Origin of the sequence: Lysinibacillus sp. IITD104, from assembly GCF_036698265.2 — a bacterium.
Taxonomy (GTDB): Bacteria; Bacillota; Bacilli; order Bacillales_A; family Planococcaceae; genus Lysinibacillus; species Lysinibacillus boronitolerans.
Map to the genome: position 1 here is coordinate 1,586,548 of NZ_JBAHYH020000001.1, position 57,671 is coordinate 1,644,218.

Annotated in this window: 57 protein-coding genes and 1 riboswitch (1 of these 58 running past the window's edge); of the genes, 40 read left to right on the forward strand and 17 right to left on the reverse strand. The window is 37.8% G+C overall.

What is annotated here, in order from left to right:
* Positions 1–26: 26 nt before the first annotated feature.
* Positions 27–1,376, reverse strand: a complete 1,350-nt coding sequence (gene mtaB, locus V1L66_RS07995) for a tRNA (N(6)-L-threonylcarbamoyladenosine(37)-C(2))-methylthiotransferase MtaB (protein WP_312127349.1) — start codon at positions 1,374–1,376, stop codon at positions 27–29.
* Between the two features lie 289 nt (positions 1,377–1,665).
* Between mtaB and deoC the strand changes: the two genes are divergently transcribed.
* The 4 genes from deoC to V1L66_RS08015 all read left to right on the forward strand — a co-directional run bounded on the left by deoC (position 1,666) and on the right by V1L66_RS08015 (position 3,550).
* A complete protein-coding gene (deoC, locus tag V1L66_RS08000) occupies positions 1,666–2,337 on the forward strand; it encodes a deoxyribose-phosphate aldolase (RefSeq protein ID WP_312127347.1) in 672 nt (223 codons plus the stop codon).
* A 135-nt stretch (positions 2,338–2,472) separates the two neighbouring features.
* On the forward strand, positions 2,473–2,700 hold the full coding sequence (locus tag V1L66_RS08005) for a spore coat associated protein CotJA (RefSeq protein WP_016994108.1): 228 nt from the start codon (positions 2,473–2,475) through the stop codon (positions 2,698–2,700).
* On the forward strand, positions 2,693–2,956 hold the full coding sequence (locus tag V1L66_RS08010) for a spore coat protein CotJB (protein WP_016994107.1): 264 nt from the start codon (positions 2,693–2,695) through the stop codon (positions 2,954–2,956). The genes V1L66_RS08005 and V1L66_RS08010 overlap by 8 nt, the downstream gene beginning before the upstream one ends.
* A 24-nt stretch (positions 2,957–2,980) precedes the next feature.
* Entirely contained in the window at positions 2,981–3,550 is a 570-nt protein-coding gene (locus tag V1L66_RS08015; protein WP_004227065.1) for a manganese catalase family protein, read from the forward strand.
* Between the two features lie 86 nt (positions 3,551–3,636).
* Here V1L66_RS08015 and V1L66_RS08020 read toward each other — a convergent pair whose 3' ends face one another.
* The gene (locus V1L66_RS08020) at positions 3,637–4,293 is read right to left on the reverse strand and encodes a TrkA family potassium uptake protein (protein WP_016994106.1); all 657 of its coding nucleotides are present in this window, start codon (positions 4,291–4,293) and stop codon (positions 3,637–3,639) included.
* 25 nt (positions 4,294–4,318) lie between these two features.
* Positions 4,319–5,656 (reverse strand): TrkH family potassium uptake protein, encoded by a 1,338-nt coding sequence (locus V1L66_RS08025; protein WP_312126525.1) that lies wholly within the window; start codon positions 5,654–5,656, stop codon positions 4,319–4,321.
* Between the two features lie 114 nt (positions 5,657–5,770).
* Positions 5,771–5,912, reverse strand: a riboswitch (cyclic di-AMP (ydaO/yuaA leader).
* 252 nt (positions 5,913–6,164) lie between these two features.
* On the opposite strand from V1L66_RS08025, the gene rpsU reads away from it, so the two are divergent.
* The 13 genes from rpsU to recO all read left to right on the forward strand — a co-directional run bounded on the left by rpsU (position 6,165) and on the right by recO (position 17,713).
* Positions 6,165–6,338 (forward strand): 30S ribosomal protein S21, encoded by a 174-nt coding sequence (gene rpsU, locus V1L66_RS08030; RefSeq protein WP_004227078.1) that lies wholly within the window; start codon positions 6,165–6,167, stop codon positions 6,336–6,338.
* 312 nt (positions 6,339–6,650) lie between these two features.
* Positions 6,651–7,979, forward strand: coding sequence for a nodulation protein NfeD (locus tag V1L66_RS08035; RefSeq protein ID WP_016994104.1), 1,329 nt, complete (start codon positions 6,651–6,653; stop codon positions 7,977–7,979).
* A gap of 3 nt (positions 7,980–7,982) precedes the next feature.
* Positions 7,983–8,987, forward strand: coding sequence for a flotillin-like protein FloA (gene floA, locus V1L66_RS08040; RefSeq protein WP_112118215.1), 1,005 nt, complete (start codon positions 7,983–7,985; stop codon positions 8,985–8,987).
* Between the two features lie 25 nt (positions 8,988–9,012).
* Positions 9,013–9,489, forward strand: a complete 477-nt coding sequence (locus V1L66_RS08045) for a hypothetical protein (protein ID WP_016994102.1) — start codon at positions 9,013–9,015, stop codon at positions 9,487–9,489.
* A gap of 54 nt (positions 9,490–9,543) precedes the next feature.
* Positions 9,544–9,792 (forward strand): hypothetical protein, encoded by a 249-nt coding sequence (locus tag V1L66_RS08050; protein ID WP_016994100.1) that lies wholly within the window; start codon positions 9,544–9,546, stop codon positions 9,790–9,792.
* A gap of 1 nt (position 9,793) precedes the next feature.
* Entirely contained in the window at positions 9,794–10,906 is a 1,113-nt protein-coding gene (locus V1L66_RS08055) for a sporulation protein YqfD (protein ID WP_016994098.1), read from the forward strand.
* A gap of 2 nt (positions 10,907–10,908) precedes the next feature.
* Entirely contained in the window at positions 10,909–11,865 is a 957-nt protein-coding gene (locus tag V1L66_RS08060; RefSeq protein ID WP_004227104.1) for a PhoH family protein, read from the forward strand.
* 465 nt (positions 11,866–12,330) lie between these two features.
* On the forward strand, positions 12,331–14,451 hold the full coding sequence (locus V1L66_RS08065; RefSeq protein ID WP_036076233.1) for an HD family phosphohydrolase: 2,121 nt from the start codon (positions 12,331–12,333) through the stop codon (positions 14,449–14,451).
* 8 nt (positions 14,452–14,459) lie between these two features.
* Complete coding sequence (gene ybeY, locus V1L66_RS08070) at positions 14,460–14,933, forward strand: rRNA maturation RNase YbeY (RefSeq protein WP_016993545.1); 474 nt, start codon at positions 14,460–14,462, stop codon at positions 14,931–14,933.
* Positions 14,934–15,284, forward strand: a complete 351-nt coding sequence (locus V1L66_RS08075) for a diacylglycerol kinase family protein (RefSeq protein WP_016993544.1) — start codon at positions 14,934–14,936, stop codon at positions 15,282–15,284.
* Between the two features lie 59 nt (positions 15,285–15,343).
* Positions 15,344–15,757 carry a cytidine deaminase gene (locus V1L66_RS08080; RefSeq protein WP_016993543.1) on the forward strand — a complete coding sequence of 138 codons (414 nt, stop codon included), beginning with the start codon at positions 15,344–15,346 and terminating at the stop codon, positions 15,755–15,757.
* Positions 15,744–16,661, forward strand: a complete 918-nt coding sequence (gene era, locus V1L66_RS08085) for a GTPase Era (RefSeq protein ID WP_333006500.1) — start codon at positions 15,744–15,746, stop codon at positions 16,659–16,661. The genes V1L66_RS08080 and era overlap by 14 nt, the downstream gene beginning before the upstream one ends.
* A 266-nt stretch (positions 16,662–16,927) precedes the next feature.
* On the forward strand, positions 16,928–17,713 hold the full coding sequence (gene recO / locus V1L66_RS08090; RefSeq protein ID WP_312126515.1) for a DNA repair protein RecO: 786 nt from the start codon (positions 16,928–16,930) through the stop codon (positions 17,711–17,713).
* 24 nt (positions 17,714–17,737) lie between these two features.
* Here the strand turns inward: recO and V1L66_RS08095 are convergent, their stop codons facing one another.
* A complete protein-coding gene (locus tag V1L66_RS08095) occupies positions 17,738–19,138 on the reverse strand; it encodes an S-layer homology domain-containing protein (RefSeq protein ID WP_333006499.1) in 1,401 nt (466 codons plus the stop codon).
* An 834-nt stretch (positions 19,139–19,972) separates the two neighbouring features.
* On the opposite strand from V1L66_RS08095, the gene V1L66_RS08100 reads away from it, so the two are divergent.
* Positions 19,973–21,691, forward strand: a complete 1,719-nt coding sequence (locus V1L66_RS08100; protein ID WP_036076238.1) for an HD-GYP domain-containing protein — start codon at positions 19,973–19,975, stop codon at positions 21,689–21,691.
* Positions 21,692–21,736: 45 nt separating this feature from the next.
* Here the strand turns inward: V1L66_RS08100 and V1L66_RS08105 are convergent, their stop codons facing one another.
* Positions 21,737–23,122 (reverse strand): glycine--tRNA ligase, encoded by a 1,386-nt coding sequence (locus V1L66_RS08105; protein ID WP_004227145.1) that lies wholly within the window; start codon positions 23,120–23,122, stop codon positions 21,737–21,739.
* A 427-nt stretch (positions 23,123–23,549) separates the two neighbouring features.
* Here V1L66_RS08105 and V1L66_RS08110 point away from each other — a divergent pair, with 427 nt between their 5' ends.
* From V1L66_RS08110 to V1L66_RS08160, 11 genes are all read left to right on the forward strand, one after another.
* Positions 23,550–24,182, forward strand: coding sequence for a helix-turn-helix transcriptional regulator (locus tag V1L66_RS08110; RefSeq protein WP_004227151.1), 633 nt, complete (start codon positions 23,550–23,552; stop codon positions 24,180–24,182).
* Positions 24,183–24,197: 15 nt separating this feature from the next.
* A complete protein-coding gene (locus V1L66_RS08115) occupies positions 24,198–25,010 on the forward strand; it encodes a pyruvate, water dikinase regulatory protein (RefSeq protein ID WP_004227157.1) in 813 nt (270 codons plus the stop codon).
* A 206-nt stretch (positions 25,011–25,216) separates the two neighbouring features.
* Positions 25,217–27,049, forward strand: a complete 1,833-nt coding sequence (gene dnaG / locus V1L66_RS08120) for a DNA primase (RefSeq protein WP_081011013.1) — start codon at positions 25,217–25,219, stop codon at positions 27,047–27,049.
* A gap of 32 nt (positions 27,050–27,081) precedes the next feature.
* Complete coding sequence (rpoD, locus tag V1L66_RS08125) at positions 27,082–28,209, forward strand: RNA polymerase sigma factor RpoD (RefSeq protein ID WP_004227165.1); 1,128 nt, start codon at positions 27,082–27,084, stop codon at positions 28,207–28,209.
* Positions 28,210–28,455: 246 nt separating this feature from the next.
* On the forward strand, positions 28,456–29,022 hold the full coding sequence (locus tag V1L66_RS08130) for a hypothetical protein (RefSeq protein ID WP_281216142.1): 567 nt from the start codon (positions 28,456–28,458) through the stop codon (positions 29,020–29,022).
* Between the two features lie 462 nt (positions 29,023–29,484).
* Positions 29,485–29,847: a cytochrome c550 gene (gene cccA / locus V1L66_RS08135; RefSeq protein WP_016993532.1), complete on the forward strand. Its 363-nt coding sequence runs from the start codon at positions 29,485–29,487 to the stop codon at positions 29,845–29,847.
* 164 nt (positions 29,848–30,011) lie between these two features.
* Positions 30,012–30,704 carry a tRNA (adenine(22)-N(1))-methyltransferase TrmK gene (locus tag V1L66_RS08140; protein ID WP_048392198.1) on the forward strand — a complete coding sequence of 231 codons (693 nt, stop codon included), beginning with the start codon at positions 30,012–30,014 and terminating at the stop codon, positions 30,702–30,704.
* Between the two features lies 1 nt (position 30,705).
* On the forward strand, positions 30,706–31,827 hold the full coding sequence (locus V1L66_RS08145; protein WP_258859748.1) for a Nif3-like dinuclear metal center hexameric protein: 1,122 nt from the start codon (positions 30,706–30,708) through the stop codon (positions 31,825–31,827).
* A gap of 14 nt (positions 31,828–31,841) precedes the next feature.
* A complete protein-coding gene (locus tag V1L66_RS08150; RefSeq protein ID WP_016993529.1) occupies positions 31,842–32,066 on the forward strand; it encodes a hypothetical protein in 225 nt (74 codons plus the stop codon).
* Positions 32,067–32,179: 113 nt separating this feature from the next.
* Positions 32,180–32,428, forward strand: coding sequence for a DUF2164 domain-containing protein (locus V1L66_RS08155; RefSeq protein WP_016993528.1), 249 nt, complete (start codon positions 32,180–32,182; stop codon positions 32,426–32,428).
* A gap of 214 nt (positions 32,429–32,642) precedes the next feature.
* Entirely contained in the window at positions 32,643–33,182 is a 540-nt protein-coding gene (locus tag V1L66_RS08160) for an NADPH-dependent FMN reductase (RefSeq protein ID WP_016993527.1), read from the forward strand.
* A 65-nt stretch (positions 33,183–33,247) separates the two neighbouring features.
* Here V1L66_RS08160 and V1L66_RS08165 read toward each other — a convergent pair whose 3' ends face one another.
* The gene (locus V1L66_RS08165; protein ID WP_016993526.1) at positions 33,248–33,427 is read right to left on the reverse strand and encodes a hypothetical protein; all 180 of its coding nucleotides are present in this window, start codon (positions 33,425–33,427) and stop codon (positions 33,248–33,250) included.
* Positions 33,428–33,725: 298 nt separating this feature from the next.
* On the opposite strand from V1L66_RS08165, the gene V1L66_RS08170 reads away from it, so the two are divergent.
* The gene (locus V1L66_RS08170) at positions 33,726–34,352 is read left to right on the forward strand and encodes a hypothetical protein (RefSeq protein WP_016993525.1); all 627 of its coding nucleotides are present in this window, start codon (positions 33,726–33,728) and stop codon (positions 34,350–34,352) included.
* A 71-nt stretch (positions 34,353–34,423) separates the two neighbouring features.
* On the opposite strand, the gene V1L66_RS08175 is transcribed toward V1L66_RS08170, so the two are convergent.
* The 3 genes from V1L66_RS08175 to V1L66_RS08185 form a co-directional block, all read right to left on the reverse strand.
* On the reverse strand, positions 34,424–34,960 hold the full coding sequence (locus tag V1L66_RS08175) for a hypothetical protein (RefSeq protein ID WP_333006498.1): 537 nt from the start codon (positions 34,958–34,960) through the stop codon (positions 34,424–34,426).
* Positions 34,961–35,114: 154 nt separating this feature from the next.
* The gene (locus V1L66_RS08180; RefSeq protein WP_016993523.1) at positions 35,115–36,374 is read right to left on the reverse strand and encodes a dicarboxylate/amino acid:cation symporter; all 1,260 of its coding nucleotides are present in this window, start codon (positions 36,372–36,374) and stop codon (positions 35,115–35,117) included.
* A gap of 263 nt (positions 36,375–36,637) precedes the next feature.
* Positions 36,638–37,687, reverse strand: coding sequence for a TRAP transporter substrate-binding protein (locus tag V1L66_RS08185; protein ID WP_016993522.1), 1,050 nt, complete (start codon positions 37,685–37,687; stop codon positions 36,638–36,640).
* A gap of 150 nt (positions 37,688–37,837) precedes the next feature.
* Between V1L66_RS08185 and V1L66_RS08190 the strand changes: the two genes are divergently transcribed.
* Entirely contained in the window at positions 37,838–39,379 is a 1,542-nt protein-coding gene (locus V1L66_RS08190; RefSeq protein ID WP_167444839.1) for a sensor histidine kinase, read from the forward strand.
* A 17-nt stretch (positions 39,380–39,396) separates the two neighbouring features.
* The gene (locus tag V1L66_RS08195; RefSeq protein ID WP_016993520.1) at positions 39,397–40,098 is read left to right on the forward strand and encodes a response regulator; all 702 of its coding nucleotides are present in this window, start codon (positions 39,397–39,399) and stop codon (positions 40,096–40,098) included.
* A 47-nt stretch (positions 40,099–40,145) separates the two neighbouring features.
* On the opposite strand, the gene V1L66_RS08200 is transcribed toward V1L66_RS08195, so the two are convergent.
* From V1L66_RS08200 to V1L66_RS08215, 4 genes are all read right to left on the reverse strand, one after another.
* Positions 40,146–41,114, reverse strand: a complete 969-nt coding sequence (locus V1L66_RS08200) for a 4-hydroxy-3-methylbut-2-enyl diphosphate reductase (RefSeq protein ID WP_333006497.1) — start codon at positions 41,112–41,114, stop codon at positions 40,146–40,148.
* 76 nt (positions 41,115–41,190) lie between these two features.
* On the reverse strand, positions 41,191–41,706 hold the full coding sequence (gene vrrA, locus V1L66_RS08205) for a VrrA/YqfQ family protein (RefSeq protein ID WP_036076218.1): 516 nt from the start codon (positions 41,704–41,706) through the stop codon (positions 41,191–41,193).
* A gap of 161 nt (positions 41,707–41,867) precedes the next feature.
* Positions 41,868–42,575, reverse strand: a complete 708-nt coding sequence (locus tag V1L66_RS08210; RefSeq protein ID WP_004227221.1) for a response regulator transcription factor — start codon at positions 42,573–42,575, stop codon at positions 41,868–41,870.
* Positions 42,568–45,273 (reverse strand): sensor histidine kinase KdpD, encoded by a 2,706-nt coding sequence (locus V1L66_RS08215; protein ID WP_333006496.1) that lies wholly within the window; start codon positions 45,271–45,273, stop codon positions 42,568–42,570. The genes V1L66_RS08210 and V1L66_RS08215 overlap by 8 nt, the downstream gene beginning before the upstream one ends.
* A gap of 373 nt (positions 45,274–45,646) precedes the next feature.
* Between V1L66_RS08215 and kdpA the strand changes: the two genes are divergently transcribed.
* From kdpA to kdpC, 3 genes are read left to right on the forward strand one after another with little or no spacing between them, the layout of a single operon-like run.
* The gene (gene kdpA, locus V1L66_RS08220) at positions 45,647–47,341 is read left to right on the forward strand and encodes a potassium-transporting ATPase subunit KdpA (RefSeq protein ID WP_333006495.1); all 1,695 of its coding nucleotides are present in this window, start codon (positions 45,647–45,649) and stop codon (positions 47,339–47,341) included.
* Between the two features lie 15 nt (positions 47,342–47,356).
* Complete coding sequence (gene kdpB, locus V1L66_RS08225) at positions 47,357–49,420, forward strand: potassium-transporting ATPase subunit KdpB (RefSeq protein ID WP_409072220.1); 2,064 nt, start codon at positions 47,357–47,359, stop codon at positions 49,418–49,420.
* An 11-nt stretch (positions 49,421–49,431) separates the two neighbouring features.
* Positions 49,432–50,076 (forward strand): potassium-transporting ATPase subunit KdpC, encoded by a 645-nt coding sequence (gene kdpC, locus V1L66_RS08230; RefSeq protein ID WP_333005796.1) that lies wholly within the window; start codon positions 49,432–49,434, stop codon positions 50,074–50,076.
* Between the two features lie 50 nt (positions 50,077–50,126).
* Here kdpC and V1L66_RS08235 read toward each other — a convergent pair whose 3' ends face one another.
* Positions 50,127–51,182, reverse strand: a complete 1,056-nt coding sequence (locus V1L66_RS08235; protein WP_333005797.1) for a 2,3-butanediol dehydrogenase — start codon at positions 51,180–51,182, stop codon at positions 50,127–50,129.
* Between the two features lie 293 nt (positions 51,183–51,475).
* On the opposite strand from V1L66_RS08235, the gene V1L66_RS08240 reads away from it, so the two are divergent.
* On the forward strand, positions 51,476–52,777 hold the full coding sequence (locus tag V1L66_RS08240) for a DEAD/DEAH box helicase (protein WP_016993509.1): 1,302 nt from the start codon (positions 51,476–51,478) through the stop codon (positions 52,775–52,777).
* 12 nt (positions 52,778–52,789) lie between these two features.
* Positions 52,790–53,683 (forward strand): deoxyribonuclease IV, encoded by an 894-nt coding sequence (locus V1L66_RS08245; protein WP_016993508.1) that lies wholly within the window; start codon positions 52,790–52,792, stop codon positions 53,681–53,683.
* A gap of 44 nt (positions 53,684–53,727) precedes the next feature.
* Here V1L66_RS08245 and V1L66_RS08250 read toward each other — a convergent pair whose 3' ends face one another.
* Positions 53,728–53,964 (reverse strand): Nif11 family protein, encoded by a 237-nt coding sequence (locus V1L66_RS08250; RefSeq protein WP_004227236.1) that lies wholly within the window; start codon positions 53,962–53,964, stop codon positions 53,728–53,730.
* A 167-nt stretch (positions 53,965–54,131) separates the two neighbouring features.
* Here V1L66_RS08250 and V1L66_RS08255 point away from each other — a divergent pair, with 167 nt between their 5' ends.
* The 3 genes from V1L66_RS08255 to V1L66_RS08265 are packed head-to-tail and all read left to right on the forward strand — an operon-like array spanning position 54,132 to position 56,180.
* A complete protein-coding gene (locus V1L66_RS08255) occupies positions 54,132–54,878 on the forward strand; it encodes a metal ABC transporter ATP-binding protein (RefSeq protein WP_036076215.1) in 747 nt (248 codons plus the stop codon).
* 13 nt (positions 54,879–54,891) lie between these two features.
* Entirely contained in the window at positions 54,892–55,755 is an 864-nt protein-coding gene (locus tag V1L66_RS08260) for a metal ABC transporter permease (protein WP_333005801.1), read from the forward strand.
* Positions 55,752–56,180 carry a Fur family transcriptional regulator gene (locus tag V1L66_RS08265; protein ID WP_004227247.1) on the forward strand — a complete coding sequence of 143 codons (429 nt, stop codon included), beginning with the start codon at positions 55,752–55,754 and terminating at the stop codon, positions 56,178–56,180. Before V1L66_RS08260 ends, V1L66_RS08265 begins: the two co-directional genes overlap by 4 nt.
* Positions 56,181–56,242: 62 nt before the next feature.
* Here V1L66_RS08265 and V1L66_RS08270 read toward each other — a convergent pair whose 3' ends face one another.
* Positions 56,243–56,626, reverse strand: a complete 384-nt coding sequence (locus V1L66_RS08270) for a hypothetical protein (RefSeq protein WP_016993505.1) — start codon at positions 56,624–56,626, stop codon at positions 56,243–56,245.
* Between the two features lie 279 nt (positions 56,627–56,905).
* On the reverse strand, positions 56,906–57,671 hold the 3' portion of the coding sequence (gene serC, locus V1L66_RS08275; RefSeq protein WP_333005803.1) for a 3-phosphoserine/phosphohydroxythreonine transaminase. Its footprint extends 323 nt past the window's final position; only the last 766 of its 1,089 coding nucleotides appear in the window; its start codon lies off the right edge, out of view — the gene reads right to left on this strand; its stop codon occupies positions 56,906–56,908.

Below are 57,671 nucleotides of genomic sequence, written 5' to 3' on the forward strand. Positions count from 1 at the left end.
AAAATGGGCAGCCCTTTTTTCACTATTTATTTCACTGTTTCTAAAACGCGTACAAATTGTCCTTTTGAGTGAGGGTAGCCTGCTTGTGTAATTTTTACTTTTACAAGTTGTCCGATTAGACTTTCTGGACCCTCAAAAACTACTTTTAAGTAGTTGTCTGTATAGCCTGTTAGAAGGCCTTCTTCTTCACTGCCATCATGCACAAATTCTTCAGGAATAACTTCTAGCACTTGATCTTCAAAACGAGAAGCATACTCTTTTGCTAGTTGATCATTTAAAGAGATAAGTCGGTGGACACGTTCATTTTTAATGTCTTCATCAATTTGATCTTCCATACGTGCAGCTGGAGTTCCTGTCCGAGGAGAGAATGGGAAAACGTGTAGCTCAGAGAATTTATGATCACGGATAAAGTTGTACGTTTCCATAAACTCTTCTTCTGTCTCGCCGGGGAACCCAACGATTACATCAGAAGTAACAGCTAAATCAGGTAAAGCCTCATGTAATTTTGTTAAACGTTCACCGAAGAATTCCATTGTATATTTACGACGCATACGTTTTAATACCGTATCAGAACCAGATTGAATCGGAATATGTAAATGATTCACGACAATCTTTGATTCACGTAGTACTTCAATTACTTCATCCGTTAATTGACTAGCCTCAATGGATGAAATACGAAGACGCTTTAAGCCTTTCACATTGGCCTCTAAATCACGTAGTAATTGAGCAAGATTATAATCTTTTAAATCTTGTCCATAGCCACCTGTATGGATACCAGTTAAGACAATTTCAAGATAACCAGCGTCGACTAATTGCTGTGCTTGATGTAATACTTCTTGTGGGTCACGAGAACGCATTAAGCCGCGTGCCCATGGAATAATACAAAATGTACAGAAATTGTTACAGCCTTCTTGGATTTTTAACGAAGCACGTGTACGGTCTGTAAATGCTGGTACATCTAATTCTTCGTATACTCGGTTTTTCATAATATTACGTACAGCATTAATCGGTTGACGTTCCGCACGATATTGTTCAATATAACCAAGTAATTTCGTACGATCTTGTGTTCCGACAACGATATCGACACCAGGAATAGCCATAATTTCTGCAGGGGAGGTTTGTGCATAGCATCCTGTTACACAAATAACTGCATCCGGATTTTGACGAATTGCTCGACGAATGACCTGACGAGATTTTTTATCTCCAGTGTTCGTAACTGTACATGTATTAATGACGTAAACGTCTGCTTGTTGATCAAATTCTGTACGATCATAGCCCTCTTCTTTAAACAGCTGCCAAATTGCTTCTGTTTCGTAATGATTTACTTTACAACCTAGAGTATGAAAACTCACGATTTTTGATCGCTCGTTACTCATGATATATATCATCCTTTCAATTCACATTACCTTGTGTTTCCAAACATTTAATAAGTTTTTCGTTGTACATATTTTAGATACGTGATTTATGATAACATAAACCTTATAAAATCAGTACATATAAGATTTTTTTGTGAAATAATAAGTGATTTGTCTTCTGATGACTTCTATGTTCTTAAAAGTTTACATTTCAGCTTTTATTATATAGAAAGAAATTAGACGCCAACGTGAAAAAATGGTATGATTCGAAGAGGTACGTACATCTTGTTTAATGAAGGAGCGGTCAACAATGGAAAAGAATTTTGCACGTATGATTGATCATACATTATTAAAGGCTGAGGCAACGAAAGAACAAATTGACAAATTATGTGCAGAAGCTAAACAATTTAACTTTGCTTCTGTTTGTGTAAATCCTACTTGGGTAAAGCGTAGTAGTGAATTATTAGAGGGTACAGACGTTTTAGTTTGTACGGTAATTGGGTTCCCGCTTGGTGCCAATACGCCAGCAGTCAAAGCATTTGAAGCAAAAGATGCTATTGCTAACGGTGCAAAAGAAGTAGATATGGTTATTAATATCGGTGCGTTAAAAGATAAAGACTATGAACTTGTACAAGCAGATATCGCCGCAGTAGTAGAAGCAGCTAAAGATAGCGCACTTGTAAAAGTTATTATTGAATCATGCTTACTAACAGACGAAGAAAAAGTGAAAGCATGTGAGTTAGCTGTAGCAGCGGGTGCAGACTATGTGAAAACATCTACAGGTTTTTCTACTGGTGGAGCCACAGCAGAGGATATCGCACTTATGCGTAAAACTGTAGGTCCAGAACTTGGTGTAAAAGCATCAGGTGGTGTTCGTAGCTTAGAGGACATGAAAAAAATGGTAGAAGCTGGTGCGACTCGTATTGGGGCTAGCTCTGGTGTAGCTATTATGAATGGTTTAATTGCCGACTCCAACTATTAATTTTATCCTTTTATAGAGCCATAAGCTCATGTGTACATTGACATGAGCTTATGGCTTCTTTGTGTTTAATCAGCATAATAATTTTCTGTGCACATATACTCCACTGATGAATGTAAATACAGAAAGGAGGATGTCATGTTTACACAGTATAAGTCTTGGAGGCCCTATATTAGCCCCTTTGATCCTTGTAAGCCTATAGAAGTTAAGTATTATGCAACACCCCCACAATTATATATGGGTTTTCAACCACCTGGACTACCACAATTTCCAACCGCAAGAGAAGCGCTGAAGGCAGGCACGCTATGGCCACAGTTGTTTAGCCCATACCCATTTCCCCTAAAAGGAGGGAGGAAGCATGACTAAAAAGATGCCGCCCGAATTTTATAAGCAATTAGAAGAAATTCAAGCAATTGATTTCGTCATTGTTGAATTAAACCTCTATTTAGACACTCATCCACACGATTATGACGCCATTCAGCAATTTAATGAAAATACAGAGAAAAGTATGAAACTTAAAATTGATTTTGAGCAAAAATATGGACCACTCATGAATTTTGGGAGAAGCTATTCGAATTATCCTTTTAACTGGATTGATACACCATGGCCATGGCAAGTCTAAACAAAAGACTAGGAGGAATAATCTTTGTGGTATTATGAAAAGAAACTCCAGTATCCGGTAAAAGTTAGTACATGTAACCCAATGCTTGCTAAGTTTTTAATTGAGCAATATGGAGGGGCGGATGGGGAACTGGCAGCAGCTCTACGCTACATGAATCAACGCTATACGATTCCTGACAAAGTAGTAGGGTTATTGACCGATATAGCAACTGAGGAATTTTCACATTTAGAAATGATTGCCACGATGATTTATAAGCTAACAAAAGATGCAACACCAGAAATGCTGAAAGAAGCTGGCTTGGGTGATCATTATGTAAATCACGATCGTGCTCTCTTTTATCAAAACGCCTCAGGGGTACCATTCACAGCAACCTATATTCAAGCTAAGGGTGACCCTATCGCGGATCTGTATGAGGATATAGCGGCTGAAGAAAAGGCACGTGCCACATATCAATGGATTATTGACTTATCAGATGACACGGATTTAAATGATAGCTTGAAGTTTTTACGTGAGCGAGAAATTGTTCATTCCCAGCGATTTAGAGAGGCTGTTGAAATTTTAAAAGATGATAGAGATCAAAAGAAAGTTTTCTAAGACGAAAAAGGCTGTATCAAGTAGATAAACTGTACCCTTTGTAAAGGACATTTTAAAAAAGAGAACTTGAAACAGCTTTTTTGTGATTACTGAATATTTGAGAATAATGTAAGATCTTTTCGATGCCCAATCATTACTAATAAATCTTCCTTTTCAATAATCTGCTCAGGAGAAGGGGAAATAATAATTTCCCCTTCTCGCACAATTGCAATTACACTGACGTTATATTTTGCGCGCAAGTCTAAATCGCGAAGGTTTTGTCCAGCCATTTTAGAAGGAATCATAATTTCTTCAATACTGTATTCCTTTGATAATTCGATATAATTCAACATGTTTGGGGATAGGAGTTGATTAGCCACACGTTCACCCATATCTCTTTCAGGATAAATAATCCAATCAGCTCCAACTTTATCTAACACTTGCCCATGTCTTTTACCTAGTGCCTTTGCAATCACTTTTTTGATCCCTAGCTCTTTTAATAAAGAGACGGTTAAAATACTAGATTGCATATCATTACCGATCGCCACGATAACACAATCGAAGTTACCAATACCAATCGATTTTAAGGCTTTTTCTTCTGTTGTATCTGCTACCACAGCGTGAGTCACATAGGGTTCGGCATCCTCTACTCTTTCTTCATTTATATCAATTCCTAATATTTCCTGTCCAGCTTCATGCAATCTGCGAGCGACGCTTGTTCCGAATCTACCTAAGCCAATCACAGCGTATTGTTTAATGGTCATAGCGTTCTGTCTTCCTCTCATTTGGTTATCCAATCATAATATTTCCTTTTGGGTGGCGGAAACTCTCTTTTTTTCTTCGTTTTGCAATGGCAAAAGCAATGGTTAGTGGTCCTACTCTTCCTGCGAACATTGTAATAATCAGAAGAAGACGACCAGCAGGTGTTAGCTCTGGAGTTAGGCCCATCGAAAGACCAACAGTACCAAACGCAGAGGTAGCCTCAAATAAGTACATCATAAAGCTATGATGCTGTTCCGTGATACTGAGAAGAATCGTCACGACTATAACAATTAATCCTCCACACATTGTAACCGTCAAAGCCTTTAAGATAGTTTCAGTAACAATTCTACGTTTAAAGAGAACGACATCTTCTTTTCCTCGAATTTGTGACCACATAGTAGCTACTAAAACAGCAAAGGTTGTGATTTTAATACCTCCAGCAGTCGACCCAGAGCCTGCCCCAATAAACATGAAAAGAATCATTAAAAATAATGTAGAATGCGTTAAGTCCCCAATAGCCAGTGTATTGGAGCCAGCAGTTCGTGGTGTAACCGCTTGGTAAAGGGAACCTAACACTTTACCCCATTCGGATAATGGTCCCAGTGTCTTTTGGTTGCCATACTCAAACAAAAATATCAAAATGGTTCCACTAACAGTTAGCAAAAGTGTCGTTACTAAGACAATTTTTGAATGGACAGAAAGCCTTTTAGTCACACGATATTCATACAATTCATTCATAACAATAAAGCCTAATCCACCGATAGTAATAAGAGCACAGATGGTGAAAACAACAAAGGGGTCATCAACATAGGCAGTCATTCCGTTAAAACCACCCATTAAATCAAAGCCCGCGTTGTTGAAGTTGGATATGGCATGAAAAAATCCAAAATAAAGGGCTTTTCCAATAGGCATATCAAATGAAAAACGAACCGATAGAATAAGACCACCGATTATTTCAATACATGCTGTAAAGAGTAATATTCTTTTCACTAATCGAACTAGACCAGCAATGGAGATATTATTAAAGGCCTCTTTAAGCAGCAGTCTTTCTTTTAATGAAATTTTCTTACCGAGCAGTAAAAATAATAAGGTGGCAAATGTCATGAATCCTAAACCACCAATTTGGATCAAGAATAAAAGGACCACCTCGCCAAAAATAGAGAAGGTATCACCTGTATCAACTACGATTAAACCCGTGACACAAGTAGCTGAAGTAGCAGTGAATAAGGCATCTAAAAAGGTCAAACCCTTCCCATCCTCAGTAGAAAATGGCATTGTTAAAAGAAACGTCCCTATGGCAATGATTAGGGCAAAGCCCAATACAAGAACTTTGGGAGGGTTTAATGCTCTTTTAAAATTGTTCATTTAATTTACCTCAATTCTGTAAGTAAACAACTGGTTGTTAAATGGCATAATAAAAAGACCTACGATAAAAGCATGAAAAAGGCAGAAAGCATGCTAATAATGGTGGTCAATAACGACCTCCTTCGCTTTAGCCGACGAAGTTAGCTGACGGGTAGGATGGCGAAAGAGCTTTCTCATCCCTTCTGCTACTGCAGAATTAACCCCAAAAGATTGGTTCCTCCGTTCTCAAATAGTTGAGATTTGGCCGATTTGAAATTGAATGTGATTATTCTACGCCCTTATTCTATTTTTTGTAAACCCTTTAATTGTTAGGAAAATGTAATTATTTTTATTGTGGGTGAATTGGGTATGAATAATTCACACAAAAATAAAACCAAAAATTCACTTGATAATTTCGCATACTTTCTATTGACCATTATTAGACAATACGATATAATTTTTTAGTACACAACAGAAGGTTATTTGCCTAATTGTGTATTGACGTGTGTTCGGAGGGAGGGAAAGAGAGATGTCAAAAACTGTCGTTCGCAAAAACGAATCGCTTGAAGATGCTCTTCGCCGCTTCAAACGTACTGTATCAAAAAGTGGTACAATTCAAGAAGTTAGAAAGCGCGAGTTCTACGAAAAACCTAGCGTAAAACGTAAAAAGAAATCAGAAGCTGCACGTAAACGTAAGTGGTAATTTAATTTCCCATTAAAAATCCCTACGTTCATAACACGCAATTGTATGATTCACTGAGCAGACAAAGTTATACCTGAAACTAATCACATTTTTGATTAATTTCAGGTATTTTACATTGCTCAACTTTACGTACATATGAAAAAGCCGAATGAATCAAAATGATTTCATTCGGCTTTTTTTCACATACTAAGTGTTGATAATTGGGATTAGATCTAGTGATAAATAAGTGAATAAATTTTTAAGATTTGTGAAACTTTTCGCATGATTGACCGTATATACAGAGGAGAGGCATGTTAGAAGGGAGGGAAAAAGATGCGAAAACGGAGAATCCTCAGCTATTTACTAGTGATATGGATGACTTTTTTGTTAGCGTTTCCATTAACTTCGGCTTTTGCCAGTAATAAGGTCTATCATGTTCCGATTCATAATGAAGTAGAGCGAGGACTTCATGCATTTTTAGAACGAGCTTTTAAAGAGGCTGAAGAAAACAATGCAGAGGCGATTATCTTAGAAATACATACGCCTGGCGGTTTTGTGAATGCAGCAAGCGATATCGCTATGCTTATGGATGCAACGCAAATAAAAACGATTGCTTATATTAATAAGGATGCGCACTCAGCAGGAGCTTTTTTAGCCTTACATGCGGATAAGATCTACATGGTTCCGAATGGAACAATTGGTGCAGCGGCAGTTATCGATTCAGCAGGTAATGCAGCCGACCTTAAGGCCAATAGCGCTTGGCTTGCTCAAATGAAAGCAGCAGCAGAAACGTCAGGGCGCGACCCTAAGTATGCATTAGCAATGGCAGATACCAACTATGAACTACCAGAATACCGTGCTGGTGGAAAGAATCTGTTAACCCTATCCGCCTCAGAGGCATTAAAGGTTAAATATTCTGAAGGGACGGTTAAGGATTTTCAGGAGCTTCTAGAAGTAACCAACTTGAATGGTAGTGATGTTGTTTCAATTGAACCGACCTTTTCTGAAAAATTAGCTCGTTTTATTACAAATCCCATCATTGTACCTATACTGTTGTCAATCGCTAGCTTAGGACTTGTGATGGAGCTTTATTCGCCAGGATTTGGTGTTCCAGGTATAATGGGCTTATCAGCACTTGGGTTATTTTTCTTTGGACATATGGTGGCCGGCTTTGCGGGATATGAAACGTTATTGTTATTTATTATTGGCTTAGCCCTTTTAATTGCAGAGTTTTTTGTCCCTGGTGGAATTGTTGGTATTTTAGGTGGTGTCTTAATAGTACTAAGTCTGATACTGGCAGGTGCAAATATGATGCAAATGATAGTAGCAATTCTCATTGCGCTTGTGATAGCGATGATAGGAATGGTGATTCTGATGAAATTTTTCGGAAAAAAACTGCATGTCTTAAACAGGCTTGTGTTAATGGATGCAACGACGACAGAAGAAGGGTATGTATCCAATGTGAATCGCACAGAACTGTTAGGAAAAATTGGGAAAACGCTTACGCCACTTCGTCCATCTGGAACTATGGTACTTGGTAGTGAACGCATTGATATTGTATCAGAAGGTGGCTATATCGATGCCAATCAACATGTAGAAATTATTAAAGTTGAAGGCTCACGCATTGTTGTGAGACAAACAGATAAAGAGATGGAGGAATAGAAAATGGGTTTTGATTTAGCTTTGATTGGTCCTATTGCCGGACTAGTTATTTTATTCATTGTGCTTGCGGTATTCTTTACCTTTGTACCCGTAGCACTGTGGATTTCTGCATTAGCAGCAGGTGTACGTGTTAGTATTTTCACATTAATTGGGATGCGCTTACGTCGTGTTATTCCGTCTCGAATTGTTAATCCGTTGATTAAAGCACATAAAGCAGGTTTACCTGTAACGATTAACCAGTTAGAGAGTCACTATTTAGCAGGTGGTAATGTTGACCGTGTAGTGAATGCCTTAATTGCGGCTCACCGTGCCAATATTGAGCTGTCATTTGAACGTTGTGCAGCAATTGATTTAGCTGGGCGTGATGTATTAGAAGCTGTTCAAATGTCTGTTAATCCAAAAGTTATTGAAACACCTTTCATTTCAGGTGTAGCAATGAACGGGATCGAGGTTAAAGCAAAGGCTCGTATCACAGTGCGTGCCAACATCGAGCGTTTAGTCGGTGGTGCTGGTGAAGAAACAGTTATTGCTCGTGTTGGTGAGGGGATTGTTTCAACTATCGGTTCAGCGACACATCATACAGAAGTTTTAGAAAATCCAGATATGATTTCGCAAACGGTTTTATCTAAAGGTTTGGATTCAGGAACAGCCTTTGAAATCTTATCCATTGATATTGCCGATGTAGATATCGGTAAAAATATCGGTGCAGAATTACAAATTGAACAAGCACAAGCGGATAAAAACATTGCGCAAGCAAAAGCTGAGGAACGTCGTGCAATGGCTGTAGCAAACGAGCAAGAAATGATTGCACGTGTTCAAGAGATGAAGGCAAAAGTAGTAGAAGCAGAGGCAGAAGTACCGCAAGCGATGGCTGAAGCCTTACGTTCTGGTAATCTTGGTATTATGGATTATATGAACTATCGCAATATCCAAGCAGATACAGCAATGCGTGACTCTATTTCAAAAGTAAGCAATGATAAGCCTGAAAAAAATGAACCCAATGCTTAATAACGGAAAGGAGCGGAACTAACATATGGAACAGTTAATAATCTTCGCCATAATTGCCATAGTCAGCTCTATTTTCGGAAAATCAAAAAATAAAAAGCCTCAGAAGCAGATGCCTCCTTTTAATAAAGACACCGCGGTGGAGCCTCCAGTTACGGAGAAAGCGCCACATCGTAGTGGGAAAGCACAAAGTTTTGAAGATTTTGCAAGAGAATTTATCGGAGATTGGATTCCAGAAAATGAGAAGGTTGAGGAGCCTAAAAAATTTGTTGAAGAACAAGTGAAAAAGGAAATACCAAGCTATGTTGCCCCAGCTGTCATTCCAACTGATATTCCTAGCCGTTCTTCTAATCGAGAAGGTCGGGGACGATTAGCTGCTGGAAAAAAGGAAGTGCAATCTGTTGGCGCTCATTCGACTTTACAACTACCTCAATCTAAAAATGATCTTGTGCAAGCAATCGTGATGGCCGAAATATTAGGGCCACCAAAATCAAAAAGAAAATAACTAGCATGTCCTCCTTTTTCGATGCATATATTGCCGAAGAAGGAGGCATTTTTTATGAAAAAATTATTTCAATTAACGCCACTACTTGAGTTGTTAGAATACGAATCATTAAAAATTATTGGACCTTACCGTTTTATTCATGCAGATGCGACGACCTGTTCGTTTGTCTATGCAGATTATCATATTACTGTCAATGCGGATTCAGTGACAATCAATGCGCTTAAAGAAGAAATGCTACATCTATCTGTTAACAATCTACAGGAACTTCATATGAAAATGACAAAGAATATGGGTGTGAGCTAAAATGTGGAATAATCGGCCAATTATTATACGTATAAAGCGCCATGAAAATGTTCATCCTTTTATTCAAGCATTGCACGCTCAACATGTCCCATTAAAGCGTGTTGTCTTTCGTGAGCAGGAAGTTTCCTTTGAAACGACAATGCATTACCTACCAAAAATTCGCCGTGTACGAAGACGTTTTCGCTTAAAAATGGCTGTTTTTTATGCAGATGAGCTTCAAGTTTTTCGTGCACAAATTTGGACTCTATTGGGCTTAGCCTTCATGATTGCTATTCCAATCCTTTGTGCACAAGTCATATGGCGAGTGGACATTGAAGCCGCGACACCAGAACTGGAGGAGCGTTTAGGTAAGACCTTTCATGAAACCTTTCAACTAGAAACCCCTTTATCTCAAAAAAAGTTACCTTCTAATACGGTTATACGACAAAAGCTGTTAGAGCAACACCGAGAACTATCATGGGTCCATATTGATAAGCACGGCGGACGAGTAATTTTGAGACCACAAGAATCACCGAAACAAACAGAGCAAACAACTGACAAATTAGCCTCCCATATAGTAGCAACGAAAAGTGGTGTCATTACCCACTTCAATATACAGCATGGCGAGCGAAAGATTTCAGTGAATGATACAGCCTATGAGGGTGACGTCCTCGTAAGTGGTGTATTAGAAAGTGGCACAGATCAAGTTTTTGTTGGGGCAAAAGGTGAGGTTTATGCAGATTATTGGCTTGAATGTTCATTTAAAATTCCAACAAAAATTACCGTGGAAACCTTGCAGCAAAAGCAATGGCGGGTGTTGATAAAGGGTATACATGAGGAAAAGGTGGATTATGTTCAAAAAAAGGATTTACCGAATTGGCTAGCCCCCTATGTTTCGATTGTGGAGGAGCAACAGACGAAAACCATGCAAGTGGAGTTGGATGAATCGAAAATTGAGACATTGCTTATTCCTTTATTGCATGAAAAAGTATTACGCTCGTTGCCTGCAAAAACAATCATCAAGAAAGAAAACCTTTTACAGGCAAAGTGGGGGAATGGTACAGTTGAAGGGAAAGTTCTATTTTTAGTCAATGAAAACATTGCAAGTCCAATACAAGGCCTACAAGGAGAATGATTATGTCAGAACAGTTAACTGTATTACAGGTGGATAATCCAAACGAAGCGGTTATGCTACTAGGTATTTCCGATGCAAATATGAAATTAGTTGAAGAAGCACTTAATGTTCATATCATTACGCGTGGCGAACAAATTCAACTTGCGGGTGAAGAAAATGCTAAGGAACAGGCAACATTTCTTCTGCAAGCTTTATTGAAGGTCATTCGCAAAGGAATTAATATTGATCAACGTGATGTTACAACAGCTATTGAAATGACACAAAAAGGAACAATCGAATATTTTGCAGAACTATATGATGAAGAAATAGCACGCACGACGAAAGGAAAGTCAATTCGTGCGAAAACAATTGGTCAACGAGAATACATACAAGCAATCCGTCATAAAGACGTTGTTTTCGGTATTGGTCCAGCCGGTACTGGGAAAACGTATTTAGCGGTAGTCATGGCAACACAGGCACTTAAAAACGGCCATGTTAAGAGAATTATTTTAACTCGCCCTGCTGTTGAAGCTGGAGAGTCTCTAGGCTTTCTTCCAGGAGATTTAAAGGAAAAGGTCGATCCATATCTACGACCTCTCTACGATGCTTTAAACGACATCTACGGCTCAGAACAAACACAGCGGCTAATTGAACGCGGAACGATTGAAATCGCCCCTTTAGCCTATATGCGTGGCCGTACATTAGATGATGCCTTTGTTATTTTAGATGAAGCACAAAATACAACACATCAACAAATGAAAATGTTCCTAACACGTCTGGGCTTCGGCTCTAAAATGGTCATCACTGGTGATAAAACGCAAATCGACTTACCTAAAAATACAGAATCTGGCTTGATTGTTGCGGAGCGTACATTAAAGTATGTTAAATCCATCCATTTCCAAGTATTAGAACAAGGCGATGTCGTACGTCACCCAATCGTAGCCAAAATCATCCAAGCCTACGAAGAACAGCAACTTTAGAATTGCGTAGCAATTCTAAAGTCTGCCCCGAAAGCGAAGCGACAGGGGCAACGAGGTTTTAAAGTCTGCCCCGAAAGCGAAGCGACAGGGGCAACAGGGGTTAAAGTCTGCCCCGAAAGCGAAGCGACAGGGGCAACAGGGGTTAAAGTCTGCCCCGAAAGCAAAGCGACAGGGGCAACAGGGGTTAAAGTCTGCCCCGAAAGCAAAGCGACAGGGGCAACAGGGGTTAAAGTCTGCCCCGAAAGCGAAGCGACAGGGGCAACAAGGTATTAAAGTCTGCCCCGAAAGCAAGGGCAGACTTAAACATCCATATAGCTAAAACCTAAAGCACGAACTGAATCAAAATATGGAAAAAAATGTGACAGCTATGCGAAAAAGCATAGCTGTTTTTTGCTTTCTTATACATTTTTCGAGAAAAATGTATGTTGAATTGGTATGATAGTAGGTAGATAGAGGAGGTGCCAAATGGAGAAACAACTTCGAAAATTTACAGAGCTTATCGGTTTTCGCTACTTTCTTATCATCATTCTCATTTTAACAGGTGGCCTACAATTTGCATTCATGTATGGCAATGTTAAAGGAGTTACATATGATTTCAAACCATTACAGCTTGCGCCTGAAACCGTACGATCTACTAAAACGATCGAAGACACTTATAAAACACAGCTAGAGCGTGAAAAAGCTGCTAATGCAGTGGATTCGGTCTATCAATTTTCGGAGGATGTCGCCAAGCAAAGAGCAGCGATTGTAACATCATTATTTGATTATGTTTTAGAAGTGAAAAAGGATGTTGCAAATAGTAAGGAACCTATACCTATTGCAGATCAGGTTACACAGCTTCGCAAAAAATTTGAATCCATAGACGAAGACCAGATGCCGTTAATTTTTACAGATTCCCAGCTGGAAGGTCTGTTAGTGCAAAGTGAAGAAGATTTAACTAGAACAAGTACGCAATTATCCAAATTTGTAGAGGAATATTTACAAAAATCCATCCGACCAGAGAACGTCTTTGTTGCTCAAAATGATTTTGAGACAAAAATTCGTGGACAACGCGGATATCCCGATAAAATATTCAATACAGTCGTGTTAATAGGACGTACAAGCATTATAGAAAATGAAACAATTAATGAAGAACAAACAAAGATTCGAAAACAGCAGGCCAAAGAAAGTGTAGAGCCGACACGCATTTTACAAGGACAGATTATTGTTCAGGAAGGTCAAATTATTGACAATGAGGCCTTTAGACAATTAGAGCTATTGGGGATGGTTAGTAATAAGGCCTCCTTGAAGCCTATTGCAGGACTTATTATTTTAACGCTACTGCAAATGATGTTTATGTATATTTTATTTGAGCGTTGGGAGGCTAACGAACGAAAAAAACGTAATGCACTGTTAGTGACAGTGATTGTTTATAGCTTGTCTATTTTGCTAATGAAATTTATTAGCTTAATTTCTGGTGGCTTTGATGTGACGATTGCCTTTTTATTCCCGACAGCACTAGCTACGATGCTTGTACGATTGCTAGCGGATGAGCGAGCGGCTGTATTAATTACCGTTATGACGGCTGCTTCAGCAGGGGTTATTTTTCAAGAAGGCTATTCGTCTGTTATGCAAATGGAAATTACGCTGTATATCATATTCGGAGGGTTTGCCAGCTTATTCTTTTTGCGTAGTGTAGAAAAACGCTCACATATTTTACATGCAGTTGGTGTGATTTCCCTTGTAAACATGGCATTTATCGCGTTTTATTTGTTGATGACACAATCATCCTATGGCCTACCAGAATTAGTATTTTACTTAATAGCAGCGATGTTATCTGCTTTGCTTTCAGGGGCATTAACGATGGGACTTTTACCATTCTTTGAATCGGCGTTTAGCTTGCTTTCTTCTTTACGTTTAATTGAGTTATCCAATCCCAACCATCCATTATTAAAAAAATTATTAATGGAAACTCCAGGGACATATCATCATAGTGTGATGGTAGCGAACTTAGCGGAAGCTGCCTGTGAAGAGATTGGTGCTGACGGTTTATTAGCACGTGTAGGTTGTTATTATCATGATATTGGTAAAACCAAACGACCGTCCTTTTTCATCGAAAATCAGATGTCGGGCATCAATCCGCACGATTCGTTACCACCTGAAACAAGTGCAGAGATTATTATCGCCCATACGACAGATGGTGCCAATATGTTAAAACGTTATAAAATGCCTCAAGAGATTATTGATATCGCTTTACAACATCATGGCACAAGTTTGTTAAAATTCTTCTTGTTTAAAGCAAAGGAAGAAGGAAAAAATATTGATGAGGCAAAGTTCCGATACCCAGGGCCCAAACCACAAACAAAAGAAGCAGCTGTTATAAGTGTTGCGGATAGTGTCGAGGCCGCAGTACGTTCTATGAAAGAGCCAAATGCAGAGAAAATTCAGAAGCTAGTACGAGCGATTATCGATGATCGTGTCCAAGATAATCAGTTTGATGAATGCGATATTTCAATAAAAGAGTTAAAATGTATAGAGAGAGTACTTTGCGAAACGTTGAATGGGATATTCCATTCACGTATTGAATATCCAAAGGCAGATAAGTAGGAGGATCTATGATTTTAACAATTGATTTTACGGATGAAACAAATGAAGTGGGAGCACAGCATATCGAGCTTGTTGAAAAGCTATTACAGCATGCTGCTAGTGTAGAAAACATTGAGCCAGAAACAGAGGTTTCGGTGACGTTTGTAACGAACGAGGCTATTCAAGATATTAATCGTGAATATCGTGGTAAGGATCAGCCAACAGATGTCATTTCCTTTGCACTAGAGGAGCTAGGGGAAGGGGAAATGGAAGTAACTTTTGAAGGAATGCCACGTATATTAGGTGATATTATTATTTCAACAGACCGTGCCAAAGAGCAGGCTGAGGAATATAATCACTCTTTTGAGCGAGAATTAGGCTTTTTAGCAGTACATGGTTTTTTACATTTACTTGGTTATGACCATATGGAGCCAGAAGAAGAGAAAGTGATGTTTGCAAAGCAAGATGAGATTCTCCAAACTTTTGGCTTAGGTCGAGACTAGATGGATTTGCGCAAATACTTGCGATCTTTTGGCTATGCGTTTGAAGGCATCATAACTGCAAGTAAAGAACAAAATTTAAAATCACATATAGTAAGTGCAATCATTGTGATACTGGCTGGTTATTTGACAGGTTTATCTCGTATGGAATGGTATATTGTGCTACTATTAATAGCACTAATGTTTGCGCTGGAAATGATGAATACAGCTATCGAGCGGGTAGTCGATTTAGCTTCCCCAGAGATACATCCACTTGCTAAGCAGGCAAAAGATATTGCAGCAGGTGCAGTGCTTGTATTTGCGCTATTCAGTGCTATAATCGGATTACTCATCTTTCTGCCAAAATGGTTTTAATGGAAATGAGTGTCTTCTAAATGAAAATAAACCATAAATGTGAGGGAGAATTAGTATAGATGACAATGGATATGCATGCATTATTAGAGGAATCAAAAAAAGCGCGTGAAAAAGCCTATGTTCCTTATTCAAAATTTAAAGTGGGGGCAGCTCTATTAACGAAAGATGGAGAAGTTATTCACGGCTGTAATATTGAAAATGCAGGCTATAGTATGACGAATTGTGCTGAGCGTACAGCGTTTTTTAAGGCAGTATCGGAGGGAATTTACGATTTCGAAGCCATTGCCATTGTAGCTGATACGGACGGGCCCTGCGCCCCATGTGGAGCATGTCGTCAGGTCATGATGGAGTTTTGCGCTCCAACTATGCCTGTCTATTTAACGAACTTAAAAGGTGATGTGACGGTAACGTCAGTAGGCGAATTACTACCGTTTGCATTTACGACGGAGGATTTAGAGAATGCAGGAAACTAAAAATGGCTATAAATCAGGCTTTATCTCCATTATTGGTCGTCCAAACGTTGGCAAATCGACATTTTTAAATCGTGTCATTGGCCAAAAAATTGCGATCATGAGTGATAAGCCGCAAACAACACGAAATAAAGTACAGGGCGTACTGACAACAGATGATAGCCAAATGATTTTTATTGATACACCAGGGATTCACAAGCCAAAACATAAACTAGGCGATTTCATGCTGAAGGTTTCTAAAAACACATTGCGTGAAGTGGACGTTATTATGTTTATGGTCAATGCTGAGCAAAAACTCGGTAAAGGTGATGAATTTATTCTAGAAATGCTAGCAGGAAATCCAACACCTGTCTTTTTAGTCATCAATAAAATTGATGCCATTCATCCAGATGAACTAATAGGAATTATTGAGAGCTATAAAGAGCGCTATGATTTTGCTGAGATAGTACCAATTTCGGCTCTACAAGGTAATAATGTAGAAAATTTATTAATGACATTAGAAAAGTACTTACCAGAAGGACCACAGTATTACCCAGCAGATCAAGTGACAGACCATCCTGAACGATTTATTATATCAGAACTTATTCGTGAAAAAGTCCTGCATTTAACACGTGAGGAAATTCCTCATTCGATCGCAGTGGTAATTGATAAAATTCGTCGTGATGAAGAAAATGAGGATAAAATCCATGTAGCGGCAACCATTATTGTAGAGCGTGATTCTCAAAAAGGGATTGTTATTGGGAAACGTGGAGCCTTACTAAAGGAAGTAGGGACACGTGCGCGAAAGGATATCGAAATGCTATTAGGTTCTAAAGTCTATTTAGAGCTATGGGTAAAGGTACAAAAGGATTGGCGCAATAAATCAACACATTTACGTGATTTCGGATTCCGTGATGATGAATATTAAGTTCTTTTCCTGATTTGTATCGAAAGCGAAGCGTCAGATACAGAAGACTCCCACTTATTCGGGAGATGAACATAAGTTTTTTCAGCAGGTGTTTAGTGCCTGGTGGATCAGGATATAGACGCCAGATTTTGAGGTGACGGTTTTAGGTTAGCTTCTTCTGTAAGCACAAAATCTGGCAGTATTTGATCGTTTTATTTTTGAGCTGTCCAAAATTATTTGGGCAGCTCTCTTTTCATGGATAGTTCTTTTAAGAAAGGAGGGGGATTATGCTTCATAAATGGGAAGGTATTGTATTAAAGGTTCGCGCATATGGCGAATCCAATAAGATTGTTATTTTGCTTACACGGGAAGCTGGCAAAGTGGCTACGATGGCTCGAGGGGCAAAAAAACCTTCTAGTAGATTGGCTTCCGTCACGCAACCCTTTACCTATGGCATGTTTATGGTTCAACATCATACGGGCATGGGAACTTTGCAACAGGGAGAACATTTGAATTCAATGCGCCATATTCGTGAGGATATTATGGCTACTGCTTATGCTAGCTACATTATGGAATTAGTGGAGCGAGTTGTGGAAGAAGGGAAGCCAGAGCCCTTTGCGTTTGATGTTTTATTACATGCACTACAAGCAATTGAGGATGGCTATGATCCTGAAGCCATTACGCTGTTTGTTGAATGGAAGATGTTACCCTATACAGGTGTACAACCTATTTTACATGCCTGTGCTGCGTGTGGCGCAGTAGATGGGGAATTCGCTTTTTCCTTTGCTCAAGGAGGATTCTTATGCCATCGCTGTTATCAGCATGACCCCTATATCATTCGCTTAACGCCAACACAGCTGAAACTTATCAGGATGTTCTACACTGTTCCTATCGACCAAATTGGAAAAATAGAACTAAAAAAAGAAACAAAATATTTCATTAAAAAAATTATAACAACCATCTATGAAGAACAAACCGGTATTCGGTTTAAGACGAGAAAATTTATAGAGCAACTAGAACGTACCCCTGAACTGCAAATACGCTCGAAAGACAAAATGCCAGATGAATCATAATGTTCATCTGGCATTTCACGTTATTTAAAATTCATCCTCATCCTCTGTCACTAAAAAGGCCCAGTGTCCAGCAATTTTTTTACTTTCAATATAAAGGTATGCTGTTTCATTGTTTTTACCTGTTAAATGGAGAATCGCTAGACCTTCAGCTTTTGGCGTAATATGTAGTTGCCCGTCAAGAATTGTCGCTTTTACAGGCACTGGCTCAAAACCAAAGCTTTCGAGTGCTACATGTGTTGGTTCGAAAGGTAATTCTTGCGCTGTCAGTATTAATTCATCTGTCAAATGATATAAATCAATGCTGCGAACAAAATCATAGGAATACACATCTGCGGCCATCTTTTGTTGTTGCGTCCCATCTGAAAATGTAACAATGTATTGTCCATTTTGCGAGATGGACAGTGTTTGATCTTGTTGATTAAAGTTATAGAAATTTGAAGCGAGTGGCTGTCCATTCGCGTTTTGAACCGTCACCTCTGTTGGCATGAATGGTAATTTGCTTTCAGACAAATCGAGTGGTAAATTTTCGATATAATCATCTTCTTTTACTTCTTCAAGTGTTACCTTCAGCTTACCATTTACATTTTTGACATGTACTAAATAAAAAATGTCAATAAAGTCCTCTGAATCATCCGTCAATCCAGTAATCACTAATTTACCCGTACCTTCTTTTATAGGGGTAATCGTGATAGACTCTGTCATATCTTCCTCTTCATTCCATGTGAAAATATCCTCTGCTGGCTCAAGACCACCATAAGAGGCAAAAATATAGTCCTGTTTAAATTGACTTGCATAGACGGTTGCATTGCCTAGCAACTTTTCAGCTCGTACAACAAAAGCAGCCAGCTGAGAGCGCTTTACATTGCTTTTTGGGCCGAAAGTCGTTGCAGATGTTCCTTTGGTAATCCCATTTGCAAACAATGCTTTAATATGTGGCTCAAATTCATTCCCCTTTTTAACATCTGTAAACGGTAATTGCGTGTTACTCGTACTTATTAATCCAAAGCCTTTCGCAATCATTTTAGACATTTGCTCGCGAGTGATATTTTGAGTAGGGTAGAAATAACCATTTGCACCATTAATAATGCCAGCATTTGCTAATGCTGCAATGGCTCCGTAGTTTTCATCGCCAGGTTTGATGTCTTTGAATTGGGGATTTTTTACGTGAACTGTATCTAACTTTAAAATTCCTGCTAAAATCTTCGCAGCCTGTGTACGTGTAATAGGATTAGCGGGTTTAAATGTCCCATCCATATAGCCTGAAATAATGCCACGCTCTGCTAATTGAATAATAGCCTTACCTTCCTCATTGGTTGGGTTGATATCAGGAAAAAATGATGCTGCATGTGCGGGTGGTGCGATAATAATCGCACTTGTTGCTAAAGCAGAAGCCATAGCTAGTTGAAATAAACGTTGAGACTGCAATTAAATTCCTCCAAAAAGTACAATAGAAAATTTTATAGTATATATGTTTCTGGTCAGACCTTCCTATGTATCAGTTCAAACTTCCGGACGAATGAATGTTAAAAGGTGATGAGTCTATAGCTTATTAAATAATCATTATTTAACAGCTAATACTAACTATAATAACTTATTTATACCAAAAAGATGGAACAGCGAATAGAGGGAATTTCATCCATATCATGACGTGTTTGGTAATCGATGATGCCTAAAAAGGGTGAGCTAAAACTAATTAACTTGCATAGCGTAGAACTAACTTCATTTTATCTTTTAAATAAAAAGAAATACCTTTGATTTTATAGGAGGATGCAACTATATTACCTTTCTTTTTAATGAATAAATTTCAATTTTTACAAAATAAAATTATTGCTGATATTTAATTTTATTTGTTATTTTTCTGTCTTTAAATAAAGAATATGAAGTCTGATTTATCTATATTTTTATTTATATCTATATTTATAAGTATTTTAATAGGTAAAAAGATTTGTATTTTTGTTTAGTTTTCATTATATAAGTGGTAGAAACTGTTCATTCGAGACCCATATACTAGTTGAAAAGGCATTTTAACCTATGATATTGTAAATGGTATAGATAATGGTAATTATATTTTTTAAATATAATTAAGTCGTTTAATCTCCATCGAAACTGATGTACGCTTGATCACTTTAGACATGCCTATGAAATATAAAAGCCTCTATCAGCAAAACGTATTGTTATACGTTTATCAGAATAGCGCAGTCCTATGGAAGAAGGAGGGAGTCACATAGTGCTTAGTACATTGCGTATGTGGCAAAATATATGCTACGAAAAGTAACCTTAAGTATTCATGAAGTTGAAGCAAATGATATATTAGCAGAAGATATTTTTTCAGAGTATCGTTTATTGGCTAAAAAGGATTTAGTTTTAACGGAGCGAATTATTGCCTTACTTAAACTTCGTAAAGTAGATGAATTATCTGTCTATTTGCCATCTGATTCAGTTCGAGTTGTCCATGATTTAAGTGCTCAACGAACAAGAGAATATGAAGATCTATTTGCCCCATTAATTGAAAAAAGAGATCCTGTGGATGATTATAAAGAGACAGTTAGTCAGCTTTTTATGACAACGTTGGAGAATGTCGTGCACGAATTACGCTATGGACAAATTCTTAAAAGCATACAGGATACGGCTTATGTAAGAGGTGTTTTTGAAAAGATTTTGGAAAAAAAACATCGCTATGAGCTACTTATGCGTTTAAAGGAATGGGACGAGTATTCATTTGTCCATTCATTTGATGTATTTGTATTAGGTACAATTTTTGCTAGATACCTAGGTTTAACAGATATCGAAACACTAGCTAGGGGCTATTTGTTCCATGATATCGGGAAGGTTTTTATACCTCAAGAAATATTAAATCTGAAACGCAAACTCTCTGAAGATGAGTTCGATATTGTAAAGACACATACAACAAAAGGCTACGAGCTACTCATGGAACATAACGAGGAAGACATTGCCTATTTGGCAAGAGATCATCATGAACGCTTTGCGGGAAAGGGCTATCCCAATCAACTTTGCGCGGATGATATGAGTGAGGGTGTACAATTATTACAAATTGTTGATGTATATTCAGCGATGACATCCAAGAGAGTCTATCATGTTGGCTATGGTGCTACAGATGCTTTAGCTGTCTTATACAGAGATCGTCATTTATATAATGAGAGCTTTATGCATAAATTTGTAGAATGTTTAGGGATTTATCCAGTTAACTCTGTTGTTATGTTATCAGATAACCGCAGTGCGCAAGTAGAGCTTGTTTATGATTTATTTCCTACATTACCCAAAGTAAGGTTGTTAGATGAGCAGAAATCAATGAACTTACCTTTAAACTACAGTGTGAGAATTGCGAAAATGATCGACTATCGAGCTAATAGCTTTGAAGAGATTTTCAACTTATTTGTTGAACAATTAATCCGCTGTGACGAAAATAATCTGAGAATTCATTTTAATAAATTAATTGACCATTTACATCCTAAAGAAATTGTCTTAAAAATTTTCTTACCAGCCTTTCGTATTTTACGTTTATTAACAAGAGAAATCCAAACAGATATGACGAAATATCGCAATTCTATTGGTATTTTAAAAACGCTACTAGAGGAGCAATTAAACGTTTTATATATGGATTATCAACATGAACAAACGACCATATTAGTTGTGGAGACATCGCTACGTGAAAATTTCTTCATTAAGCTTGTTCAAAGTATTTTGTATATTGATAAAATTGTGCCATTCTTTATAAACCCAGGTGATGATCAACGTATTACGCAATTGATGGAACATTGTGATGTTAATGTCGCTTACTTTATTGAAGAGGAACTAACTTTTGACAAACGGGTTCGTCCAATGCGAGAAGGTACATTCCTTTATTACTCACTAGCGGATATTGAGGAGCTATTAGTGAGCTTAATAGGTTTGAGCATGAAAAAGTTTTCATTCGAGGAAAAAATGCAAGAGCGCTTATTTTCAACATTTAAAGCATAAGAAAGAGGGAGTTGCCGGCTGGCTACCCCCTCTTTTTTTAAGTGATTAGAATTGTAGGTGTTTTTCAATATATGCTTTTACTTCAGCAATAGGCATACGAACTTGTGTCATAGAGTCACGATGACGTACTGTTACTTGGCCATCCTCTTTTGAATCAAAATCATATGTGATACAGAATGGTGTACCAATTTCATCTTGACGACGGTAACGTTTACCAATTGATTGTGATTCATCAAAATCAACAGGGAAGGCTTTACGCAGTTCAGCCCAAACATCTGTAGCTTCATCAGATAATTTTTTAGAAAGTGGAAGAACAGCAGCTTTGAAAGGTGCTAAAGCAGGGTGGAAACGTAAAACGGTACGCTTATCGTCACCTTCTAGCTCCTCTTCATCATAGGCATCACATAGGAAGGCTAATGTTACACGATCAGCTCCTAATGATGGTTCAATACAATAAGGAACATAACGTTCATTTGATACAGGATCAATGTAAGTGAAATCTTCACCAGAGTGCTCCATATGTTGTTTTAAGTCGTAATCTGTACGATCTGCTACACCCCAAAGCTCTCCCCAGCCAAATGGGAATTTGAATTCGATATCTGTTGTAGCGTTAGAGTAGTGAGATAGCTCATCATCCTCATGGTCACGAAGGCGCATCGAATCTTCTTTCATGCCTAGGTTTAGTAACCAATTTTTACAGAATTCTTTCCAATATGCATGCCATTCAAGGTCTTCACCAGGTTTACAGAAGAATTCAAGCTCCATTTGTTCGAATTCACGTGTACGGAATGTGAAGTTACCCGGTGTAATTTCGTTACGGAAAGATTTACCGATTTGTGCGATACCAAATGGTGTACGTTTGCGCATAGAACGTTGAACGTTTTTAAAGTTCACGAAAATACCTTGTGCCGTTTCTGGGCGTAAATAAATTTCATTTGTAGAGGATTCCGTTACACCTTGGAATGTTTTAAACATGAGGTTGAATTGGCGAATATCTGTGAAATCTGCCTTTCCGCAATCAGGGCATACTACGTCATATTTAATCATTGTTTCTTTCATTTGGTCGAATGTCATACCATCAACAATGATTTCATCGCCTTTCGCTAATGCAGCGTCTTCGATAATTTTATCTGCACGGTGGCGGGCCTTACATGATTTACAGTCGATCATTGGGTCATTGAAGTTTCCTACGTGACCAGAAGCAACCCAAGCTTTTGGGTTCATCAAAATAGCAGCATCAATACCTACATTGTATTCAGATTCCTGAACAAACTTTTGCCACCATGCTTTTTTAATATTATTTTTTAATTCGACACCTAGTGGACCATAATCCCATGTGTTTGCTAAACCTCCGTAGATTTCAGAACCAGGGAAGACAAAGCCTCGATGCTTCGCTAAAGATACGATGGTTTCCATTGATTTGTTAGCCATAAAATAGCCTCCTTTAAATTTTTAATACGTTGTTTTAGCGGTAAAAACGCCATAGTTTTTTCATTCAGTTGCAACTAAATGAAAATAGCACCCGTCTCCGGGCACATTGTATGCCCAGGGACGAGTGCTAATACCCGCGGTTCCACCCTGATTGTTTTAAACGAGTAGTTTAAAACCTCTTTTCAAAAAGTTAGCTCAGGGAGTGCCTTTTCTCTGTTGCTGTGTAGACTTTCACCATCTTCTACTCGCTATAGAATGGAACAGATACTTTTTTCCCATCATCGCCTGTATAACGCAATTTGCTCGAAAATACTGATAGAGCAAGCGTATGTGTCAATATTGTAGCATGTAGTTCTTTAATTCGCAATAATTATTAAAATAGTATATAATAATTGAGCATAAGTATAACACTATTAGATTTGAGGCGGTGAGTCCAATCGAACTCAATAAACGTCAGGAAGACATATTACAAATTGTGAAAGAAAATGGCCCAATTACTGGGGAACATATTGCTGAACGTCTCAATCTGACAAGAGCAACTCTAAGACCAGATTTAGCAATCCTAACTATGGCAGGATTTCTGGATGCAAGACCAAGGGTTGGTTATTTTTATTCAGGTAAGAAGGCATCTGTTACATTAATAGATAGTATTCACAATTTAAAAGTGAAGGATTTTCATTCTGGGCCAGTAGTTGTCCCTGAAACAATGACGGTTTATGATGCAATTTGCTTTATGTTTTCAGAAGATGTTGGTACACTCTTTGTCGTAGATAAGAATGAGTTTTTGACAGGCGTACTATCTCGCAAAGATTTACTGCGTACAAGTATTGGCACGCAGGATTTAAATAAAATTCCAGTACATATTATTATGACGCGTATGCCAAATATTTCGTACTGTGAAAGATCAGATTCTTTAATTGTTGCAGCGAACAAACTTATTGAACGTGAGGTTGATTCACTACCAGTAGTTGAACCGCAAGAGGGTGGTTTAACGATTGTTGGTCGTCTTACAAAAACAACGATTACACGGGCTTTCTTATCTCTTGCACAAAATGTCTAAATGAAGGAGAGCTGCATGAAAAGACTACGCGTATTTGTTGTATCTGATTCTGTCGGTGAAACTGGTGATCAAGTTGCAAAAGCGGTTATTAGCCAGTTCCGACCGGGTCTTGAAAATACTGTGATTCGTCGATTTCCACATATTCAATCAGAGGAGCTTATCCGTAAAATTGTTTTTCTTGCTTCGCAACAGCGAGCATTCATTGTTTATACACTTGTTCGCCAAGAAATGCGTAAATTATTACATGATTTATGTGAACAAGAAAAAATTCAGGCTGTTGATATTTTAGGGCCAGCCTTACAATCAATGGCAGCTTTTATGGAAGAAAATCCATTGGAAACGCCTGGTATTGTTCATCTGCTGGATGATGATTATTTCAAAAAAATTGAAGCGATTGAATTTGCGGTAAAATATGATGATGGTAGAGATCCAAGAGGATTATTACAGGCTGATATTGTACTAGTTGGTGTATCACGAACTTCTAAAACACCACTATCACAATATTTAGCCCATAAAAAATATAAAGTGGCGAATGTACCTTTAGTGCCAGAGGTAGAACCACCAGAAGAGCTATTACAGATAGACCCTAAAAAATGCTTTGGATTGATTATTTCCCCTGAGAAGTTAAACTCAATTCGGAAAGAAAGATTAATGTCTCTCGGCTTGAATGATGATGCTATCTATGCACAGCATGAAAGAATTCTTGATGAGATTCAGCATTTTGAAAAAATTGTCGGTAGAATAGGTTGTCAAGTTATCGATGTGACAAATAAAGCTGTTGAAGAGACAGCAAATACGATTATCGAACATATTTTGACCTGTAAATAAGGATAGAATTTTAAACCACCTCGGTTAGCAGAGGCGGTTTTTTTGAGTGGATTTTGAAAATGGTATAGATAAAAACTAATTTTTGTTTTATAATAATAAAATTGTGGTAAAAATATTTATAAGAGAAAAATCCTAATTTTTTGTCGAGAAATAAAGGAATTTTAAAACGAATAGCGAATTGTGTTTCTAGAACGCAAATATTAAAGATGGTGATGGATTTGGCAGGGAAGATTCCAGAAGAAGTAATTGAGCAGATTCGCACACAATCAGATATCGTTGATGTTATTAGTGAATACATGCAGCTTACTAAGCGTGGGCGAAATTGGTTTGGTCTCTGTCCATTTCATGGAGAGCAAACACCGTCTTTTTCTGTATCTACAGACAAGCAAATTTTTCATTGCTTTGGTTGTGGTGCAGGGGGCAATGCCATTACTTTTGTAATGGATATTGAAGGCATTTCTTTTCCTGATGCAGTTGTGAAACTTGGGGAACGTGTTGGCATACACTTAGATGTTGAGCCAAGTTTCCCTGGAGGAACGAAAAAGATATCTAAAGCGGAAGAAAGGATGAAAGAAGCACACGCTTTTGCAGCAGATTTTTTTCATCATTTACTGTTGAATACAGAAGATGGTGAAGAACCTTTAAATTATTTGCTAGAAAGAGGATTTACAAGGGAACTTATCGAATCTAATAACATTGGTTGGTCTCTCCCAAGCTTTGATGCATTAACAATATTGCTTGAAAGAAAAGGTTATAACTTACAAGAAATTGCCGAAAGTGGCTTAATCATCAAAAGAGAGGGAGAAGAGCGTTATTTTGATCGTTTTAGAGGACGTATCATGTTTCCTATTCGAGATGAGAATGGTAAAATTATTGCCTTCTCAGGACGTATCCTTTCATCCAATGGTGAGGAAGCAAAATATTTAAATAGTCCAGAATCACCAATTTTCCAAAAAAGTGAAGTGCTGTATAACCTAGATAAAGCACGAACTTCTATCAGAAAAAATCGTCAAGTAGTATTGATGGAAGGATTTATGGACGTTTTAGCAGCCAACTCTGTAGGTGTCATGAATGTTGTTGCGACAATGGGTACTTCGTTAACAAATCAGCATATCACAAAGCTAAAGCGCTTAGTAGAGCAAATTACGATTTGCTATGATGGTGATAATGCTGGATTTGATGCAGCGAAACGAGCGGCGCAGCTACTGCATACAGAGCGAATGAAAGTTGATATTGCCGTGTTGCCAGAAAAATTAGATCCTGATGAATACATTCACACTTTAGGTGGACAAGCATTTAAGGAACAAATTTTGGAAAAACCTCATGCGTATATTGCTTTTATGATGATGCATGCTAGACGCAATAAGAACTTTCAATTTGAAAATGATACGCTTCAATATATTCAAGAAGTTCTTGAGCAGCTAGTGGGAAGATCTTCACCAGTTGAACGAGATTTGTATATACGACAGCTATCAAATGAAACAAACATCTCGGAAGAAGCCATTTATGCCCAATTCCGAAAACTGGAGGCTAATCAGGTACGTTCTGCTAAAGTAGAAATGCCTACACAGATACCTTCAATGCCAGTCACGCAACAACAAAAGCCTATGGACGCAGCCGAACGTGCCGAACGTTTATTACTGGCTCATATGCTTCATAATATAGATGTAGTGGACAGGGTATTACGTAGTGAGCAAAAAGAGCCATTTGTACGAGATGCCTATATGGCAGTTTTTGTTCGCTTAGTTGGATTTTATGAGGAGTATGGTCATCCTGATTATCAACGTTTTGTGGAAATTTTGGATGACGCTGAATTACGAAAAATTGTCATGGAAGCGGCTTTAGTTGAGCGAGATCCAGATCAAGCAGAGGCAGAGGTTATGGACTCTATCCGTCAGCTTCAAAAATATAGAATTGAGCAAGAAATTTATCAAAAGATGCATGAGTCAAAGGAAGCGGAGAAGATGCATGAGTATGCACGTGCACTTGAAATCGCCCAACAGATTATTCATTTAAGAAAATCGTTATCGGCGATTTAACCCGATTCGGTTGTTTAGAAGGAGGAAGGTTTATGGCGGACAAGTCAGAACGTTCAAAAGAGATAGAAGTAGAAATTACATTAGATGATGCAAAAAAATTCCTACAAGAAAAAGCAAAAACAGAGGGTGAAATTTCAATGAAAGAAATTTCAGAGAAACTAACACCTTATGAATTGGAAAACGAAGAAATTTTCCATTTTGCTGAGGATCTTGAAAAGCATAAAGATATTCAAATCATTGGAAAAGAAGAATTTGAAGAAGAAAGTCTAATGAAAGAAGAAGCGAACGAAGAAACTTTCGACTTAAATGATTTGAGTGTGCCACCAGGTGTTAAAATCAATGACCCTGTACGTATGTATTTAAAAGAAATCGGCCGAGTAGATTTATTATCTGCTGAGCAAGAAATTGCACTTGCTGAACGTATTGAGCAAGGGGACGAGGAAGCGCGTAAACGCCTTGCGGAAGCGAACTTACGTCTAGTTGTATCGATTGCAAAACGCTATGTTGGTCGTGGAATGCTATTCCTTGATTTAATTCAAGAAGGAAATATGGGTCTTATTAAGGCTGTTGAAAAATTCGATTATCGTAAAGGATTTAAGTTCTCGACTTACGCTACATGGTGGATTCGTCAGGCGATTACACGCGCAATCGCTGACCAAGCGCGTACGATTCGTATTCCTGTTCATATGGTCGAAACCATTAATAAATTAATACGTGTACAACGTCAACTTTTACAAGATTTAGGTCGTGAGCCTTCTCCAGAGGAAATTGGAGAAGAAATGGATTTAACACCTGAAAAAGTACGTGAAATTTTAAAAATTGCACAAGAACCAGTATCTCTTGAAACACCAATTGGAGAAGAAGATGATTCCCATTTAGGAGACTTTATCGAGGATTCAGAAGCACAATCTCCTTCCGACCATGCAGCCTATGAACTGTTAAAAGAACAATTAGAAGATGTACTAGATACGTTAACAGACCGTGAGGAAAACGTACTTCGTTTACGTTTTGGGTTAGACGATGGTCGCACACGTACATTAGAAGAGGTTGGGAAAGTCTTTGGCGTAACGCGTGAACGTATTCGTCAAATCGAGGCGAAAGCACTAAGAAAATTACGCCATCCTTCTCGTAGTAAACGTTTAAAAGACTTCTTAGAATAAAATTTAAAATAGCTGGAGCTATCCAAGTAGTGAGAAAATGACTAATTGGTATAGCTCCTTTTTTATAGAATTGAAAAGTCAACAAAAAAGAAATTAGCCCTGCTATTCACCTATCGATGCTATGCAATCATAGATAATTAGAATGAGGGAAATGCTAGATTTGCGACTTTATACAGATGTGTTTTCAAATAGTGTGAGATAAAATTGTAATACAACCATTATTAAGCAATGTTTGGAGCTAACACTATGACAAATCCTCGCAAAAAAATAATCCTTAATGAAATTTTGTTTTGGAAGCAAAATAAACTTTTACCTGAGCACTATTGTGACTTTTTAGCAGCTCTTTATACGGAGGGGGCTGACATAGAGGAGTTAGAACCAGTGCAACATCCTAAACAAGCGGTCTTGCCATCAGAAAAAAGAAAAATGATCCTATTGGTAGTGGGTCTATGTATCGCCATAATGGCTGTTTTGGCACTCTATTTTACAATGCAATCTTTAACATTGATTTTTACAGTAATCGTGGGAGTAGGTGCATGCATCTTATTTATTGCTGCGTGGCAAATGGCTCGAAAAAAAAATCTACTAGCTCCCATTTTTCATGTACTAGCGGCCATCCTGTTATTTAGTATGTCGATCCGAATTTGTACTACATATTTTAGTGGAAATAATACGGTTTTATTTTGCTTGATTGCAGCAAATTGTGTCATTTGGCTGTTGTCAGGTATTAAAATGAAACTTCTATATTTCACAGTCTCAGGTGCTTTAGGATTAATAGCACTAGTTGGGTACTATATCATAAATTTATCCTGATTTAGCAAATGGTATTTCTATCGATGTACAAGGAACTCCATCTACTAAATCAGGTTAGAAACTTAATTGATCTTTAGTGTTTATATAAAACCATAATTTGTGACAATTTATCTATAATAGGGTCAGTATCATGTTAAAGTTTTTACCTCAGAAGATTCAAAATCTGTACGCTAATTAAAAACGTACAGATTTTTTAATTTTGGGTATATCAATGAGTGAAAAGGGTATGATAACAGCATAAATATAATGAAAAAGAAATTGTATAAAAGGATAAATTTGACCAATTTTGGATGTTGGCAAGACATATTTTATCCAATAGATACAGAAATGTCGAATTTGTTACAAACAAAGGAAAACTTAGCGAATAGGGCTTTTCGTTTCTTTGTTAATGAAGTACAATATTAGATGTTGACTGATTCTATATTATAATAGAAGTAGACTTAAAATGAGGAGGGGAAACTTATGAAAAACAATCCAGTCGTTCCTTACATCTTAATTCTGGCATTTGGTATTGGTCTTATTTTCTTCATGTCTTTACAAGGTGCAGATAACAAGAAAGAAATTGCTGCTGAACATGAGGGTGGTGGCGAAACTACTACAGAAACAACAGATGCAGAAGCTGATGGTTCAGCACTAGTACAATCTTGTATCGGTTGTCATGGTGGTGACTTAACTGGTAGTATGGGTCCAAATCTACATGGCTTAGATGAAGCACATATCGTAGAAGTTTTAACAAAGGGTATCGAAGGTACTCCAATGCAACCAAACATGAAAACTGAAGAGGAAGCAAAAGCAATCGCTGAATACATTTCTACTTTAGAATAGTAAAACTGACAAGTAGCTGTACTGAAATAGTACAGCTACTTTTTAGATTTAAGCATCATGAAGATGGGGTTGTCCACATAGAAATGTGAGACAACTCCATTTGTTTTTTTTCACGACATCATCCATACTATTAATGGACTCTATTGAAGATAGGCGGTATAAAAATGAACGCACAAAAACTTTCAAAGCGATTAGAAGCAGTAGCGAAATTTGTTCCTACAGGAGCAGTCATGGCGGATATTGGTAGTGACCATGCCTATCTACCATGCTATTTAATTCACAAAGGGACTGCCTCATATGCCATAGCAGGGGAAGTTGTAAAAGGACCCTATGAATCGGCGGTAGGACAAGTACAGAAGGAAAACTTAACTGAAAAAATTACAGTACGCCTTGCAGACGGTTTAGCAGCGATAGAAGAAGCTGACCATGTGGATACGGTGACAATAGCTGGCATGGGTGGACCATTAATTGTTTCCATTCTAGAGAAGCATCCAGAAAAGCTTCAAGGTGTCACACGTCTAATCCTACAGCCAAATATTCACGCCAAGGTTATCCGTGAGTGGGCTTTAGCACATCAATGGGCGATTCTTGATGAAGAGATTTTAGAGGAAGATGATAAAATCTATGAAATCCTTGTGTTACAAAGAGGGCAAATGGAGCTCTCTACAGCAGAGATTTTGTTTGGACCTAAGCTAAGCCTGCGTAAATCACCAGCATTTACGAAAAAATGGTTGCGTGAAAAAGACAATTGGCAACGTGTACTACAATCCATTGAAGGAGCAGAACAAACACCTGAAATTGAAGAAAAGCGTGCAGAGTTAACGGCTCTGATACATTTAGTAGAAGGAGTTTTGTAAGATGAAAACGGTAAATGGCCAAGAAGTTATTCAAGTGTTCGAAGCATGGTCGCCCAAAAAACTAGCTTGTATGGACAATGATCCAATTGGACTAGCGATAGGGACCCTCAACAAACCTGTAAGTAAAGTTTTGGTGACGTTAGATGTCAATGAAGCCGTGGCAAATGAGGCAATAGAAAAAGGCTGTGAGCTGATTATCGCACATCATCCACCAATCTTTAGACGCCTAGCGAATATCCGCACAGATCATCCAGCAGGGCGCTTATATGAAAAGCTCATTAAACACGATATTGCTGTATATGCCGCTCATACAAATTTAGATGTAGCTGAAGGTGGGGTAAATGATTTATTAGCAGATGCCCTACAGCTAAAAAACCGTTCTATATTAGAAGAAACGTATGCAGAGAATTTATTGAAGCTAGCAGTCTTTATACCAACTGCTAATGCAGAAGCATTACGTGAGGCGCTTGCAAATGCTGGGGCGGGTCGTATTGGCGATTATGAAGCATGTAGTTATACAACGACTGGAGAAGGTCGGTTCCGTGCATTAGCAGGAGCGAATCCGTTCGTAGGCTCTGTTGGCGAATTACATGTGGAGGAAGAAGTAAAGGTAGAAGTTGTTTTTCCTGAATCTATTAAAGGCCGCGTGTTAAAGGCCATGCTTACTAGTCATCCTTATGAGGAGCCTGCCTATGATGTGATACGTCTTGAGCAGCAAACAAATGTGATGGGATTAGGGCGTGTAGGTTACTTAACAAAGGAAATGACGTTACAGCAATTTGCTGAATTCGTTAAACAGCAACTAGATGTGCCAGCTGTTCGTGTAGTGGGTGATTTACAATCGAAGGTCAGCAAGGTTGCGCTTGTTGGTGGAGATGGTAATAAATATATCTATGCGGCAAAACGTGCAGGAGCTGATGTTTTCTTAACAGGCGATATGTACTTCCATACAGCCCAGGACGCACAAGCTATTGATTTGCAAATAGTAGATCCTGGTCATCATGTAGAAAAGGTAATGATTGCAGGAGTAGCAAATAAAATGACTGAACTATGTAAGGATAAAAAATACTTGGTTGAATTCATCCAATCAACGATCCATACAGAACCATTTTTATTTGTATAAGTGAGGGAACAAATATGGCTAATGAAAGACCAGCTGGTAATAAAGCCGGCAAGCTATGGATCATGATTGGTTTATTCATCGTTATTTTTGGTATTGGTATGACGGTGATGACAAATATGGTCAATGATAAGAAAATCGATGCAATGACACAGCAATGTGAAGATGATGGTGGACAAGCGATTGTAGCAAAGGAGAAAAACTTTTTATCCACTAGCTACTCATTTGAATGTAAACAATGAGGTGGAGGCTGAACGCTAGCAGTACTAGTGTTTCAGCCTTTTTGAATGCAAGAAATCTATAAATAGTGATAAGATGAAGAAAAAATTGATTAACAGAAGTGGAGAGGGTTGTCTTGTTTATTCGTTTATCTAAAGATCAGCAGGAAATGATTCTTGCTGATATTCAACGGTTTTTTTATAATCAGCGTGATGAAGATATTAGTGAATTTGAAGCCGAACGTTTGTTAGATTTTATCAAGGAGCATATTGCCCCCTACATTTATAATGCTGCCTTATCAGATGCCAAGTATGTTGTGGAAAGACAATACGCCTCTATTGAAGAGGAATTAGAGGCATTAGAGCAGCCCATTAAAATAAAATAATCCTCTTTATCCCTCTAGTTTAAATATTTGACAGGAAAGAAAGATTGATGGTACCTTAATCTTGAATTAGAGATAATTCAATTCTAACTATTCAGAGCTAATGAACGGGTGATGAATAAAGAGATATTTTCCTGACCAAAATGATTACGAGTGGCGAGCACGTACGATGAACCGTGATGGAGTCACAAGAATGGATGATAAGAGGAGGCGTCATATGTTAAAAATCGGTATTATTTTAGGAAGTACGCGAGAAGGTCGTGTAAGCCCACAGGTTGGAACTTGGGTAAAGGAAGTTGCGGAAAAACGTCGTGATGCGGAATATGAAATAATTGATATCGCTGAATTTAAATTACCATTTTTAGGGGAACCAGGTGGAGACACTTCTGGTGTAGCTGCATGGTCAGAAAAAGTAGCAGCTTGTGACGGCTTTGTCTTTATTGTTGCGGAGTACAATCACTCCATTACAGGTGCATTAAAAAATGCATTAGATTATTTACGAGTGGAATGGAATAATAAAGCTGCTGGTATCGTCTCTTATGGTTCTGTTGGAGGTGCACGTGCAGCAGAGCATCTAAGGGGAATTCTCGGAGAATTGCTAGTTGCTGATGTTCGAGTGCATCCAGCATTATCATTATTTACTGATTTTGAAAACGGCTCTGTCTTTAAACCAAAAGAGGTGCAAGCAGATTCTGTACATCAAATGTTAGACCAGCTCGTGCCATGGTCAACTGCTTTGAAAACAATTCGATCCTAAACTTAAAGTTTTGATTCAGACGGCCGCTTTCAGAAAGCGGTCGTTTTTTGATGAGGTAAAATCCATTAATGTTTGATTTCTTCAAGGACCTTTTCCTTTAAATCATTTTCCATCGATGATAATTTTACTGTATTGGTGAGGCGCTCTTTTAGTTCTTTATCTGTCATAATGCCACGTTCCTCTAAGATTTGTACAAGCAAATTTAATGTCAGTATATTTTTAATATCCGCTGCTTTTGAGTCCATACAAAACCCTCCAAAATGATAGAATTACTACCTCTTAAGTGTACTCCTTTTTGAGACGTATGACACAGAAAGGTCAAAACAAAGCAAATTTATTTCGCATCACGGAATATATGGGGAAAAATAAGCGATACAGGATCTGATAGTCCAGTGTTTGAACACTTGCAGATTTCCTTTATGAAGGAGGGGAGATCCTGTATGTGACACTTCGTTTTTTAGTATGAAAAGTATGTGCTGTTTCAAGCTAGAAAAGCGAATATTGTAGTAAAAGGGGACATACCTTCCTATCAGGAGGGATTCAATGGGTAAACGGTTTGGACTTGTCATCGGACTGTTAGTAGTCATTATATCTATGTTGATCCTATTTGATATATTTGCAGGAGAGAAAAGGTCAGAAGCAAATAAAGAGGCTCAATCGCTTATAACAAATGAAGAGTTAAGTCTAGCTCGATTGAAGGATAAGCTCCTTGAAAAGTATGTCGGCATTGACGTTAAAACGACGGAAGAAAAGGAATTAGTAATTCAAGTTGTAGGCGGAGAAGACTATTTCCAGTCAATTAAAAAAGATATGGAATCCATAGCAAAAAATGCTATAAGAACGTCTCCATTAAAGGACTATCCGATAGTTTTTGAAAGGTGGGAGTTTACCTCCTTACTTGATAACAACAAGGTAATGGGAGATGATATGAACCTTTTGATGGAAGAGTTAATCGCAGGCTTAGAAGCTTTTGATGTATATGAATATTTAGTCATTGAAAATCAAACAACCATTACCATACAAACAACGATAAAGGGCGCTACGAATGAGGCACTTGCGTTAGCTTTAAGGATGGAAGAAGCCATCAAAAAGATTGTACAAGCAAAAGTATCACAAAATGATTCCTATGTTATTAACATATTAAATGCACAACGAGAAAAATTAAATTAGCCGTGTATGATGACACATGATAAAGACATCGAGAATTTGACACTCGATGTCTTTATCATGTTTAAATCCAGCTATGTAGTTATGGCAAAGAGTGCTTGATAAAGGGTTGCTAGGAGTGCAACAAAGTGCATATCATCCGCTTGGAAAAGCTTAAACTGTATGCCTGTCTGTACTAGTTCAGTTTCAATAGAGCTTGCACTAGCAATCTTTTCATCATTGCAATATAAATAAGCAGTAGAGGTAAAATCCTTTTCAAAACGAAATTCTATATCGTCCATTTTGAAAGAATAAGAGGATTCTAATAATTGCACTGTTTTCCGTTGTATCGGTATCAAGCTACCATCAGGCATGACAATTTGATGGCTGACTCCTTTTGTTAACAGGGTAGATTGTACTTGAAAAAGTGGTGCACCTAAAGTAGTTCGTGTCTCATAACGGTACGGTAATGTTTGCTGTGCAGCTACCAGCAAGACAGCATTCAGTACTTTACCAGCAGAGGTACGCTCCATTTTTTGAAGTACACATACTGTTTCGTTCTGTTCATTCACGATTGGAATATCAGTGAAGCTTTTAAAGCCCTTCGGATAGGTAAGTGTAAAAGTTGTCATAAAGAAACCTCCAGTCATTATTTATACGAGTAGGTAGTCGATGAGGTTTCAAGAAACTAGCTCTACGGTGTTTTTTATCTACTTACCTCTTTATAAATAAAAGAACAGGCTGCTGAAGTAGCAAATTATTTCCGCTTTCAGCAGCCTGTTCATTTTATGACATTTGGGTATGACCGGATAGAGCACGCTTTTCCTGCTCTGTATCAAATTCTTTTTCCATTTTTGACACGACCACTGTAGCTACACCATTACCAATTAGATTTGTAACTGCACGTGCTTCTGACATGAAACGATCTACGCCGATTAAAAGGGCAATCCCCTCAACAGGAATCATCGGGAATGCTGCTAATGTCGCTGCTAGTGTAATAAAGCCAGAGCCCGTTACACCAGCTGCCCCTTTAGAAGTAAGCATTAAGATGGCTAATAACGTAATTTGATGCCAAACATCTAAATCCACACCATAGGCTTGTGCAATAAAGATGGCAGCCATTGATAAGTAAATGGATGTTCCATCTAAGTTAAATGAGTAGCCTGTGGGAATAACTAACCCTACCACTTGCTTCGAACAGCCATAGTTTTCGAGCTTACGCATCATGGAAGGTAATGCAGATTCAGATGAGGATGTTCCGATAACGATAAAGATTTCATCTTTAATGTACTTGATAAATTTAAAAATACTAAAGCCGAAGTAATGGGTAATCAATCCAATAATTACAACAATAAAAATAAACATTGTAATGTAAACAGATAGCATTAAAAATCCTAAGTTTCCTAGCGATTTAAGTCCAAAGTTTCCGATTGTATAGCTCATGGCGCCAAACGCACCAATAGGCGAAATTTTCATTACCATGTTAACGATTTTAAAGAAAATATCGGCCACTTGCTCGAAAAATTTAATAACAGGTTTAGCTGGTTCTCCAATTGCCGCAGCGGCTAATCCAAATAAAACAGCTGAGAATAAGACTGGTAATAATTCACCATTTGCTAAAGCACCTACTACATTTTCAGGAATAATTTGCATAATAAATGCACCTAAACCATGTTCTGCAGCTGCCGCTTCTGTATATTGAGAAACATCGGCACCGCTTGCAGCATCTGTATTAAAACCTTTACCGGGTTGAACAATATTGACAACGATTAAGCCAATTGCAAGGGCAAAAGTTGAAACAATTTCAAAATAAATTAAAGCTTTTCCACCAATTTTCCCAACCTTTTTGACATCCCCCATACTACCAATGCCGATGACGACTGTTAAGAAGATAATTGGTGCTATTAACATTTTAATAAGTTTAATAAATATATCCGCCAAGATTTTGAGCTTTGCCCCGAATTCTGGGAAGGTTGCTCCCACGATAATCCCTAGTACAATGGCGATCAAAACTTGTACTGTCAAGTTTTTAAAATTTATCCGCATATAGTTCTCCCCCTACAACAACGATGAATATTGTGTGAACGCTTTCATGTGGTTATCATAGCTGAAATTTTCCGACAATAGTGTTTATGACCGTAATGGTTGTATTGTTCATTTTGTTCATTCTGAGAGAAAGAGGAGTTAGTGCTAGTGATATCAAGGGTTTTAAGCTGTTTTATAGTAGATTTAAAATTGGGGAAACTATTATAATACAAAAGAAAAAATCCTTACGTTTTGTAAGGATTTTTCATTAATGAACAAAAGTATTAGGGATCAACGATTTTTTCAATCTCTGCTAAGATTTGATCGTTTTGAATATGGGCTCTATAAAAATCATAAACAGGTGCAAGTTGTTCCTTAAAGCGTTGTCTTTCTTGGGGACTCATTGTATACACATCAAAATCATCTAGCTGTTTCAGCTTGTCCATATCTTGTTCATTCATAAGTTCAGCCTGCTCAAATTGCCAATCGGTTGTTTCTTTCATAGCATCCAACAACTGATGCTGAATTTTGATAGGTAGAGAATTCCAAAAGGTTTCATTCATTAACACAGCATAGCCTAAAATCCCATGCTGAGTGATAGTCATATGCTTTTGTACTTTGTAAAAACCCTTTGAATAGATATTAGAAGCGGTATTTTCTTGTGCGTCTATTGCATGCTTCTCTAAATCCGAAAAGACCTCACTAAAAGAAATAGGTATAGGTGTTGCTTTGACCACTTCAAATTGCTTTTCTAATGTTTTACTTGGCATCGTACGCACTCGTAAGCCCTGTAAATCTTCAAAAGTATGAATAGGCTGCTCAACAGAGGTTAGATGCTTAAACCCATTGTACCAAAAGCCAAGCCCTTTAATATGGAACGGCTCTAGCTCATTAACCAATTGTTCACCAATAGAACCCGTTAGGACTTCCTTTACTTCCTCATTTGTATTAAATAGAAAGGGTAAATCAAGCACCTGCCAATTAGGAACATAAGCCGTCATTTTAGAAAAAGTAGGGATGATCATTTCCACTTCTCCCTTTTGCAATGCCTGAAATTCATTTTCATCATTAAATAAAGAGGAGTTGGAGTAAACATGTACTTTGACCTTCCCGTTTGTTTTTTCTTCTACTAGCTCAGCAAATTTGTTGGCAGCTTGGCCTTTAGGGGTATTTTCAGCGACGACATGACTTAAATGAATTGTTATCTGTGTGTCTAAACCCTTTTGCTCATCATCATAGGGAAGTGGCTTGGCGAATAGTAATCCTTGTTGAACACTGATAGTGAGGATTAACACAAGCACAGTTATAATCGTACCAATAATAAATTTTTTCATTGTATACACCCAATTAATTCGTATTTTCTGATGTTTTTGTTATTCTAACATATGGAGTAAGCTAAAATATAGTAGGAGGGAGGCGGTCAGTTGAAATTTCAGAAGTTATCCATGCAAAGAAAAATTATGTCTCTGACTTTTTTTATTCTCATGCTTTCCTTTAGCATTGGCGGTACTTTTTTGTTAGGTTTTGTCATGAATGAGCAAAAGACCAAACTAAGTGATCAGGCACTCCTTGTAGCAAAAACCGTCTCTCAGCTTCCTGAAATAAAAACATATATTGCTAGTGAAAATTACTATGATGCCGTACAGCATATTAATCCTGTTGTAGAGGAAATCCGTGATATCAATGGGGCAAAATATATTGTTGTTCTTGATATGCAACGACGAAAATATTCCCATCCAAATAGCCAGGAACTTGGTCGAATATCTCAATCTGGAGATTTAAACGCCGCTTTTTCAGAGCATTACTATACGTCGATTGCACGTGGAGAACACGGTAATATGGTTCGTGCGTTTGTCCCGATTATGAACCATGAAGGACAACAAATAGGTGTTACAGTAGTAGGGTACAGTGTTCTTACGGTAGTGGAGTTACTGCAAACAATGCAAACCGAACTAATGGTTACTGTACTATTATCGTTACTATTTAGTGTATGGGGAGCACGAACATTGGGGCTTCATATGAAAAAGCAAATGTTTGGGTTAGAGCCGCATGAAATTGCCAAAATGTATGTAGAACGTACAGAAACGTTTAATGCCATGCACGAAGGCATCATTGCTATCGATAATGATTTGACCATTACGATTTTTAATGAAAAAGCCTGTGATATCTTAGGCGTTTATGAAAAACCCTCTACATTGATTGGACAGAAAATCTTTCATGTCTTGCCAGATACACGACTTCCTGAAATTTTAGAGCTGGATCAGCCGTTATTTAATCGTGAGCTGTATATTAATAATCATAGTATTATGAGTAATCGAATTCCGATACAGGTTAATGGCGAAACTGTTGGGGCAGTGGCCATGTTTAAAGACCGTACGGAAGTGAAAAAGCTTGCCGAAGAATTAACAGGCGTTAGAGCATTTGTCCAAGCCCTTCGTGTACAAACACATGAACATAAAAATAAACTGCATACGATAGCGGGTCTTTTACAGCTAGGTCATCATGAACAGGCACTTTCTTACTTAACACAAGTGAAGGAAGAGCATGATGAAATCACTAACTTTTTAAACGAACGAATAAAAAATGAAAATATTTCTGGGCTATTGCTCAGTAAAATTTCCTATGCGAAGGAACAAGGAATTCGATTGGAAATTGACCGTGAAAGCCGATTTACATCATTTCCAGCTAATTTGGATCATCATGATTTCGTCATTCTCTTTGGTAATTTGATAGAAAATGCGTTTGATGCATTAAAGGATGTACAGGTCGAGGAGAAGGTGATTCATGTTTCTGTGGATGAAGATGATGACGTATTAGCCATATTAGTAACCGATAATGGTGTTGGCATGACGGAAGAGGTCAAGCAGCACATTTTTGATAATGGTTATTCTACAAAAGAGAAAAACTACCGTGGAATAGGGTTATTTTTAATAAAGGAAATTGTCGAAAAAGGGCAGGGTGACATCGAAGTCATCAGTGAGCCTAACAAAGGAACAAGTTTTTTAATCACCTTTTATTATTCATAATGGATGGAGGGCTAGCAGTGGCACAGATTAGAGTATTATTAATTGAGGATGATCCAATGGTACGAGAGGTAAATCGCCAATTTATTGAAAAGGTAGAGCATTTTCAAGTGGTTGGACAGGCACCTAATGGGTTAGAAGGCATTACGCAAATTTGCCAACTGAAGCCTGATTTAGTTTTTATGGATATTTTTATGCCAGAGCAAGATGGTATTACAAGCTTACGCAAAATACGTGAGCTCGATCTACCAGTAGATGTTATTACCGTGACAGCCGCAAATGATATGGAGACAGTGAAACAGATACTGCATCTAGGTGTTTTTGATTATATTATGAAGCCTTTTTCTTTTGAACGTGTTAAAGGGACACTTGACAATTATTTACGCTTTAACAAGCAAACTCAAACAGAACGAGAGCTCACACAGGGAGAATTAGATCAGTTATTTCATTATCGTGATGGACAAACTATGTTGGATCAATCTGTTACATTGAAATCCGAAAAAAATCTCCCAAAAGGTTTTAATCGTACAACACTTGAAAAGGTTGTGCACTTTTTACAATCGGTGGATGGTGCCTCAGCGGAAGAAGTAGCCAGTGGAATTGGCATTGCCCGCGTAACAGCTAGAAGATATTTAGATTACCTTGAAAAACAAGAGGAAATCACAATGGATGTCCATTATGGTGGCATTGGTCGTCCTATAAACTATTACTTTAGTAAATAAAGAAAATCCTGATTGTCATAATAACAATCAGGATTTTTTGCGATTAACTAATAAGGCATGATTTTATCAACAGGTGTTGGTGTCTTAATCTTTGGCAGAATTTTATCTAGTGTTACTGTACGCTTAATCTCGTGTGTAGATGGATCATTTTCATCAAATTGATCAAGGAAGTTAATAACCTCTTTTACAATTGGTGTTGGCGTAGAAGCACCTGCTGTTACAGCAACGATGTTGATACCTTTTAACCATTCTACTTTTAGCTCTGAAACATCTGCAATTCGATAGGATGGTGTTCCTGCAATTTCTACAGAAACTTGTGTTAAGCGGTTCGAGTTATTGGATTTAGGATCACCTACAACAATAAGTAAATCCGCTTCACCTGCTTGCTGTGCAACAGCCTCTTGACGTACTTGTGTAGCTAAACAGATCTCTTTGTGTACCTCAATATGTGGGAATTTTTCTTTTAAACTATCCATTAAATGGGCGACATCCCATTGGCTCATTGTCGTTTGATTTGTGACAAGTAATTTATCATTCGTTAATTGTAAAGCATCAATATCATTAGAAGACTGTACTAAGTGGACATGATCCGGAGCAACGCCAATAGCACCCTCTGGTTCGGGATGTCCTTTTTTACCAATATAAATAATGTCATAGCCTTCTGCAGATTTTTCACGAATTAAATCGTGGGTAACTGTTACATCAGGACATGTAGCATCAATGGACACTAAGCCTTTTCGCTTCGCAATCTCACGAATTTCCGGTGAAACACCATGTGCTGTAAAAATGACAGTACCTGTTTCAACTTGTTTAATAATTTCTAGGCGGTTATCACCATCTAACGTGATGATACCATCCTCTTCAAACGCATCTGTGACGTGTTTATTATGCACAATCATCCCTAAGATGTAGATAGGTCTTGGTAATGTTTTATCAAGTGCGGCGTTACGAGCGATCACCATCGCATCCACAACACCGTAGCAATAGCCACGTGGATTAATTTTTAATACTTGCATGGTGGTTGTGACTCCTTTCAAGCTTACCTATCTACATTATAACGGACAGTGACTGTGAATACAAAGAAACGTTCATTTACATTGGTGGTTGGAAAATACGTGGTTTAGATGGAAGTGGCTCGGGAGGCGTAAATGATGCACTTTGCCTAGATGACCGTCTTCTTCCAGCAGTCTTACTATTGCCTCCAGCAGCCTTACTATCGCTTCCTGCTGCTTCAGTTGCTCCACCGCCAGCGGAAGGAAGTCCTTGGAATCCTTTATATAATTTTAAGAGTGATGGAATATTTTTCACCATCGGCATAGCTTGTTGGATATAAGGGGTATAGGTTTTGGCTGTATTAAATAAACTGTTGGCTTGCTGTAAAAATGAACCGACTTTCGAAGCTTCTTGCACAGGTGGCATCGGCATTTGCCCTCCAAATGAACCTATTCCATTAGCCATTGGAAAGCCGCCTGGAATTCGTGGTTGAACAGGGAAGCCTCCAGGCGGGAAAAAGGACTGTGGCGACATCTGTGGAGGTGTTTGCATGGGCATGGGCATTCTCATGCCACCCGGATACATTGGGTATGGATAAGGTGGTCGAAATACCATAATGATCTCCTTTCTACTTGTTTTTCATTGATGACATACCTGACTATAGCTATGATATGCAAAGGCTAATAGGAGGGTTCAATAAAGCTACATAAAAGCAAAATGTAATATGGAATTTGTAAAGTAGAAGTCCAAATACAGCTAGACCTTAGGTTACATATTCATTCATCCTCTTCATGATAGCGAAGCATTCGATAGCCTACCCGTACATGTGTCTGAATAAGTTTGGGCTGTGCTGGATTAACTTCTATTTTTTTTCGAAGTGTAGCCATAAATACTCGTAAACTTGGAACATCTGATTGAAGAGCGTTTTGCCAGATTTCCTTTAAAATATAATTATGTGTTAGAACTTTCCCAACATTTTTGGATAAAACAATTAAAAGCTTATATTCAATCGGCGTCACATGTATTTCTTTTCCATTTACAAATACTGTATGATCAACATAATTAATTTGAAGATAACCATTTGTGAAAATGGGATTCTCTTTTTCAAGTGGTTGTTCATAGGCCATTCTTCTTAAGGCAACCCGAATTCTTGCTAATAATTCTTCCACACTAAATGGCTTTGTTACATAATCATCTGCACCTGCATCCAAAGCATTAATTTTATCATGTTCTTCTCCACGAGCACTTACGACGATAATTGGTGTTTGATTCCAACTTCTAATTTTTGTGATTAGTTCTACGCCATCTATGTCTGGTAGACCTAAATCTAAAATAAAAACGTCAGGTTTTATGGTAAGAGCCTTTTGAAGGGCACTATTACCATCACGTGCAATGTCGAATTCATAATGGTTTGTCGCTAATGTCATTTTAATTAAATTGGCAATTGCTACATCGTCCTCAACTACTAGAATTCTTTTACTCATCAAATTTCATTACTCCTTTTTTCAGCGAAAAGTTAAAAATCGTTCCTTGTGGTTTATTATCTGAAACGTTTATGCTGCTACCATGTAATTTTAAAATTGTTTGACAGAGTGCTAAGCCTAAACCAAGACCCCGTCTACTATCACTGCGTTGTACTTTTCCAGTTGTAAATGGCTCAAACAAGCTACTTTTTAAAGCGTCATCGATTCCAGGCCCATTGTCAGAAATACTAAAACTTACGAATCCATCTGATTCTTTCACTATGATCGTAATGGCACTACCTGGTGGGGTGTAAGTCAATGCATTATCGATGATATTAATGAAAACTTGTATGATGAGTCGAGCATCCATTAAAGCAAATAAAAACTCAGGTTTAATTTCATAAGATATTTTATGTGTATTGTTTTGACGAATAACATGGGACAGTGCCTCTTGAATAATATCTTCTACTAGTTCAATTTGCATTTCTAACGCAAATTGCCCATCCTCTAACTTAGATACAGCTAGTAAATTTTCAACCATTTGTACAAGCCATTTTGAATTTTTATAAATATCTTCATACAATTTATTTTTTTCGATCTCTGGTATTAGTGGTGCATTGTTGAGTAAGATATCTGCATTTCCAGAGATAGCAGTGAGTGGTGTCCTAAGGTCATGAGAGATTGCACGTAAAAGGTTAGCTCGCATCTGTTCCATTTCAGCTTCTCGCGCTACTTCCTCATTAAGTTTCTGTAAATACCATTTATCCAAAGCGAATGAAAAATCATTAATAATGGCGTGCAAAATATTGCGCTCAAATGCAGGCAATGGGGAGACTTTAGATAGGGCAATACCTATAACACCCTTCACATCTCCATTAGAAATAACAGGTATATAATAAGCGTTCACTTCAGGAAAGATGTCTGTAGATACACCTGCTACATGCCTATTATTTGTAACCCAACTAACAACACCACATTCATTTGGATTATCGAAAAGTACAGCTATTTTTTGATTTTCACTACTAGACATTGTTTCAGTACGAAAGAAAGATGATTTCTCAATTACCTGGTTATTTATTTCGAAAAATTGTACAGGCTTTTCTACTAATTTAACAATTTGAGACATGCCTTCAACTATTATTTCTTCAATAGACTTAGCATGTTGAAGCCTACGATTTGTTTCAAGGAGCACCTCCATTCGATAAGATTTACGAATGGCTATAATGGTTTGCTCCTTTATCTTCTTTGTTAAGCTACTCGTAATTACGCCAGAGATAAACATGATAAAAAATGTCATTGGATAGTCACGATGATAAGCATCAAATGAAAATCGAGGCTCTGTAAAAAAGTAATTAAAAAGTAAGACAGCAATAATGGAGTTAATAATACTCATCATCGATCCAGTTGACCAAATAGCAAGGATGAGGACCCCTAAAATGTAAATTGTAATGATGTTTGACTCGCTTATACCAATTGAATATAGATACAAGCCGACAATTGATATGAAGCAAAATACGATAAACATTTTGAACAAATCAAGCCATTCAAATGATAATTTATTACTTATACTAGGAAAATAAAATGGTTCATTTTCTTGATCTGGTACTATGTGTAAGGCTAAGTTCGGAACAAATTCATTCAGGCGGTCACTTATTTTTGTGCTTGGTCGCCACCATTTTTTCCTCATACTTGTTCGTCCGATAACAAGTTTCGTGACCCCACTAATTTGAGCATAATTAGCAAGGGCTGCTGCTACGTCGTCTTCTTGAACGATGACGACATGGCCGCCAAGCTGTTCCACAAGTTTAATGTGTTGTTGTAATCGTTCTGAATTTGCACTACTTCCTTCTTGCTCCTGCAGGTTTTGTACATAAAGAGCAGTAAATTTACCGTGTAATGCTTGTGCAAGTCTTGCAGTGGTTCTAATAACTTTTGCATTTGTAGGAGAGCTACTGATACCAACTAGTAGGTGTTCTTCAATTTGTACAGGGTGTTTGACAGATTCATGGTTGTTTATTTGTTTATAGTTGATTGTATCCGCTGCTCTACGTAATGCGATTTCTCGTAATGATACTAAATTTTGTTTACGGAAAAAAGAATGCAGTGCTTTTTCCGCTTGTTGTTTTGCATAAACTTTACCTTCTTGTAGGCGTTGTATTAGTTCATCTGGTTCAATATCTACAACTTTTATTTGAGATGCTTGATCAATTAAGTAATCAGGGATACGCTCTCGTACTTTAATGTCAGTAATTTCTTCTACTAAGTCATGAAGGCTTTCAATATGTTGAATATTTACAGTTGTATAAACATGAATTCCCTTTGACAGTAGTTCTTCAACATCTCCAAAACGCTTCTTGTGCCGCATTGTTGGAACATTGGAATGTGCCAATTCATCGATAAGAACAATTTCTGGCTTGCGCTGCAATACGGCATCAATATCTAATTCATAAAAAGCTTTTCCTCTATAGGTTATTTTTTTCGTCGGAATTTGCTCAAGCCCTTCTAGTAAAGCTAACGTATCTGGACGAGGATGTTGTTCTACATAGCCAACCACCACATCTTTACCTAATTTTTGAGCTTGATGTGCTGCATCTAACATTGCGTAAGTTTTACCTACTCCAGCAGCATAACCGAGAAAGATTTTTAAATTCCCTAAAATTTGTTGCTCCTGTTGAAGTCTTGCTAAAAACATCTCAGGAGTTGGACGTGTATTTTCCATCCTCGTTCACCTCATTTGTATTATAGCGTTAACTCCCATTAAGAAAGTATAAAGATTTTGCCTCTTTATGCTTTCTTAATAGAAAAGTAGATTTCCTAACACTACATTAATTTGAAAGTCAGTATGATGAGAACAACCTAAATGAAGGAGGGGTATTTTATTGATGGACTTTTATATGGTTGTATTGTTACTGATAAGCTTCGGAAGTCTTTTGTCATTAACTACATGGTGCTTCAAACTAGTGGATGAGCAATAAGGAGGAGATAGGAATGTGGATTTTTATCGGGATTGTACTTGTATTCTTGTTTGGTTATCTAGGGCATGCATTACTTTGTCCTGAAAATTATTAAAGGCTGTTAGGAGGTAATGCACTATGTGGCAAATAGCCATAGTATTAATTATTTATTTACCGCTCGTTATCTTAACTGGGCATTATCTATATCGGGTAACATTACATCAAAAAACATGGCTTGATCCTATTTTAGACAAAGTTGATGCAGTAATTTATAAATTGTGTGGCATTAAACAAGTAGATATGAATGGTAAAGAATATGTACTTTCATTAATACTTACAAATGCAATTATGGTTTTTATTGGATATTTTTTGTTGCGCATTCAATCATTCCTGTTTTTAAATCCAAATAATATTAGCAATATGGAAGCTACACTTTCATTTAACACGATTATTTCTTTTATAACCAATACAAATCTTCAACATTATAGCGGTGAATCTGGACTCAGTTATTTATCACAGATGCTAGTCATTATCTTCATGATGTTTACATCTGCAGCTACTGGTTATGCAGCTTGTATGGCGTTTTGTCGTCGCCTTGTTGCGAAAACAGATACTATTGGGAATTTCTTTATTGATTTTGTTCGTGTTATTACGCGTATTTTAATGCCTATCTCCATCATTGTTGCCATTATTTTAGTATCTCAAGGGACACCACAAACCTTAAGTGCAAATAAAACAGTACAAACGATCGAAGGAAAATTACAAGATATTGCACTTGGACCTGTTGCTTCTCTAGAATCGATTAAGCATATAGGTACGAATGGTGGGGGCTTTAACGGAGCCAATTCAACAACACCTTTTGAAAATCCAACCGTTCTCTCAAATATAGTGGAGATGTTATCGATGATGCTATTGCCGGGCGCTTGTGTAGTTGCCTTTAGTTTGATGATTGCTTATAGAAAAAAGAAAACTATTTTTGGAAAACAAGGTTTAGCTATTTTTGCAGCAATGAGTATATTGTTTCTACTCGGATTAGTGACTGTGTACATAGCAGAGAAGGCTGGTAATCCAATTATAAGTGAACTCGGTATAACACAGGAGCTAGGGAGCATGGAAGGAAAAGAAATGCGTTTTGGAGTAGTACAATCAGCATTATTTACCACTGTCACTACTGCGTTTACAACAGGATCTGTTAACAATATGCACGATACATTGACGCCTCTTGGGGGTCTAGTACCGATGTTTAATATGATGCTAAATGTTGTGTTTGGTGGTAAAGGGGTCGGCCTGATGAACATGATGATGTATGTTCTACTAACAATTTTTATTGCCTGTTTAATGATTGGGCGATCTCCTCAGTTTTTAGGTAAAAAGATTGAAGAGAAAGAAATGAAATTAATTGCTCTATGCATTTTGATTCATCCGTCTATTATTTTGCTATTTTCAGCACTAGCAGTTGTAACACCAACAGGAATAGCAGGCATAACGAATCCAGGTGCTCACGGATTATCACAGGTTTTATATGAATTTGCTTCAGCCTCTGCCAACAACGGCTCAGGGTTCGAAGGGTTAGCAGATAATTCCACATTTTGGAACGTGACAACAGGACTTGCAATGTTCTTTGGACGATATTTAACCATTATCATTCAACTTGCGATTGCGTCACTACTTGCCAAAAAATTTTGGCACAGTGATTCAATAGGAACATTAAAAACGGATAATACTACTTTTACTTTTTTACTAGTGGCTATCGTTTTAATGATTGGTGCATTAACATTTTTACCAGCTTTAGCACTTGGTCCAATTACAGAGCATTTACAACTTTATTCTTAATGGAGGAGTGAGCATATGGAAACAGTAAGAAAGAGTTTTTTGACAAGTAAGATGCTGAAAAATGCAATGATAGACGCTTTAAAAAAGTTTAGTCCCACTTATATGCTAAAAAATCCTGTTATGTTTGTTGTAGAAGTAGGATTTTTGTTTGTGGTGCTATTAGTTCTTTTTCCAAATATGTTTGGGAGTGTAGTAGAAGAACATGCTCGATTATACAATGGAATAGTTGCTATCCTACTTTTTGTTACAATTCTATTTGCTAATTTTGCAGAGTCAATTGCAGAAGGAAGAGGTAAAGCACAAGTTCAAACTTTAAAAAAAACAAAGACAGTGACACAGGCTCGTGTGTTGCTTCATGATGGTACGGAAATCCTTAAACAGGCCAATGACCTAAAAAAAGGAGATATTGTATTAGTTCAAGCTGGAGAGGTAATTCCAAATGATGGGGAAGTCATTGATGGCATTGCTACTGTGGATGAATCGGCAATAACAGGTGAATCTGCCCCTGTTGTAAAAGAACGAGGTGGAGATTTTTCATCCGTTACGGGTGGTACGACGGTTACGAGTGATTGGTTGATGATTGAAATTACTTCATTGCCTGGCGAATCATTTCTGGATAAAATGATTACGCTAATTGAAGGGGCTAGCCGTAAAAAAACACCAAATGAAATAGCCCTTAATACACTTCTAGTAAGTTTAACAATTATCTTTCTGTTAGTGGTAGTGTCCCTCTATCCAATGACTATGTATTTGAATGTGCCAATTTCTATCGCAACATTAATAGCACTTACAGTTTGTTTAATTCCTACAACGATTGGTGGATTATTATCCGCAATTGGTATTGCAGGTATGGATAGGGTAACACAATTTAACGTCATTGCAATGTCTGGAAGAGCGGTGGAAGCCTGTGGAGATGTGGATACATTAATCTTAGATAAGACTGGCACGATAACATATGGCAATCGAATGGCAGCTGAGTTTCTACCAGTAAAAGGAGTTGCCAGGGAAGAGTTAATGCAAGCTGCATGGCTTAGTTCTCTAACAGATGATACACCTGAGGGAAAATCTATCTTATCGCTTGCTTGCGAATTAGGGGTGAATACGGACGGTGAAAAAAGCATTATCCAGACAAGTAAACATATTCCCTTTACTGCACAAACACGAATGAGTGGCTTGGATAGGGTGGATGGCACAAAAATTCGAAAAGGTGCCTATGATACGATAAAAAGAGAGAGTTTGAAGGCAGGGTACAGTATTCCTTCAAATCTAGAGTTGCTGGTTCAACAAGTATCTACAGTAGGGGGGACGCCTCTGGTCGTAGCACTGAATGATAAAATTTTAGGCGTTATTTATCTAAAGGATATTGTCAAGGCTGGACTAAAGGAACGTTTTGAACAGCTTCGTGAAATGGGGATTAAAACCATTATGTGTACAGGAGATAATCCACTTACAGCAGCAGCGATTGCAAAGGAAGCTGGAGTAGATAGCTTTATCGCAGAAAGCAAACCTGAGGACAAGATTCAAGTCATTAAGGATGAACAGGCACAAGGGAAGGTAGTAGCAATGACTGGTGATGGTACAAATGATGCACCAGCGTTAGCGCAGGCCAATGTTGGGCTTGCAATGAATTCAGGTACAAATGCAGCAAAAGAAGCAGCTAATATGGTTGATTTAGATTCAAATCCAACTAAAATTATTGAAATTGTAGAGATAGGGAAGCAGCTTCTGATGACACGTGGCGCTTTAACAACATTTAGTATCGCTAACGATATAGCAAAATATTTTGCCATCATACCTGCTATGTTGATGGTGGCTGTACCTGAGATGAGCGCATTAAACATAATGAAACTTAATTCTTCAACAAGTGCGATTATTTCTGCCTTAATTTTTAATGCAGTCATTATTCCCTTGTTAATTCCAATTGCAATAAAGGGTGTAACGTATAAACCAATGAGTGCTTCAAAACTTTTGAATAAAAATTTATTCGTCTATGGTTTAGGTGGTATTATAGCCCCTTTTATTGGGATTAAGTTAATTGACATACTAGTTGGTCCACTTTGCCGTAGTTTTGGGCTATAGGAGGAAGGTACATGCGGAAACTATTTGTGAACTTAAAGCAAGCAATTCTTATTACAATAACAATGTTTATACTGTGTGGGCTAATCTACCCATTTGCGGTGACTGCTTTAGCTCAAGGATTACTCCATCATCAAGCAAATGGTAGTTTACTAGAAATCAATGGTAAAGCTGTTGGTTCAGAACTGATCGGTCAATCCTTTTCAGCACCATCATATTTCTGGGGACGTGTTTCAGCCATTCATTATAATGTTTATACTGAGGATGATACGGTACCAGACAAAAATGGTCAGTTAAATTATAGTGGTGTGACTTCTGGAACTTTTAACTATGCACCATCTAATCCAGAATTGAAGAAGCGAATTGAAGCAGATATCAAGAAGTTTCTACATGCAAACCCAACAGTAAAACGCCAAGATATACCTGCAGATTTAATGACAGCTTCTGGCTCAGGGCTGGATCCACATATTAGTGTGAAGGCTGCAAACATTCAAGTGAAGCGCATTGCCCTAGCAAGCGGTCTTTCAGAAGAAGAGATTGAAAAAATCATTGAAGAAAATACGGAGAAACGAACACTAGGAATCTTTGGAGAAAATAAAGTGAACGTTCTAATGGCGAATTTAACTATCATGAAAAAAATGGATAATAGACAAGAATAATAACTATAAAATCAGGTAGAGAAATGCTTTATTCTCTACCTGATCGTATTTTATGCTTGTGAATTTACAAGAATTTTAATATGATTACGTTCCTTCATTAAAGCTTCAAAGCCTTCTGTTACCACTTCATCAAGAGCAATTCGTTTCGTAACAAGCTTGTCTGCAGGGAAGTAACCTTGGGTCATCAGCTCCATTACGGCTGGGAAAATATCGCGGTAGGCAATAATTCCTTTGACTGTTCGCTCTGATAGAACGATATTGTTCGGTTGGATAGCAGCTGTAGACTCCCAAATCGACACGATGATTGTTTCACCTTCAAAAGTGGTTGAGTCAATAGCTTGTTGTAATACCACAGGAACGCCCGTTACTTCAAAGGCAACATCTACACCACCATTTGTTAATTCATGTAGACGCGCAACGGCATCTTCCTCTTTAGGATTAATGACGGCTGTTGCACCAAGTTCTAAAGCTTTTGCGGCACGCTCTGCTGAAAGCTCTACAGCATAGATTTCTGATGCGCCCGCTGCACGTAATGCTTCAATAACAAGAAGCCCGATTGGTCCTGTTCCAAAGACGGCAGCTTTGTCACCGGCTTTTAATTTACTTTGACGCACGGCATGTAAAGCGACTGCCGCTGGTTCTACAAGTGCTCCTTGCTCATAAGAAAGCCCTTCTGGCATTTTGTGAACCATTTTTTCATCTACCATTGTATATTCGGAGAATCCTCCGCCACCGCCTGAAAGACCGTGGAAACCTAAATGTTTACAAATATTATATTTACCTTTTTTACAAGCAGCACATTCGCCACATGCAAGGATTGGTTCTACTACTACAGGATCTCCTATTTGAACAGATGTTACACCATCGCCAATTTCAACTACTTCTCCTGAAAATTCATGTCCCATCACAATGGGTGCGATGTCTTTACTTACATAGTGAGGTTGCTCCACTGGAATAAAGATTGGCCCAGCTGCGTATTCATGTAAATCACTGCCACAAATCCCTGTCCAATGTACTTTAATTTTTACTTTTCCAGGTGCGATGACTGGTTCTTCAATGTTTTCTACACGGATGTCTTTTGCTTTATACCATCTTGCTGCTTTCATAATCTACCAACCTCCCATAATATCTTACAGCTCTATCATAACATGTGGGAAATCTGCTAATCATTAGTTCCCTATAAATTGACATAAAAATTACATATTACAAGCGTTTTCGAACATTGTTGCAGCGCTTTTTTGATTGCATATTCTGCGTATTTCAAGTACCTTTGATAAGGGCTTTGTTACGGTTATAATAAAACATTAAAAATATGTTTATGCTAGTAAGAAATAGAACGTAAATATACCTTAAAGTTCGAATCATGGTACAATGAAAAAGATGTTAGGAGGAACGAATGATGTCAAAATATACTGATTATAATTTTCAGCCATTTTTGCAGGACGCCATTGCAAATCTAGGCTTTACAGAACCGACACCAATTCAAAAAGAAATTATTCCGCTTTTATTAAAAGGAAAAAGTGCTATTGGACAGGCACATACAGGAACAGGGAAAACACATAGTTTTTTAATTCCGATTGTTCAACGTATTGATGTAGAAAAACAGGAAGTACAGGCTGTTATTACTTCTCCTACTCGAGAGTTAGCACAACAAATTTTTGATGCATTAAATCAATTAATAGAAGGAACTGCGATTCAAGCAAAACTATTTATTGGGGGTACGGACAAACAACGCTCCATTGATAAATTAAAAACACAGCCACAAATTGTTGTTGGAACACCAGGACGTATTCGTGACCTTGTTTCAGCACAAGCGTTATTTGTGCATACAGCACCAATCTTAGTTGTTGATGAAGCGGATCTAGCTTTTGATATGGGCTTCATTGAAGAGATTGATGGCTTTGCTTCACAGATGCCAGAAAAGCTTGAAATGTATGTTTTTTCTGCAACAATTCCAGAAAAACTTCAGCCATTTTTAAAGAAATATATGGAAGCGCCAGTGCACGTCCATATGAATGATAAACGACCAGTGGCAGAAGGCATCGATTTTGTGCTTGTACCAGTGCGCTCAAAATCGCGTAATAAACGTTTATTAGAAGTCATTGAGGGCATTAATCCCTTTTTAGCTGTTATCTTTACCAACACACGTAAAACAGCAGAACATGTTGCTGGCTACTTAAATGAGCATGGTATCCGTTGTGGTCAAATTCATGGTGACTTAAGTCCACGTGATCGTAAAAAAATGATGAAGCAAATCCGTGAGCTTGACTACCAATACATTGTAGCAACTGACTTAGCTGCTCGTGGTATTGATATCCAAGGCATTTCTCATGTTATTAACTACGAGATTCCAGAGGACTTAGAATTCTTTATTCACCGTGTTGGTCGAACAGCGCGTGCAGGCAATAAAGGGACAGCCATTACATTATTTGAGCCATCAGACGAGGATGCAGTAGTTCGCGTAGAAAAAATGGGCATTCCTTTTGTACAAAAAGATGTAAAAGATGGCGAATGGACAGAGTTAAAAGAGCGTCATGCACGTAAAAATCGTGTGAAGCAAGAAAATGAAATTGATGTGAAAGCAAAAGCGTTGGTACGTAAGCCTAAAAAGGTAAAACCTGGCTACAAACGTAATATGAAGTGGGAAATGGAAAAAATTAAAAAACGTGAACGTCGCTTAAAAGCACGAGGTAAAAAATAAGGGGGCTTTAACATGTTACTTGGCTCACATGTTTCGATGAGCGGGAAAGAAATGCTACTTGGCTCTAGTAAAGAGGCACTGTCATACGGAGCCAATACATTTATGATTTATACTGGAGCACCGCAAAATACGCGTCGCAAAGCCATTGCTGACTTAAACATCATGAATGGACTCCTGCATATGAAAGAGCATGGTATGACCAATATTGTTGTACATGCACCTTACATTATTAATATTGGCAATACAGAAAAACCAGAAACATTCCGTCTCGGTGTAGATTTCCTACAATCGGAAATTGAACGTACTGCAGCACTGGAGGCAACGCAAATTGTGTTACATCCTGGTGCCCATGTAGGAGCTGGTGCTGATGCTGGTATTGCTAAAATTATTGAAGGTTTAAATGAGGTTTTATCTCAAGACTATCCCGTTCAAATTGCATTAGAAACCATGGCAGGGAAGGGGACAGAATGTGGACGTTCCTTTGAAGAGCTTGCTAAAATTATTGATGGTGTAACGAATAACGAGCGACTATCTGTATGCTTTGATACTTGTCATACACATGATGCTGGCTATAATATTGTGGAAGATTTTGATGGGGTATTAAACGAATTTGATAAAATAATAGGCGTGGAACGCATTAAAGTATTGCATATCAATGACTCCAAAAATGTGCGCGGTGCAGGTAAGGATCGCCACGAAAATATTGGCTTTGGTCATATTGGCTTTGATGCCCTCAACTATGTAGTACACCATCCACAATTAATGGATGTTCCTAAAATTTTAGAGACACCGTTTGTCCCTCTCACTAGTGACGCTAAATCTAAGGTAGCTCCGTATAAAGTGGAAATCGATATGTTACGAAACGGTACATTTAAGCCTGAGCATATTGAAGCTTTAAAGGGCTAATATAACTAACCCGAAATCAGGCTGGTTCTGATTTCGGGCTTTTTTTATTTTGTAAACAAGGCAATCAGTTGGCGAGAGCGCTTTCTCCCTAAAACAGCTTCCACTTCAACAAGAATATCTTTAGGAATACCTAAAAATAGCCAAGAAAATGAGAATTGCTCCAAATAAGGTCGAAGTTTTTTTACTTCAGAAGTCGTAATGCTAAAACCTTCTTCACGAGCAATCGCGACAATTTCCTTATCCGTGCTTTGTGCTAATTGCTGTAAAAATTGAATACTCAAAGTCAATCCTCCTTTATCCCATTTTATTTTCACGAAATCATTTACACACTTGCCATCAGCCTATTCGAAAAAGCATCCATCTTCTTTTCTTTACAAAAACTGCACTTTCCTTTATACTTACAATTTGTAAATCGTAATGATTTTGAATTAGAAAGAAGCGATCATGCATGAAAACAACACTTATTGACATTGAAAATGTGTCATTTCAATATGACTATACGCAAGTTTTAAAAAACATTTCTTTTCGTGTAGAAGAGGGAGATTTTTTAGCACTTCTCGGTCCAAATGGTTCGGGAAAATCAACATTATTAAAAATTATTTTAGGTTTGTTGAAACCTTTATCCGGTGAAATAAAGCTATTTGGTGAAACAAGCGCAAACTTTAAGCACCGTGAATGGATTGGCTATGTCTCACAAAAATCCAATGCCTTTAATTCTGGGTTCCCAGCAACCGTGCAAGAGGTCGTGAAAAGTGGATTAACAAAAAAATTAGGGCTTTTTAAAAGACCTGGCCGAGACGCCAAAGACAAAGTTCAAGAAGCTTTAAAGGCAGTTGGCATGGATGCTTATATGAATCGCAATATTGGAGAATTATCTGGTGGACAACAACAACGTGTTTTTATTGCAAGAGCTTTAGTCAGTGATCCTAAACTGCTCATTTTAGATGAGCCAACTGTCGGCATTGATCACGAGAACGTGCAGTCATTTTATGATATGCTGGCGAAATTAAATCGGGAACAAGGAATTACGATGATTCTTGTCACACACGATGTCGATACGGTATCAAATCGTATTAGTCATGTGGCATGTTTAAATCAAACCATTCACTTCCACGGCTATAAAAATGAATTTGATAATATTTCTCAGGACGCGCTAGATGCTTGGTATGGCCATTCCGTGAGAAAGATTCATTAGAAGGAGTAGGCACATGATTGAAGCAATTTTACATTATGAATTTTTACAAAATGCCTTTTTCTCTGGATTATTAATTGGCATACTTGCACCACTGCTGGGGGTGTTTATTGTTGTACGTAGGCTGTCCTTGATTGCCGATGCTTTGTCACATGTAACACTCGCTGGAATCGCTGGGAGTTTATACATCAGTCAATCTGTATCAGCCTTAGCAATGCTCAATCCTATTTATCTAGGAATACTAGCCTCTGTGAGTGGCTCTGTCTTGATTGAGCGTTTAAGGCGTTTGTATAAGCACTATGAGGAGCTTGCCATTCCAATTATCATGTCAGGTGGTATTGGGATTAGCGCCATCTTTATTTCACTTGCCAGTGGTTTTAGCACAGATTTAATGAGTTATTTATTCGGCTCGGTTTCTGCTGTATCTCGTCAAGACTTATGGGTAGTGATTGGCATTGCTGCCATTGTGATTATCTTTTTGTTTTTATTTTTTAAAGAATTATTTGTTTTGTCTTTTGATGAGGAATATGCAAAAGCTAGTGGACTTCCGGCTCGTTGGGTTCATCTTTTATTTATGATTGTAACAGCACTTGTCATTGCGGCAAGTATGCGCATAGTTGGTATTTTACTTGTATCATCTCTGATGACATTGCCTGTTGCAGCAGCAATGCGCTTGGCAAAGGGCTTTAAACAAACCATCATTTTTGCCATTGTTTTTGGAGAAACAGCTGTACTAATTGGTCTAATTAGCGCATTTTATATGGATTTAGCGCCAGGAGGCACGATTGTTGTCACTTCTATTCTGATTTTGTTACTTGTAATCCTAGGGAAGAAAGTAGCACTTAAAATGGCTGCAAAGCAGGGGGAGGTAGCGCAATGAATATTTCAAGAGCGTGGGAAATATTAAAGGAAAATGGCTATAAAAAAACAGATAAACGGGAGTTAATATTAGATATGTTTGCAGCAACAGATAAATATCTAACAGCCCGTGATTTATTGGATGTTCTAAAAAAGGATTTTCCGGGAATGAGTTTTGATACCATTTATCGTAACCTTGCTACTTTTGTGAAACTTGGGATATTAGAAGAAACAGAGCTATCAGGGGAACGTAATTTCCGTATGCACTGTGAATCTGCGCATCATCACCATCATTTTATTTGTATGGATTGTGGCAACGTCAAAGAGCTTAATCTTTGTCCAATGGAAATGTTAGGTGAAAAATTACCTGATTATGAAATTGAAAATCATAAGTTTGAAATATATGGTAAATGCCCGGATTGTAAGCATGAAACGCTGTCACATTAAATATGACAGCGTTTTTTCTATGTAAGAAGAGGGTACCTGTATAAGGCTACCCTCTATATTAATTAAGCTACAGCCACTCGACGAATCGCAACAATTTTATTGCAATCTACGATTAAAGGAGAAGCAGCTGCTGCACCTGGCTCAAGGAAGTATGCACAGCAATTTCTTGGATCAAGGGAAATGAAAGTCACACCTAAGAAGCTAACACCTCCAGATAAGAAGATATCTAGTGTAGTAGCTAGCTCTAATTTTCTTAATTGGTGACAAATACAGCCTCTACAGTGGCTGCTCATTCTTGGTGTACATTTTTCTTCTTTTTTACAATGGCATTTTTCCTCTTTTTGGCAATGACATTTTTCAACTTTACGTTGACAGCATTTTTCCTCTTTTTTAGGACATTTACAGCCTTGCCAGTTCATATGTGACATATATCTTTTATCTTCCATTGTCTAGACCTCCCTTCTTCTAGTTTCGTAAAGGTAACCCTTACAGTAATAATCTATGTTTGGTGCATAGCCAGAGACTGGCGATATGTCCGATAGGCAGCTTAAAAATCTATATTTTTCTCAAAAACTTTTGCAATGTGTAAAGCCCTAAGCTGAAATATTGCTATAAACATCTAATCAAGCTAATTGTATGGGGATAGATTTCATATTTCCTTCTACAAGCGCGAAAAAAAGATGAGTCTTTACCGAAATGGAAAGACTCATCTTTTAAATAGAAGTTTATTGATGTTTTTGTTGGAAATTTACCATGAAATCTCGTAAAGCTTCGCAAGCCTCAAGTGGCACTGCATTATAAGTGGAAGCACGACAGCCGCCAACAGAACGATGTCCATTTAGCCCAACAAAACCTGCTGCCTTTGCCTCTGCAAGGAATTGTTTTTCCAGCTCCTCATCTGCAACACGGAATGTAATGTTCATTAAAGAACGGCTTTCAGGTGTGGCATGGCCTTTGTAGAAACCATTACTATTGTCAATGGCATCATAAATCACTTTTGCCTTTAATTCATTATGTTTTTCAATTGCTGCTACGCCGCCTTTAGCTTCTACCCATTTTAATACCTCGCCGAGCATATAGATCCCGAATGTCGGAGGTGTATTATAAAGAGAATTACTATCAGCATGTGTTGTATACTTTAACATCGTTGGTATATTTTTATTTGCTTTTTCAAGTAAATCTTTGCGAATAATCACGACCGTTACACCTGAAGGGCCAAGGTTTTTTTGAGCTCCTGCATAGATGATACCGAATTTTTCAATATCAACTGGTTTTGATAGGATGTCACTTGACATATCCGCCACTAATGGAACATTTCCTGTGCTAGGGAAATTTTTCCATTGTGTACCATATATCGTATTATTGGATGTGATGTGAACATATGCATCATCTTCATTGAATTGAATATCTTCTAAAGCAGGAATATTGCGGTATTGGTTTTCTTTTGTGCTTGCAGCTTCAACAGGTGTCCCAAATAATTTAGCTTCCTTA

Bases quoted from the DNA above. Each gene is read 5' to 3' on its own strand.
- mtaB (WP_312127349.1), bottom strand. From the start codon at position 1,376: ATGAGTAACGAGCGATCAAAAATCGTGAGTTTTCATACTCTAGGTTGT.
- deoC (WP_312127347.1), top strand. From the start codon at position 1,666: ATGGAAAAGAATTTTGCACGTATGATTGATCATACATTATTAAAGGCT.
- V1L66_RS08005 (WP_016994108.1), top strand. From the start codon at position 2,473: ATGTTTACACAGTATAAGTCTTGGAGGCCCTATATTAGCCCCTTTGAT.
- V1L66_RS08010 (WP_016994107.1), top strand. From the start codon at position 2,693: ATGACTAAAAAGATGCCGCCCGAATTTTATAAGCAATTAGAAGAAATT.
- V1L66_RS08020 (WP_016994106.1), bottom strand. From the start codon at position 4,293: ATGACCATTAAACAATACGCTGTGATTGGCTTAGGTAGATTCGGAACA.
- V1L66_RS08025 (WP_312126525.1), bottom strand. From the start codon at position 5,656: ATGAACAATTTTAAAAGAGCATTAAACCCTCCCAAAGTTCTTGTATTG.
- rpsU (WP_004227078.1), top strand. From the start codon at position 6,165: ATGTCAAAAACTGTCGTTCGCAAAAACGAATCGCTTGAAGATGCTCTT.
- V1L66_RS08035 (WP_016994104.1), top strand. From the start codon at position 6,651: ATGCGAAAACGGAGAATCCTCAGCTATTTACTAGTGATATGGATGACT.
- floA (WP_112118215.1), top strand. From the start codon at position 7,983: ATGGGTTTTGATTTAGCTTTGATTGGTCCTATTGCCGGACTAGTTATT.
- V1L66_RS08045 (WP_016994102.1), top strand. From the start codon at position 9,013: ATGGAACAGTTAATAATCTTCGCCATAATTGCCATAGTCAGCTCTATT.
- V1L66_RS08050 (WP_016994100.1), top strand. From the start codon at position 9,544: ATGAAAAAATTATTTCAATTAACGCCACTACTTGAGTTGTTAGAATAC.
- V1L66_RS08055 (WP_016994098.1), top strand. From the start codon at position 9,794: ATGTGGAATAATCGGCCAATTATTATACGTATAAAGCGCCATGAAAAT.
- V1L66_RS08060 (WP_004227104.1), top strand. From the start codon at position 10,909: ATGTCAGAACAGTTAACTGTATTACAGGTGGATAATCCAAACGAAGCG.
- V1L66_RS08065 (WP_036076233.1), top strand. From the start codon at position 12,331: ATGGAGAAACAACTTCGAAAATTTACAGAGCTTATCGGTTTTCGCTAC.
- ybeY (WP_016993545.1), top strand. From the start codon at position 14,460: ATGATTTTAACAATTGATTTTACGGATGAAACAAATGAAGTGGGAGCA.
- V1L66_RS08075 (WP_016993544.1), top strand. From the start codon at position 14,934: ATGGATTTGCGCAAATACTTGCGATCTTTTGGCTATGCGTTTGAAGGC.
- V1L66_RS08080 (WP_016993543.1), top strand. From the start codon at position 15,344: ATGACAATGGATATGCATGCATTATTAGAGGAATCAAAAAAAGCGCGT.
- era (WP_333006500.1), top strand. From the start codon at position 15,744: ATGCAGGAAACTAAAAATGGCTATAAATCAGGCTTTATCTCCATTATT.
- recO (WP_312126515.1), top strand. From the start codon at position 16,928: ATGCTTCATAAATGGGAAGGTATTGTATTAAAGGTTCGCGCATATGGC.
- V1L66_RS08100 (WP_036076238.1), top strand. From the start codon at position 19,973: ATGCTACGAAAAGTAACCTTAAGTATTCATGAAGTTGAAGCAAATGAT.
- V1L66_RS08105 (WP_004227145.1), bottom strand. From the start codon at position 23,122: ATGGCTAACAAATCAATGGAAACCATCGTATCTTTAGCGAAGCATCGA.
- V1L66_RS08115 (WP_004227157.1), top strand. From the start codon at position 24,198: ATGAAAAGACTACGCGTATTTGTTGTATCTGATTCTGTCGGTGAAACT.
- dnaG (WP_081011013.1), top strand. From the start codon at position 25,217: ATGGTGATGGATTTGGCAGGGAAGATTCCAGAAGAAGTAATTGAGCAG.
- rpoD (WP_004227165.1), top strand. From the start codon at position 27,082: ATGGCGGACAAGTCAGAACGTTCAAAAGAGATAGAAGTAGAAATTACA.
- V1L66_RS08130 (WP_281216142.1), top strand. From the start codon at position 28,456: ATGACAAATCCTCGCAAAAAAATAATCCTTAATGAAATTTTGTTTTGG.
- cccA (WP_016993532.1), top strand. From the start codon at position 29,485: ATGAAAAACAATCCAGTCGTTCCTTACATCTTAATTCTGGCATTTGGT.
- V1L66_RS08140 (WP_048392198.1), top strand. From the start codon at position 30,012: ATGAACGCACAAAAACTTTCAAAGCGATTAGAAGCAGTAGCGAAATTT.
- V1L66_RS08145 (WP_258859748.1), top strand. From the start codon at position 30,706: ATGAAAACGGTAAATGGCCAAGAAGTTATTCAAGTGTTCGAAGCATGG.
- V1L66_RS08150 (WP_016993529.1), top strand. From the start codon at position 31,842: ATGGCTAATGAAAGACCAGCTGGTAATAAAGCCGGCAAGCTATGGATC.
- V1L66_RS08160 (WP_016993527.1), top strand. From the start codon at position 32,643: ATGTTAAAAATCGGTATTATTTTAGGAAGTACGCGAGAAGGTCGTGTA.
- V1L66_RS08165 (WP_016993526.1), bottom strand. From the start codon at position 33,427: ATGGACTCAAAAGCAGCGGATATTAAAAATATACTGACATTAAATTTG.
- V1L66_RS08170 (WP_016993525.1), top strand. From the start codon at position 33,726: ATGGGTAAACGGTTTGGACTTGTCATCGGACTGTTAGTAGTCATTATA.
- V1L66_RS08175 (WP_333006498.1), bottom strand. From the start codon at position 34,960: ATGACAACTTTTACACTTACCTATCCGAAGGGCTTTAAAAGCTTCACT.
- V1L66_RS08180 (WP_016993523.1), bottom strand. From the start codon at position 36,374: ATGCGGATAAATTTTAAAAACTTGACAGTACAAGTTTTGATCGCCATT.
- V1L66_RS08185 (WP_016993522.1), bottom strand. From the start codon at position 37,687: ATGAAAAAATTTATTATTGGTACGATTATAACTGTGCTTGTGTTAATC.
- V1L66_RS08190 (WP_167444839.1), top strand. From the start codon at position 37,838: ATGCTTTCCTTTAGCATTGGCGGTACTTTTTTGTTAGGTTTTGTCATG.
- V1L66_RS08200 (WP_333006497.1), bottom strand. From the start codon at position 41,114: ATGCAAGTATTAAAAATTAATCCACGTGGCTATTGCTACGGTGTTGTG.
- vrrA (WP_036076218.1), bottom strand. From the start codon at position 41,706: ATGGTATTTCGACCACCTTATCCATACCCAATGTATCCGGGTGGCATG.
- V1L66_RS08210 (WP_004227221.1), bottom strand. From the start codon at position 42,575: ATGAGTAAAAGAATTCTAGTAGTTGAGGACGATGTAGCAATTGCCAAT.
- V1L66_RS08215 (WP_333006496.1), bottom strand. From the start codon at position 45,273: ATGGAAAATACACGTCCAACTCCTGAGATGTTTTTAGCAAGACTTCAA.
- kdpA (WP_333006495.1), top strand. From the start codon at position 45,647: ATGTGGCAAATAGCCATAGTATTAATTATTTATTTACCGCTCGTTATC.
- kdpB (WP_409072220.1), top strand. From the start codon at position 47,357: ATGGAAACAGTAAGAAAGAGTTTTTTGACAAGTAAGATGCTGAAAAAT.
- kdpC (WP_333005796.1), top strand. From the start codon at position 49,432: ATGCGGAAACTATTTGTGAACTTAAAGCAAGCAATTCTTATTACAATA.
- V1L66_RS08235 (WP_333005797.1), bottom strand. From the start codon at position 51,182: ATGAAAGCAGCAAGATGGTATAAAGCAAAAGACATCCGTGTAGAAAAC.
- V1L66_RS08240 (WP_016993509.1), top strand. From the start codon at position 51,476: ATGTCAAAATATACTGATTATAATTTTCAGCCATTTTTGCAGGACGCC.
- V1L66_RS08245 (WP_016993508.1), top strand. From the start codon at position 52,790: ATGTTACTTGGCTCACATGTTTCGATGAGCGGGAAAGAAATGCTACTT.
- V1L66_RS08255 (WP_036076215.1), top strand. From the start codon at position 54,132: ATGAAAACAACACTTATTGACATTGAAAATGTGTCATTTCAATATGAC.
- V1L66_RS08260 (WP_333005801.1), top strand. From the start codon at position 54,892: ATGATTGAAGCAATTTTACATTATGAATTTTTACAAAATGCCTTTTTC.
- V1L66_RS08265 (WP_004227247.1), top strand. From the start codon at position 55,752: ATGAATATTTCAAGAGCGTGGGAAATATTAAAGGAAAATGGCTATAAA.
- V1L66_RS08270 (WP_016993505.1), bottom strand. From the start codon at position 56,626: ATGGAAGATAAAAGATATATGTCACATATGAACTGGCAAGGCTGTAAA.